The 57671-nt window shown below is 75.6% G+C and carries 46 protein-coding genes (2 of these 46 cut by a window edge); 20 read left to right on the top strand and 26 right to left on the bottom strand.

Annotated elements, in window-relative coordinates:
* A protein-coding gene (locus GNZ18_RS07705; RefSeq protein ID WP_156215474.1) for a TIGR03086 family metal-binding protein crosses the window boundary here: on the bottom strand, positions 1–338 show its 5' portion. The gene continues 274 nt to the left of window position 1, outside the view; only the first 338 of its 612 coding nucleotides appear in the window; it begins with the start codon at positions 336–338; its stop codon lies beyond the left edge, outside the window.
* Positions 339–512: 174 nt separating this feature from the next.
* Between GNZ18_RS07705 and cqsA the strand changes: the two genes are divergently transcribed.
* A complete protein-coding gene (gene cqsA / locus GNZ18_RS07710; RefSeq protein ID WP_156215475.1) occupies positions 513–1685 on the top strand; it encodes an alpha-hydroxyketone-type quorum-sensing autoinducer synthase in 1173 nt (390 codons plus the stop codon).
* 185 nt (positions 1686–1870) lie between these two features.
* Here cqsA and GNZ18_RS07715 read toward each other — a convergent pair whose 3' ends face one another.
* The 3 genes from GNZ18_RS07715 to GNZ18_RS07725 all read right to left on the bottom strand — a co-directional run bounded on the left by GNZ18_RS07715 (position 1871) and on the right by GNZ18_RS07725 (position 4346).
* The gene (locus GNZ18_RS07715) at positions 1871–2935 is read right to left on the bottom strand and encodes a threonine aldolase family protein (RefSeq protein WP_312874364.1); all 1065 of its coding nucleotides are present in this window, start codon (positions 2933–2935) and stop codon (positions 1871–1873) included.
* Entirely contained in the window at positions 2922–3623 is a 702-nt protein-coding gene (locus GNZ18_RS07720; protein WP_156215476.1) for an SDR family NAD(P)-dependent oxidoreductase, read from the bottom strand. Before GNZ18_RS07720 ends, GNZ18_RS07715 begins: the two co-directional genes overlap by 14 nt.
* Positions 3624–3704: 81 nt before the next feature.
* Complete coding sequence (locus GNZ18_RS07725) at positions 3705–4346, bottom strand: hypothetical protein (protein ID WP_156215477.1); 642 nt, start codon at positions 4344–4346, stop codon at positions 3705–3707.
* 500 nt (positions 4347–4846) lie between these two features.
* On the opposite strand from GNZ18_RS07725, the gene GNZ18_RS07730 reads away from it, so the two are divergent.
* Entirely contained in the window at positions 4847–6475 is a 1629-nt protein-coding gene (locus tag GNZ18_RS07730) for a GAF domain-containing protein (RefSeq protein ID WP_156215478.1), read from the top strand.
* A gap of 10 nt (positions 6476–6485) precedes the next feature.
* Here the strand turns inward: GNZ18_RS07730 and GNZ18_RS07735 are convergent, their stop codons facing one another.
* Complete coding sequence (locus GNZ18_RS07735; protein ID WP_156215479.1) at positions 6486–7196, bottom strand: histidine phosphatase family protein; 711 nt, start codon at positions 7194–7196, stop codon at positions 6486–6488.
* 100 nt (positions 7197–7296) lie between these two features.
* Between GNZ18_RS07735 and GNZ18_RS07740 the strand changes: the two genes are divergently transcribed.
* Together GNZ18_RS07740 and GNZ18_RS07745 are read left to right on the top strand one after the other, a co-directional pair.
* Positions 7297–7662 carry a hypothetical protein gene (locus tag GNZ18_RS07740; protein ID WP_312874365.1) on the top strand — a complete coding sequence of 122 codons (366 nt, stop codon included), beginning with the start codon at positions 7297–7299 and terminating at the stop codon, positions 7660–7662.
* Between the two features lie 124 nt (positions 7663–7786).
* Positions 7787–8191 (top strand): hypothetical protein, encoded by a 405-nt coding sequence (locus tag GNZ18_RS07745; RefSeq protein ID WP_156215678.1) that lies wholly within the window; start codon positions 7787–7789, stop codon positions 8189–8191.
* A 131-nt stretch (positions 8192–8322) separates the two neighbouring features.
* Here the strand turns inward: GNZ18_RS07745 and GNZ18_RS07750 are convergent, their stop codons facing one another.
* Positions 8323–8988 carry an NERD domain-containing protein gene (locus GNZ18_RS07750; protein WP_246249465.1) on the bottom strand — a complete coding sequence of 222 codons (666 nt, stop codon included), beginning with the start codon at positions 8986–8988 and terminating at the stop codon, positions 8323–8325.
* 462 nt (positions 8989–9450) lie between these two features.
* Between GNZ18_RS07750 and hrpB the strand changes: the two genes are divergently transcribed.
* The gene (gene hrpB / locus GNZ18_RS07755; RefSeq protein WP_156215480.1) at positions 9451–11982 is read left to right on the top strand and encodes an ATP-dependent helicase HrpB; all 2532 of its coding nucleotides are present in this window, start codon (positions 9451–9453) and stop codon (positions 11980–11982) included.
* Positions 11983–11997: 15 nt separating this feature from the next.
* Here the strand turns inward: hrpB and GNZ18_RS07760 are convergent, their stop codons facing one another.
* A complete protein-coding gene (locus GNZ18_RS07760) occupies positions 11998–12759 on the bottom strand; it encodes a TetR/AcrR family transcriptional regulator C-terminal domain-containing protein (protein ID WP_312874366.1) in 762 nt (253 codons plus the stop codon).
* A gap of 94 nt (positions 12760–12853) precedes the next feature.
* Here GNZ18_RS07760 and GNZ18_RS07765 point away from each other — a divergent pair, with 94 nt between their 5' ends.
* Complete coding sequence (locus GNZ18_RS07765) at positions 12854–13825, top strand: ATP-binding cassette domain-containing protein (protein WP_156215482.1); 972 nt, start codon at positions 12854–12856, stop codon at positions 13823–13825.
* Entirely contained in the window at positions 13825–14640 is an 816-nt protein-coding gene (locus tag GNZ18_RS07770; protein ID WP_156215483.1) for an ABC transporter permease, read from the top strand. Before GNZ18_RS07765 ends, GNZ18_RS07770 begins: the two co-directional genes overlap by 1 nt.
* Positions 14641–14645: 5 nt before the next feature.
* On the opposite strand, the gene GNZ18_RS07775 is transcribed toward GNZ18_RS07770, so the two are convergent.
* The 3 genes from GNZ18_RS07775 to GNZ18_RS07785 form a co-directional block, all read right to left on the bottom strand.
* Positions 14646–15380, bottom strand: coding sequence for a hypothetical protein (locus GNZ18_RS07775; protein ID WP_156215484.1), 735 nt, complete (start codon positions 15378–15380; stop codon positions 14646–14648).
* Between the two features lie 83 nt (positions 15381–15463).
* On the bottom strand, positions 15464–16159 hold the full coding sequence (locus GNZ18_RS41915) for a zf-HC2 domain-containing protein (protein WP_156215485.1): 696 nt from the start codon (positions 16157–16159) through the stop codon (positions 15464–15466).
* A complete protein-coding gene (locus GNZ18_RS07785; protein WP_156215486.1) occupies positions 16156–16755 on the bottom strand; it encodes a sigma-70 family RNA polymerase sigma factor in 600 nt (199 codons plus the stop codon). The genes GNZ18_RS41915 and GNZ18_RS07785 overlap by 4 nt, the downstream gene beginning before the upstream one ends.
* Before the next feature lie 361 nt (positions 16756–17116).
* Here GNZ18_RS07785 and GNZ18_RS07790 point away from each other — a divergent pair, with 361 nt between their 5' ends.
* Both GNZ18_RS07790 and GNZ18_RS07795 read left to right on the top strand, forming a co-directional pair.
* Complete coding sequence (locus tag GNZ18_RS07790; RefSeq protein WP_216651191.1) at positions 17117–17836, top strand: nucleotidyl cyclase domain-containing protein; 720 nt, start codon at positions 17117–17119, stop codon at positions 17834–17836.
* Between the two features lie 144 nt (positions 17837–17980).
* The gene (locus tag GNZ18_RS07795) at positions 17981–18409 is read left to right on the top strand and encodes a PPOX class F420-dependent oxidoreductase (protein ID WP_156215487.1); all 429 of its coding nucleotides are present in this window, start codon (positions 17981–17983) and stop codon (positions 18407–18409) included.
* Between the two features lie 37 nt (positions 18410–18446).
* On the opposite strand, the gene GNZ18_RS07800 is transcribed toward GNZ18_RS07795, so the two are convergent.
* On the bottom strand, positions 18447–19211 hold the full coding sequence (locus GNZ18_RS07800; protein WP_156215488.1) for a class I SAM-dependent methyltransferase: 765 nt from the start codon (positions 19209–19211) through the stop codon (positions 18447–18449).
* 107 nt (positions 19212–19318) lie between these two features.
* Between GNZ18_RS07800 and GNZ18_RS07805 the strand changes: the two genes are divergently transcribed.
* Entirely contained in the window at positions 19319–19858 is a 540-nt protein-coding gene (locus tag GNZ18_RS07805; protein WP_308166171.1) for a CGNR zinc finger domain-containing protein, read from the top strand.
* Positions 19859–19958: 100 nt separating this feature from the next.
* On the opposite strand, the gene GNZ18_RS07810 is transcribed toward GNZ18_RS07805, so the two are convergent.
* The 4 genes from GNZ18_RS07810 to GNZ18_RS07825 all read right to left on the bottom strand — a co-directional run bounded on the left by GNZ18_RS07810 (position 19959) and on the right by GNZ18_RS07825 (position 28560).
* A complete protein-coding gene (locus GNZ18_RS07810; protein ID WP_156215490.1) occupies positions 19959–22565 on the bottom strand; it encodes a GMC oxidoreductase in 2607 nt (868 codons plus the stop codon).
* Between the two features lie 46 nt (positions 22566–22611).
* The gene (locus GNZ18_RS07815) at positions 22612–23706 is read right to left on the bottom strand and encodes an alpha/beta hydrolase (RefSeq protein ID WP_156215491.1); all 1095 of its coding nucleotides are present in this window, start codon (positions 23704–23706) and stop codon (positions 22612–22614) included.
* A 249-nt stretch (positions 23707–23955) separates the two neighbouring features.
* Entirely contained in the window at positions 23956–26898 is a 2943-nt protein-coding gene (locus tag GNZ18_RS07820) for a helix-turn-helix transcriptional regulator (RefSeq protein ID WP_156215492.1), read from the bottom strand.
* A 678-nt stretch (positions 26899–27576) separates the two neighbouring features.
* Positions 27577–28560, bottom strand: coding sequence for a helix-turn-helix transcriptional regulator (locus GNZ18_RS07825; RefSeq protein WP_156215493.1), 984 nt, complete (start codon positions 28558–28560; stop codon positions 27577–27579).
* A gap of 53 nt (positions 28561–28613) precedes the next feature.
* Here GNZ18_RS07825 and GNZ18_RS07830 point away from each other — a divergent pair, with 53 nt between their 5' ends.
* Together GNZ18_RS07830 and GNZ18_RS07835 are read left to right on the top strand one after the other, a co-directional pair.
* Positions 28614–29057: a nuclear transport factor 2 family protein gene (locus GNZ18_RS07830; RefSeq protein WP_156215494.1), complete on the top strand. Its 444-nt coding sequence runs from the start codon at positions 28614–28616 to the stop codon at positions 29055–29057.
* Positions 29058–29143: 86 nt separating this feature from the next.
* The gene (locus GNZ18_RS07835; RefSeq protein ID WP_156215495.1) at positions 29144–29803 is read left to right on the top strand and encodes a GAP family protein; all 660 of its coding nucleotides are present in this window, start codon (positions 29144–29146) and stop codon (positions 29801–29803) included.
* A gap of 7 nt (positions 29804–29810) precedes the next feature.
* Here the strand turns inward: GNZ18_RS07835 and GNZ18_RS07840 are convergent, their stop codons facing one another.
* Together GNZ18_RS07840 and GNZ18_RS07845 are read right to left on the bottom strand one after the other, a co-directional pair.
* Entirely contained in the window at positions 29811–30719 is a 909-nt protein-coding gene (locus GNZ18_RS07840; protein WP_156215496.1) for an acetamidase/formamidase family protein, read from the bottom strand.
* Positions 30719–32137 (bottom strand): APC family permease, encoded by a 1419-nt coding sequence (locus GNZ18_RS07845; protein ID WP_156215497.1) that lies wholly within the window; start codon positions 32135–32137, stop codon positions 30719–30721. Before GNZ18_RS07845 ends, GNZ18_RS07840 begins: the two co-directional genes overlap by 1 nt.
* Before the next feature lie 263 nt (positions 32138–32400).
* Between GNZ18_RS07845 and GNZ18_RS07850 the strand changes: the two genes are divergently transcribed.
* Positions 32401–33798, top strand: coding sequence for an FG-GAP repeat protein (locus GNZ18_RS07850; protein ID WP_156215498.1), 1398 nt, complete (start codon positions 32401–32403; stop codon positions 33796–33798).
* Positions 33799–33837: 39 nt separating this feature from the next.
* On the opposite strand, the gene GNZ18_RS07855 is transcribed toward GNZ18_RS07850, so the two are convergent.
* A complete protein-coding gene (locus GNZ18_RS07855; protein WP_156215499.1) occupies positions 33838–34281 on the bottom strand; it encodes a hypothetical protein in 444 nt (147 codons plus the stop codon).
* Between the two features lie 72 nt (positions 34282–34353).
* Positions 34354–35880, bottom strand: coding sequence for an alkaline phosphatase D family protein (locus GNZ18_RS07860; protein WP_312874367.1), 1527 nt, complete (start codon positions 35878–35880; stop codon positions 34354–34356).
* Between the two features lie 136 nt (positions 35881–36016).
* Here GNZ18_RS07860 and GNZ18_RS07865 point away from each other — a divergent pair, with 136 nt between their 5' ends.
* Positions 36017–36229, top strand: coding sequence for a hypothetical protein (locus GNZ18_RS07865; protein ID WP_156215501.1), 213 nt, complete (start codon positions 36017–36019; stop codon positions 36227–36229).
* A 24-nt stretch (positions 36230–36253) separates the two neighbouring features.
* On the opposite strand, the gene GNZ18_RS07870 is transcribed toward GNZ18_RS07865, so the two are convergent.
* Positions 36254–36676 (bottom strand): PH domain-containing protein, encoded by a 423-nt coding sequence (locus tag GNZ18_RS07870; RefSeq protein ID WP_156215502.1) that lies wholly within the window; start codon positions 36674–36676, stop codon positions 36254–36256.
* Positions 36677–36764: 88 nt separating this feature from the next.
* Here GNZ18_RS07870 and GNZ18_RS07875 point away from each other — a divergent pair, with 88 nt between their 5' ends.
* Positions 36765–37694: a Ppx/GppA family phosphatase gene (locus GNZ18_RS07875; RefSeq protein WP_156215503.1), complete on the top strand. Its 930-nt coding sequence runs from the start codon at positions 36765–36767 to the stop codon at positions 37692–37694.
* Positions 37695–37862: 168 nt separating this feature from the next.
* A complete protein-coding gene (locus GNZ18_RS07880; protein ID WP_173390677.1) occupies positions 37863–40031 on the top strand; it encodes an MMPL family transporter in 2169 nt (722 codons plus the stop codon).
* Between the two features lie 12 nt (positions 40032–40043).
* Here GNZ18_RS07880 and GNZ18_RS07885 read toward each other — a convergent pair whose 3' ends face one another.
* Positions 40044–42005 (bottom strand): protein kinase domain-containing protein, encoded by a 1962-nt coding sequence (locus tag GNZ18_RS07885; protein WP_156215504.1) that lies wholly within the window; start codon positions 42003–42005, stop codon positions 40044–40046.
* Positions 42006–42294: 289 nt separating this feature from the next.
* Here GNZ18_RS07885 and GNZ18_RS07890 point away from each other — a divergent pair, with 289 nt between their 5' ends.
* Positions 42295–43722: a polysaccharide deacetylase family protein gene (locus GNZ18_RS07890; protein ID WP_173390678.1), complete on the top strand. Its 1428-nt coding sequence runs from the start codon at positions 42295–42297 to the stop codon at positions 43720–43722.
* 30 nt (positions 43723–43752) lie between these two features.
* Here GNZ18_RS07890 and GNZ18_RS07895 read toward each other — a convergent pair whose 3' ends face one another.
* Genes GNZ18_RS07895 through imuA' form a run of 3 tightly spaced genes read right to left on the bottom strand, consistent with a single transcriptional unit; the run spans position 43753 to position 49283 of the window.
* Complete coding sequence (locus GNZ18_RS07895) at positions 43753–47034, bottom strand: error-prone DNA polymerase (RefSeq protein ID WP_156215506.1); 3282 nt, start codon at positions 47032–47034, stop codon at positions 43753–43755.
* A 9-nt stretch (positions 47035–47043) separates the two neighbouring features.
* Positions 47044–48603: a DNA polymerase Y family protein gene (locus tag GNZ18_RS07900; protein ID WP_214619049.1), complete on the bottom strand. Its 1560-nt coding sequence runs from the start codon at positions 48601–48603 to the stop codon at positions 47044–47046.
* Entirely contained in the window at positions 48600–49283 is a 684-nt protein-coding gene (gene imuA', locus GNZ18_RS07905) for a DnaE2-dependent mutagenesis accessory factor ImuA' (RefSeq protein WP_216651192.1), read from the bottom strand. The genes GNZ18_RS07900 and imuA' overlap by 4 nt, the downstream gene beginning before the upstream one ends.
* A gap of 201 nt (positions 49284–49484) precedes the next feature.
* Here imuA' and mtnA point away from each other — a divergent pair, with 201 nt between their 5' ends.
* Positions 49485–50522 (top strand): S-methyl-5-thioribose-1-phosphate isomerase, encoded by a 1038-nt coding sequence (mtnA, locus tag GNZ18_RS07910; RefSeq protein WP_156215507.1) that lies wholly within the window; start codon positions 49485–49487, stop codon positions 50520–50522.
* On the opposite strand, the gene GNZ18_RS07915 is transcribed toward mtnA, so the two are convergent.
* Positions 50512–52650 (bottom strand): M28 family peptidase, encoded by a 2139-nt coding sequence (locus tag GNZ18_RS07915; RefSeq protein WP_156215508.1) that lies wholly within the window; start codon positions 52648–52650, stop codon positions 50512–50514. The genes mtnA and GNZ18_RS07915 overlap by 11 nt on opposite strands.
* A 189-nt stretch (positions 52651–52839) precedes the next feature.
* Between GNZ18_RS07915 and recD2 the strand changes: the two genes are divergently transcribed.
* Positions 52840–55029, top strand: coding sequence for an SF1B family DNA helicase RecD2 (gene recD2, locus GNZ18_RS07920; RefSeq protein WP_312874374.1), 2190 nt, complete (start codon positions 52840–52842; stop codon positions 55027–55029).
* A gap of 17 nt (positions 55030–55046) precedes the next feature.
* Here the strand turns inward: recD2 and GNZ18_RS07925 are convergent, their stop codons facing one another.
* A complete protein-coding gene (locus GNZ18_RS07925) occupies positions 55047–56576 on the bottom strand; it encodes a peptide ABC transporter substrate-binding protein (protein ID WP_156215510.1) in 1530 nt (509 codons plus the stop codon).
* 219 nt (positions 56577–56795) lie between these two features.
* On the opposite strand from GNZ18_RS07925, the gene GNZ18_RS07930 reads away from it, so the two are divergent.
* Positions 56796–57671, top strand: the 5' portion of a protein-coding gene (locus GNZ18_RS07930) for an LVIVD repeat-containing protein (RefSeq protein WP_156215511.1). Its footprint extends 582 nt past the window's final position; 876 of the gene's 1458 nt are visible here — the first part of the coding sequence; the start codon lies at positions 56796–56798; its stop codon lies off the right edge, out of view.

Raw genomic sequence — 57671 nt, forward strand, 5'->3', positions numbered from 1 at the left:
ACGCTCTCCGCGTCCGCGCCGACGGTGGCCCACGCGGCGGCGCAGGCGGCGACCATCGGCTCCAGCAGGTCGGCGGGCGCGCCGTCGATCACGCCGTCCGGGGCGAAGGGGTTGAAGTCGGGGCCGGGCCCGCCGGTGATGGCGGCGGCGAAGGCGAGCTGGTCTCCGGCGGCGTGCTGGACGACCTGGGCCACGTTCCACTCGGCGCAGGGGGTGGGGCGCGTCCAGGCGCCGGCGGGGACGCGGCGGACGGTTCCGAGCAGGGCGGCGTGGGCGGCGTCGAGCAGGTCCCAGCCGGTGGTGAGGCCGGTGCCGGGGGTGCTGTTCGGGGTGGTCATCGCGCTCTCCTTGTCGTTGGCGATGCCTCCATTCTAGCAGAACGGAATGATTCGTTCCACTCAAACTTTTCCGGATCCGGGCGCCGTTTTGGGCCACGCCATTGATTCTTTTCACACTATGCTTAACATGCACTACCAACCGTGACCGTCACCCGATGGGGGAGTGTGACGACCATGACCAGCGCCCACCAGCGCCTGGGCGAGCGCATCCGGGACTTCCGCGGCGCCAGGGGCGGGCGCCGCATGCGGCCCGCCAAGGCACCGGGGACCAGGGCGATCGTGCTCACCTGCAGCGACTACCTGGCCATCGCCGAGCATCCGTCGATCACCGGCGCGATGATCGCGAGCCTGCGCGCGGCCGACGGCGCCGCGCCGATGCCCGGCCCCTGCCTGCCCGACGACCATCCGCAGATCGAGCTGGGCGAGCGGTTCGCGCGGCACCTGGGCGCGGGCGCGGGGGTGCTGTGCCCGTCGGGCTGGGCCGCCAACACCGGGCTGCTGCAGGTCGTCGCGGGGCCCGACGTCCCCGTCTACCTGGACGTCCTGGCGCACATGTCGCTGTGGGAGGGCGCGCGGGCGGCGGGCGCCGAGATCGCCTACTTCCGCCACAACGACCTCGACCACCTGCGCCGGCGGATCGAGGTCGGCGGCTCGGGCGTGATCGTCGCCGACGCCGTCTACAGCACCGACGGCTCGGTGTGCCCGCTGCCGGGCCTGGTGGAGGTCGCGCGCGAGCACGGCTGCCTGCTGGTGGTCGACGAGTCGCACTCGCTCGGCACGCACGGCGAGCGCGGCGAGGGGCTGGCCCGCGAGCTGGGCCTGGAGAGCGGCGTGGACTTCCGCACCGCGAGCCTCGCCAAGGCGCTCCCGGGGCGGGCCGGGCTGATCGCGTGCAACCGTCCCGACTTCGTCGAGTACTTCAAGCACACGGCGTTCCCGTCGGTGTTCAGCACGACGCTGCTCCCGCACGACATCGCGGGGCTGTCGGCGGCGCTGGAGGTCGTCCGGGACGAGTCCTGGCGGCGGGAGCGGCTGCGCACGGTCACCCGGCGGCTGCGCCGCGGCCTGGCCGCGCTCGGCTACGACCTGGCGGAGGGCGACACGCAGATCATCGCGCTCCAGACGCGGTCGGAGGGCGAGGCGATGCTGCTGCGGGACGCGCTGGCCGCCCGCGACATCTTCAGCGCCGCGCTGTTCCCGCCGGCGACGTCGCTGCGGCGCACGATCGTCCGGCTGTCGACGCACGCGGGCCTGAGCGACGACGACGTCGAGCGGATCCTGGTCGCCTGCCGCGAGCTGTGCGACAAGGCGCAGACCCCGGCGTCCCCCGCCCCCCACCGCGCCTAGGGCGGGGCGGGTCGCGTCGCCAGCCCGGCCACGACCCGCCAGGCGCGCTTCGTCAGGCGCGCTTCGTCAGGCGCGCTTCGTCAGGCGCGACGCGAGAGAGCGGCCGCGGGCGTGAGCGGTCAGGGGCGGTCCGCCGGGCGCGGCGGCTGCGGGCGTGGGGGCAGGGCGCGGTTGGTGGTGAGGGATCAGGGGGACAGTTCGGCGGCGAGGGCGGCGGCGAAGGCGTCCACGTCGGACTCGGTCGTGTCGAACGAGCACACCCAGCGGACCTCGCCGGTCCGCTCGTCCCAGGTGTAGAAGGCGAACCGCTCGCGGAGCCGTTCCGCGACGTCCTTCGGGATGACCGCGAACACCTCGTTCGCCTCGACCGGCTGGGTGATCTCCACGCCCGGGACGGCGCGCGCCGCGTCCGCGAGCCGCCGGGCCATGGCGTTGGCGTGCCGGGCGTTGCGCAGCCACAGGTCGCCCTCCAGCAGCGCGACGAGCTGCGCCGACACGTACCGCATCTTGGACGCGAGCTGCATGCCCGCCTTGCGCAGGAACGCCGTCCCGCGCACCGCGTCCGGGTTCAGCACGATGATCGCCTCGCCCATCAGCAGCCCGTTCTTGGTGCCGCCGAACGACAGGACGTCGACTCCGGCGTCGGTGGTGAGCGCGCTCAGCGGCAGGTCGAGGGACGCGGCGGCGTTGGCGAGGCGGGCGCCGTCCATGTGGAGCAGCATGCCGCGCTCGTGCGCCGCCGCCGAGACGTCGGCGACCTGCGCCGCGGTGTAGACGGTGCCGAGTTCGGTGCTCTGGCTGATCGACACCGCCGACGGCTGCGCGCGCTGGATGTTGCCGAACCCGGTGGCGTACCGCTCGACCAGCTCCGGGGTGAGCCTGCCGTCCGGGGTCGGCGCGGTGATCAGCTTCAGCCCGGCGATCTTCTCGGCGGCGCCGCACTCGTCGGTGTTGACGTGCGCGGAGTCGGGGCAGATCACCGCGCTCCACCGCTCCGACATCGCCTGGAGTGACACGACGTTCGCGCCCGTCCCGTTGAACACCGGGAACACCTCGGCGCGCGCGCCGAAGTGGCGCCGGACGATCTCGCCGAGCCGCGCGGTGGTCGTGTCGGCGCCGTAGGCGGGCTGGTGGCCGTGGTTCACCTCGGCCAGCGCCGCGAGGACGTCGGGGTGGACGGTGGCCTGGTTGTCGCTGGCGAAGCCGCGCGCCGCGCGGCCAGGGGAGGGGGAGGGGTCAGGAGAGGTCACGGCGGGTTCCGTTCAGGTCGGCGGCGGGCTCGTCCCACAGCGCGGCGACGGCGGCGGCCAGGTCGTCGACGTGCGTGAGCCGGGAGAGGTCGGCGTCCGGCCGCTGCTCGCGCATCGCGTCGGTCAGCAGCGCCTCGACCACGAGGATCACGGCGGCGGCGCCGGTGCCCGTGAACGAGTCGGCCATGGCCAGCGTCCACGCCTCCGCCGCGGCCTTGGCGGTGGCGTAGGCGGCGGCGTTCTCCCGGGGCTGCCGCGCCGCGTGCTGCGACACGATCGCGAACCGTCCGGCGGGGGAGGCGCTCAGGTGCGGGTGGAAGGCCAGCGTCGCGTGCTGGACGGTGCGGACGAGCTGGTCGTGCAGGAACGCCCAGTCGCCCAGGTCGGTGTCGGGGAAGGGCGTGCCGCCGCGCCAGCCGCCCACCAGGTGGACGAGCCCGTCGACCCGTCCGAACCTGGCGGCGACGTCGTTCGCCCACGCGCGGGTGGCGGCCTCGTCGGCCAGGTCCACGACCGAGGGGGTGACGCGTTCGTCGTCCCAGGTGAAGGGGTGCCGTGCGGCGGCGACGACGTGCGCGCCGCCGGCCGCCAGCCGCCGTGTCACGGCCTGCCCGGCGGCGCCGTTCGCGCCGGTCACCACCACGATCTTCTCCGTGCCGCCCGCTGGGTCGTCCGCCGACTTCGTCATGCCGCCCATCATCGCGGATCATGTGCGGCGCACGCGCGGCAGGGCCGGGTGCGGGCGGGTCGGCCGGGCCGCGCGGACGGGTCAGGCGGGGCGGTCGGTGACGTGCTCGGCGGCGTGCTCGGCGGCCACGGGCGGCGCGTGGTCGGGCACCGGGTCGGGGACGGGGGCGGGCGGACCCGCCGGGCGCAGGGCCGCGCGTTCGCCGACGGCGCTGTCGCGGGCGGCGCCGACCAGCAGGGCGTCGACGTCGTCGCCGAGCCGGGCCACGCTGGCCTGCACGTCGCGCCACAGCCCGGCGCGCTGCTCCATCTGGCCGAGCTTGGTGCGCAGGTCGCCGAGGCGGCGTTCGGCGCTGTCGAGGCGGGCGTGTCCGGCGGCGGTGTCGCGGCCGGTGCGGATCAGGCCCGCGGCCACGGCGGTCAGGTCGCGCTCGGTGTCGTCCATCCGCTCGTCGATGCGCGGCAGGACGCGGTCGTTCAGCTGCCCGACCAGGGAGTCGACCTCGGCGCGCAGGCCCGCGAGCTCCGCCTCGCGCGCCCGGACGCTCTCCTCTAGGGCGCGGATACGCTCGGCGAGGGCGGGCAGCAGCCGGCCGATCTCCTCGACGCGTTCCAGGTCCCGTCCGAGTCTGCCGAGCAGGCGCACACCCTCGCGGGCACCCTCGCGCAGGTGGCGCTCCGCCTCGATGGCGGTGCGGCGGACAAGACCCGGGATCATGGTCATGGTGCTCCCTCCAGGAGCCGGCGAACGGGGTGCTCCTTAACTGTAGGCGAACCGCCGTGAAAGGGTTCATGTACTTTGCGTGGCGGTCCGCTGGACGGGTGCGACGCGGCACGTGCACAGCCCCCGGCTGACGATGAGCCGGGCGCGGTCGGCGGTGTAGTCGGTCCGGCTCAGGGCCGGGCGGACCCGCTGACAGGTCAGACACAGCATGCTCGTTCCTCCCCCTCTTCCCTCCCCCTCGCGCCGGACGCGGCCGATGTCGGCCGCCCGCCCGCGCGTGTCCCCCGGACGCGCGCGGGGCGGTGGGGGCGGACGGCCCCCCGCTCCCCGGCGTGGAGGTACGGTAAGCGCCGCGACGTTGCATGCACGTTGCGACCGACTGACTACTCTGCGTATCGGTTTGAGGGCGGCCGGTTCCGGGGAATCGGTTGCGCCGCCTCCGGAATGGGCCGATCCTTCGAACGGGGCCGGGGTGTCTTGTCTCCACGGGGGAAGGGCTGATGGTGGTGCACGACCAGGCCGCGCCGGCGCCGCACGCGTGCCGCGAGCCGGGTGATCTGACGCGCGGGATCGCCCTCGCGCACGAGGCGGCGCACCAGCCCGTCCGGGGGCGCGGCGACCCCGACGCCCTGCTGCCGCCTCCCGCCGGGCCGATGGCCGCCGTGCGGCGGACGATCGCCGAGTCGTGGCGGCGGTCCCGGGAGGCGGGCGTCGACGGCGGCGTCCGCGCGGCGCCGCTGGTGTTCGACCGCGACGCCCTCGCCGACGCGCGCGGCGCGCACCCGCTCGACCGGCACCTGCCGCTGCTGCGCGACCTGCTGCGCCGGGTCGCCGACGAGTCCGACCACCTGATGGTGGTCGCCGACGAGGCGGGTCACGCGCTGTGGACGCACGGGCCGCCCGCGACCCGGCGCGCCGCCGAGGCCGTCGGGCTGACGGCGGGGTTCTGCTGGTCGGAGGGGTCGGTCGGCACCAACGGCATCGGCACCGCCCTCGCCACCGGCCGCCCCGAGTACGTCTACGCCGCCGAGCACGTCGCGCGCGTCCTGCACCGCTGGTCGTGCGCGGGCGCGCCGATCACCGACCCCGACTCCGGGTGGGTGATCGGCTGCGTCGATGTCAGCGCGGTCGCCGAGACCCTGCATCCCGCGACGGTCGCGCTGGTCGCGGCGGTGGCCCGGCTCGCCGAGGCGCGGCTGGAGCTGGACATGCGGCGGCGCGACGAGGGGCTCCGCGAGCGTTTCCTGCCCCGGCTGCGGGGCCTGCGCGGCGGCGGGCTGCTGCTGACCGCGACCGGCCGGGTCCTCGCCGCCGGGCCGGGCTCCTCGGCGACGGCCCCGGACGGCGGTGCGGACGGCTGGTCCGGGCGCCGGCTCGCCGTCCCCGTCCCCGGCGGCGCGGTCGCGCTCCCGGACGGGCGGGCGGCGGTCGCCGAACCGCTCGGTGAGGTCTTCCTTCTCCGGCTGCCCTCCAAGCGTGGCCTCCGGGAAAGGCCGGCGGGCGGGCCGGCCGCCGCCGCGGTGGCGCGGCCGGGCGCCGGGCCGGGCGCGGGGCCGCTGCTGACGCTGACGCTGCTCGGCACCGACCAGCCCTCCGCGCGGCTGGACGGCGCGCACCTGCCGCTCACGCCCCGGCACGCCGAGATCCTCGCGCTGCTCGCCCTGCACCCCGCCGGGCTCACCGGCGACCGCCTGTCGTGGTACCTGTACGGCGACGCCGGCAGCCCCGGCACCGTCCGCGCCGAGATCCACCGGCTGCGGGCGCAGCTCGGCGGTCTCGTGCACGCCAAGCCCTACCGGCTCGGCTGCGCGGTCGAGGCCGACTTCCGTACCGTCCGGCGGCTGCTGGACGAGGGCGACGTCACCGCCGCCGTCCGGCTGTACGGGGGCGAGCTGCTGCCCGGCTCGGACGCGCCCGCCGTCCGCGCCGAACGCGACGAGCTCGCCGTCCTGGTCCGGCGGCAGGCCCTCGACCGGGGCGGTGCGGACGCGCTGTGGACCTACGCCCAGACCGAGCCCGGCCGCGCCGACCTGGAGGTGCTGGAGCGGCTGCGCGCCGTCCTGCCGCCGGGCGACCCGCGGCTGCCCGCCGTCGCCTCGCGCCGCGACCGGCTGCTGGAGGGCGAGTGACCCGGGGGCGTCAGTGGGCCGGGAAGCCCGCCGAGGTCAGGTGCGTGCTGTCGTTGTAGGAGACCGCGCGCAGCCCGCCGCCGTCCTGCCGCCAGCGGCTCAGCGAGGCGTTGCCGACCGGCTCCTTCTCGATCTCCAGGACCTCCCGCTCGGACAGGCCCTCCACCAGGTACCGGGACACCACCACGATCGCATCGTGCGTGGCGACCAGCACCCGCCCGCCCGGCGCCTCCGCCTCCAGGTCGCGGTAGAAGCCGCGCAGCCGCAGCGCCAGGTCCGTCCACGACTCGCCGCCCGGCGGCCGGTAGTAGAACTTGCCGAGGCGCCGCGCCCGCTCGGCCTCGGCGGGGAAGCGGCGGCGGACGCCGGTCGGCGTGAGGCCCTCAAGGACGCCCTGCTCCCGGTCGCGGAGCCGCTCGTCCACCCGCAGCGGGACGGTGTAGGGGGCCTCGGCGAGGGCGATCCGCGCGGTGTCGAGCGCGCGCAGGTACGGCGAGGCGACCACGAGCGTGGGGCGCTCGTCCTCGGGGAGCGCGGCGAGCCACCGGCCGAGCGCCGCGGCCTGCGCGCGGCCGGTGCCGGAGAGGGGGATGTCGGCGTCGCGTTCGGTGATGCCGGTCTCCTCCGCGTCGGTGCCGAGCACCGACCGGTAGGCCACGTTGCCGGTGCTCTCACCGTGCCGGGTCAGGTTGAGCCACTGGAGCGCGTTCACCCCCGCCATGCTGCCATCCCCGCCGGGCCGCCGCGCCGGGGCTGCGGCGGCCCGGCGGCGGACCGGCCGGTTCGGTGTCGCTCTACAGCCGGTAGTACTGTGTCGTTCCGTGACGAACGTGCTGGCCGCCGCGATCATCGCGGTGGCGCTGGTGGCCGCCGCCCACGCCCTGGTGACGACGGTGCGCGACCGGGCGATGGGCCTGCCGCACCTGATCGTCCTCGGCGTCCTGGAGGTGCTGCTGGTCGCGCAGGTCGTGGTCGGGTTCGTCAAGATCGCCGGGGACGAGGGGCCGGAGAGCCCCGCCACGTTCATCGGCTACATGCTGGGCGCGCTGCTGGTGCCCCTCGCGGGCGCCGGGTGGGGCGTGCTCGAACGCTCCCGCTACGGCCCCGGCGTGATCGTCGTCGCCTGCCTGGCCGTCGCGGTCATGGTCGTCAGGATGCGGCAGATCTGGGACGGCACCGGTGTCTGAGCGCGAGCGGCCCGGAGCCGTCGGGCCCGGAGCCCGTGCGGACGACGGTGCCCGCGCCGGCACCGAGGACCGCACGGGCACCGCGGGGGCCCGCCCCACCGCCACGGGCACCGGGCCCGGGCGGCTGCTGGTCGCCGTCTACGCGATCTTCGCGCTCGCCGCCGGAGCGCGCGCCGGGGTGCAGATCGGCACCCGGTTCTCCGACGCCCCGCTGGCCTACACGCTGTCGGCGGTCGCGGCGGTCGTCTACGTCCTGGCGACGGTCGCGCTGGCCCGCGGCGGCGCCGCCTCGTTCCGCGTCGCCGTCGCAGCGTGCTCGGTGGAACTGGCCGGCGTGCTGGTCGTGGGGACGCTGAGCCTCATCGACTCGGCGGCCTTCCCGGACGCGACGGTCTGGTCCGGGTTCGGGCGCGGCTACGGGTTCGTGCCGCTCGTCCTGCCGGTCGTGGGGCTGCTGTGGCTGCGCCGCACCGCCCGCACGGGTGGCGGGCCCCACACGGGCGGTGGGCGCCCTGTGGGCGGCGGGTGAGCCCTCCGGCCACAGGTGTCGTGGGGGGCGCCCGGCCGCGCGGCCCGCGCCGCGCGTCCCGCCGCCCCGCGCGGCGGCGGTGCCCACGCCGCCGTTGAAGCCGCTGTGCACACCGGTGTCCGCACCGCTGCTCATACCGAGGCCGGCATCACGCGGCCGCCGATCGGCAGCGCGTGGACGGCGGCGCGCGCGATCTCCTCCACCTCGTCGGCGGAGTAGTCGGCGGAGGGGTTGCGCCGCATCCACCAGATCAGCTTCAGGGGCCGGGCGAAGGTGATGCCGTCGGCCTCGAACGGCGTCCGGCGCGGCATCCGCCCGCCGTGCACGGCGAGCACCGGCCTGACCTTCACCGGGATCCCCGAGCGGTCGGAGATCAGCCGGGCGGCGGCGTCGGCCCGCGCGGTCACCTCGCGGACGAGCTTGGACTGGGTGCGGCCCTCGATGAACAGCCTGCCGCCGTGGTGGGACAGCTCGAAGTCGGGCTGCCACGCCTCGTTGTGCACGAGCCACAGCCCGCCGGGGCCGACGACCAGCTCGTCGGCGCTGCCGTGCCCGGGGACGGTCCGCGCGAACAGGATCCGGTGGCCGCGCCGCTCCAGGGTGAGGCGCAGGATCCGGTTCATCCGCTCCTCGCCGCGCAACCCGCGGCGCCACACGTGGGACGCGTGGTAAATCCGCCAATGCACCAGTGTGTCGGCGCCCGCCACCAGCAGCGCGACCGCGATTCCGAAAACGCCGTTGACCAGCGCCCCGCACAGTGCGAACGCCAGGCCCGCCAGAATTGCGCGGGTCCGCAACCGCCCCTTTCGGTCCCGCTGCCAGAGCTCCTCGTAAACGGCCTGTGGCGAACCACCCGTGAACGCCGCCCTATCCCTGGTGTAGATCGAGCCGCCGAACATCCGAACCTCCCGGCACCCTGCTGCGACGCTCCCATTATGGGGATACCTAGGCCATTGTCGCCACACTTCCACCGGTGAGATAACTCAGGCTCCACGGCCACTTCGGGGGCGAAAACGGGTGCTAACCTGGTCTTACGCGCCAACCGGCCCGGATGATTCTTGAGAATTTCTTTAGAACGTTCTAGAGAAATGGACGAAATGCTCGGTGCAACTATCACCGTAACCCGCACGGCCCCTTTCGCGGCAGTGGCATTTCTCACCTGGACGATCACCTCCCGGACACGGTAAGGGGCCGCGCCCGCACCACCGCCGTGCCTTGCCGCCGTGCGCCCCGCCCCGCGCTCCCGCCACACTGGAGCGATGCAGCACACCCGCTCCTCGCGCCTGCCGGACGCGGAGGGCCTGCCCGTCCACCGCGCCGTCCCGGCGCTGCGCGCGGCCCTCGCCGGGCACGGCGCCGCCGTCCTGGCCGCGCCGCCGGGCACCGGCAAGACCACCCTCGTCCCGCTCGCGCTGGCCGGGCTCGCCCTCGCCGGCCCGGACGGCCCGGACGGCCCGCCCCGGGGCGGCAAGGTGGTCGTGGTGGAGCCGCGCCGGCTCGCCGCCCGCGCCGCCGCGCGCCGGATGGCGTGGCTGCTGGGGGAGCGCGTCGGCGGGCGGGTCGGCGTGGTCGTGCGGGGGGAGTCGCGTCCGGGCGCGCTGGTCGACGTGGTGACCACCGGTGTCCTGCTGCGCCGCCTCCAGGACGACCCCGAGCTGGCCGGGACCGGCACGGTGATCCTGGACGAGTGCCACGAGCGCCACCTGGACGCCGACACCGCACTGGCGTTCCTGCTGGACGTGCGCGCCGCGCTGCGTCCCGACCTGGCGCTGGTCGCCGCGTCCGCGACCGCCGACACCGCGCCCTGGTCGCGGCTGCTGGGCGGCGCGCCGGTCGTGGAGACCGAGGCCGCGCTGCACCCGGTCGCGACCGTCTGGGCGCCGCCGGAGCGCCCGCTCCCGCCGCCGCACGGGACGCGCGTCGACCCCGCGCTCCTCGCGCACGTCGCCGCCACCGTCCGCCGCGCGGTCGCCGGGCACGACGGCGACGTGCTGTGCTTCCTGCCGGGCGTGGGGGAGATCGCCCGGGTCGCCGGGCAGCTGTCCGACCTGCCCGCCGAGGTGCTCCAGATCCACGGGCAGGCGCCGGCCGCCGTCCAGGACGCGGTGCTCGCCCCCGCCGCCGGGCGCCGGGTCGTCCTCGCCACCTCCGTCGCCGAGTCGAGCCTGACCGTGCCGGGCGTGCGGGTCGTCGTCGACTCCGGGCTGGCGCGCGAGCCCCGCACCGACCACGCGCGCGGGCTCGGGTCGCTGACCACCGTCCGCGCGTCCCGCGCCACCGCCGACCAGCGCGCCGGACGCGCCGGACGCGAGGCCCCCGGCACCGTCTACCGCTGCTGGCCCGAGGCCGAGCACGACCGGCTGCCCGCCCGGCCGCGCCCCGAGATCGAGCTGGCCGACCTCACCGCGTTCGCGCTGCAGGCCGCCTGCTGGGGCGACCCGGACGCGAGCGGCCTGGCCCTCACCGACCCGCCGCCCGCCGCCGCGCTGGAGGCCGCCCGCGCCGTGCTGCGCGCGCTCGGCGCCGTCCGCGGCGGACGCGTCACCGGCCGGGGGCGCGCGCTCGCCCGCGTCGGCGTCCACCCCCGGCTGGCCCGCGCGCTGGTCGACGGCGCCCGCGAGGTCGGCGCCCGGCCCGCCGCCGAGATCGTCGCGCTGCTGTCGGAGCCGCCGCCCCGCGCGGACGGCGACGACCTCGCCGCGACCTGGCGGGTGCTGCGCCGCGCGTCCCGTCCGGCGGGGCCGCACGCCGCGCGCTGGCGGGACGAGGCGCGCCGCCTCCAGGCCGCCCTTCCCGGCGAGGAGAAGGCCCCGGCGGGGGAGTGGCGCGGCGACGACGCCGTGGCGGGCGTCGTGGTGGCGCTGGCGTTCCCCGAACGCGTGGCGCGCGCCCGCGACCGCGACGGCTACCTGATGGCGTCGGGGACCGGCGCGGTGCTCGCCGCCGGGTCGGCGCTCGCCGGGGCGCGGGCGGGATGGCTCGCCGTCGCCTCCGCCGACCGGCCCGCCGGGAGCGCGTCGGCGCGGGTGCGGCAGGCGGTGGTGATCGACGAGGAGGTGGCCCGGTTCGCCGCCGCGCCGCTGCTGGCGGCGGCCGACGAGGTCGCCTGGCGGGACGGGGACGTCGCCGCCCGCCGCGTCGAGCGGCTCGGCGCGATCGAGCTGGACGCCCGGCCGCTGCGCGACCCCGACCCCGAGCGGGTGCGGGCCGCGCTGCTGGCCGGGCTGGGCGAGGCCGGGCTCGGGCTGCTGACCTGGACGCCCGCCGCCGTCGCGCTCCGCGAACGGCTGGCGTTCCTGCGGGGCGCGCTGGGCGAGCCGTGGCCCGACGTCGGCGACGCGGCGCTGCTGGAGCACCTGCGCGAGCGGCTCGGCGGCGCCCGGCGGCGCGCCGACCTGGCGCGGCTCGACGTGGCGGCGCTGCTGCGCGGCCTGCTGCCCTGGGACCTCGCCGCCCGCCTGGACGAGCTGGCCCCCGAGCGGGTGGAGGTGCCGTCCGGGTCCCGGATCCGGGTGGACTACACGGGGGAGCGGCCGGTTCTGGCGGTGAAGCTCCAGGAGCTGTTCGGGTGGGACGCGGCGCCGCGCCTGGCGGGCGGCCGGGTGCCGCTCGTGGTGCACCTGCTGTCCCCGGCGGGCCGGCCCGCCGCCGTCACCGCCGACCTCGCCTCGTTCTGGCGCGAGGGGTACCGGGCGGTGCGGGCGGAGCTGCGCGGCCGCTACCCCCGCCACCCCTGGCCCGAGGACCCGGCGCGCGCCGTCCCGACCCGCCGCGCCAAGCGGCGCCGCTGACGCGCGGGGCGGGCGTCAGCGGGAGGAGCGGGAGGAGATGAGGACCTCGATGCCGTCCAGGATGCGGGTGAGGCCGAACTCGAACGCGCGGCGCGGCGCGAGGACCGCGCCGTACTCCTGCCCGGCGGCGGTGCCGACGCGGTCGCCGAGCGGGTAGTCGGCCGGGTCCAGCAGCTCCTCCAGCACCGGCGCGGCCGCCTTCCACCACTCCAGGTCGCTGATCCCGCTGCGCCGCTCGGCCTCGGCGGCGTTGACCGAGACGCGCGCGGCGCTCTCGGCGAACCCGGTGACCAGCGCGACGACCGAGTCCATCTCCAGGTCGGTCAGGCCCACGCCGTCCACGGCCGCCAGCTCGTACTCGTACTTGGCGACCATGCCCGGGCCGAGCGGCGGGCGCGCCACGGCGATCTGGAGCATCCACGGGTGCCGGTGGAACAGCGCCCAGTTGTCGCGGGCGATGTGCTCCAGCCGGTCGCGCCAGCCGCCGCCCTCCGGCGGCGTCAGCTCCCCGACGACGCGGTCGAGCATCACATCGACCAGCTCGGCCTTGCCCGGCACGTAGGTGTAGATCGACATGGTGGCCACGCCCAGGTCCTCGGCGATCCGGCGCATCGACAGCGCCTCCAGCCCGTCGGCGTCGGCCGCCGCGATCGCCGCCCGCACGATCGCCTCGACGGTGAGCCGGGGCTTCGGGCCGCGCCGGGGCCTGCCCTGGACGCCCCACAGCAGCTCCAGGCTGCGCTTGGGGTCGCCGGCCCCGCTGTACTCGGTCGTCACGTTCGCCATCCTCCCAGGGATGAAACTCTGTACTGCGTACGTTATAGTCGTCGGAATGGTAAATCCGTATAGCGTACGGAGTTATGGGAGACTGATGACTGCACCACAGTTCGCGGTCGTCGCCGAGGGGCTGCGCAAGCGCTACGGCGGCACCGAGGCCCTCGCCGGGCTCGACCTCGCGGTCCCCGCCGGGACCGTGCACGGGCTGCTCGGCCCGAACGGCGCGGGCAAGACCACCGCCGTCCGCGTCCTGACCACGCTCACCCGGCCCGACGGCGGCACCGCCACCGTCGCCGGGCACGACGTCGTGCGCGGCGCCGCGCGCGTCCGCACCCGCGTCGGGCTCGTCGGCCAGCACGCCGCCGTCGACGAGGTGCTCAGCGGGCGCCAGAACCTCGTCATGTTCGGCCGCCTCTACCATCTCGGCTCCCGCACCGCCCGGCGCCGGGCCGACGAGCTGCTGGAGCGGTTCCGGCTGACCGAGGCCGCCGGGCGCCCCGCCGGGCAGTACTCCGGCGGGATGCGGCGGCGGCTCGACCTGGCCGCCTCGATGATCCTGGCGCCGCCCGTCCTGTTCCTGGACGAGCCCACCACCGGCCTGGACCCGCGCTCGCGCACCGAGGTGTGGGACGAGGTCCGCGCCCTGGTGGAGGGCGGCACGACCGTCCTGCTCACCACCCAGTACCTGGAGGAGGCCGACCGGCTCGCCGACGGGATCTCGGTGATCGACCACGGCCGCGTCATCGCCGAGGGCGCCCCCGACCGGCTCAAGGCCCGGCTCGGCGGCGACCGCGTCGAGGTCGTCCTGGACGACCCGTCCGCGCTGGCCGACGCCGCCGCGATCCTCGCCCGCGCCGTCGGCGCCGAGGCCGAGGTCGACGCCGCCGCGCTGCGGGTCGGCGCGCCCGCCGCGGGCCGCGCCGCCGCGCTGACCGAGGCCGTCCGCGCCCTGGACGCCGCGGGCGTGCGCGTCGCCGACATCGGGCTGCGCCGCCCCACGCTGGACGAGGTGTTCCTGCACCTCACCGGCGACACCGCCCAGGACAGGAAGGAGGTCCCCGCGTGATGACGCTTCCGGAGACCCCCGTGGGACGGCTGCGTTGGGCCGTCGCCGACACCCGCACGCTGACCGGCCGGGCGCTGGCGCACTGGGCGCGCCGCCCCGGCGAGGTCGCCGTCGGGCTGCTGTTCCCGGTGATGGTCGTGCTCATGATGGGCTACCTGTTCGGCGGCCAGATGGACGTCCCGGGCGGGGGCGGCGGCTACCGCGAGTTCATCATGCCCGGCATGTTCGCGATGACGATGCTGTTCGGCATCGAGACCACGTTCGCCGCCGTCGCCGGGGACGCCGCCAAGGGCGTGACCGACCGGTTCCGCGCGATGCCGACCTCCCCGCCCGCCATCATCGCCGGACGCGGCGCCGCCGACCTGCTGCACTCGGTCGCCGCGCTCGCGGTCATGGCGGTCTGCGGGCTGCTGGTCGGGTGGCGCGCGCACGAGGGCGCCGCGAGGGCGCTGGCCGGGCTCGGGCTGCTGCTCCTGCTGCGGTTCGCGCTGATCTGGATGGGCGTCTACCTCGGCCTGGTCGCCAAGGGGCCCGAGTCGGTCGCCGCCGTCCAGACCCTGGTGTGGCCGATCGGGTTCCTGTCCAGCGCGCTCGTCGTGCCCGACACGATGCCCGGCTGGCTCGGCGCCATCGCCGAGTGGAACCCGATGTCGGCGACCGTCACGGCGTGCCGCGAGCTGTTCGGCGACCCGGGCCCGACCGGCGGGTCGTGGGCGGCGCAGCACAGCGTGCTGCTCGCGGTGCTGTGGCCGCTGGTGATCACGGCGGTGTTCTTCCCGCTCGCCGCTCGCCGCTACCGGGTGATGGGCCGCTAGAGGGGTCAGGCCCGTTCCGGGGGGTGTGGGGGGTCGTCCCCGCACAAGAGGCCGGCGCGGTGGCGGGCCAGGGCCAGGGCCGGGTAGCACGTCTCGGGCGGGGGCTCCGCGCCGTGGAGGGCGGCGCGGAGCCTGGCCCCGGCCGCCGCCGCGCCACAGGGCTGGACGACGCACAGCTCGGCCTGCATCGCGGTGCGCGCCGCCGCCATCAGCGCCGCCACGTCCCCGACGGCCACGGCCTCGGTGAGCGCGCCGCCGTAGGCCAGCCGGACGGCGATCGCGTGCATCCCGGCGGTGCCCGCGCCCTCGTAGCGGAACTCGCAGACCAGGCGGTCGCCGTCCAGCGGGCCCTCCTGGATCAGCCACGCCTGGCCGGGGACGACCCGTCCGAGCGCGCCCTCCCAGGGCGCGGCCGGAGCGGGGGAGGCGTCCGCCGCGCCGCCCGCCGCCGCGCGCCCCTCCGGGGGGCCGATCGCGGCGAGCACGCGCAGGAACGCCCGCGCGCCCGGCGTCCCCGCCGCGCGCAGGCAGACGATCAGGTCGGCGAGCGCGGCGCGGGCGGCCCGCGCGTCCGGGGCCGCCCCCTCCAGGCTCCCGAGCCGCTGCGACGCCCACACCTCCGCGTGCAGGGCGGACGGCAGCGACGGCAGCGCGTCCGCCTCCCGGACGTAGGCGTCGTAGACCTCGCGGAGGCCGGGCAGCATCAGCCGGGGGCCGGGCGAGGATCGGGTCGCGCTCATCCGTCCAGGCTAGGGGGTGGGACGCGGCGCGCCGCCGGTCCGGTGCGGCCGGGGGCGGCGGCGCGCCGCGAGCACCGCGCCCCTCACGCCGGGACGGTCAGGATCGTGCGCCCGCCCGTCGCGCGGACCTCGTACCGCGCGATGTCGGCGGGCCGCAGCGCGGTACCGCCCTGCACGGTCAGCATCGGCGCCGCCGACCCGGGCAGGCCGTACCCTCCCGCCGGGACCGACCAGCCCGCCACCGTCCGGGCCCGGCCCGCGCGGTCCACGGCGACCAGCTCGCACTCCAGCGGCCCCCGGACGCGGGTCAGCCGCAGCCCGACCCGGCTGCCCCAGGGCACCGGCAGCGCCGTCACCGTCCCCGACGCGCCGGTCCGGGCGTCGGCGGCGGTCAGGCGCGGCCCGTCCGGGAACGGGGCCTCGGGGCGCGCGGACGTCCCGCGGTCGGCGCCGGCCGTGAACCCGGCCCCGGCCGCGCCGCCCAGCAGCACGATCCCGGCGGCCAGCCCGGTCGCCGCCCGCGCCGCGCGGCGCCGCCGCCCCCGCCGGGCCCGCCGGCGCAGCGCGTCGGCGAGCTTCACCGGCTCGGGCGGCGCCGCCGGAGGCCGCGCGTCCGGGGTGATGCCCTCCAGCGTCACGGCGATCCCGCGCAGCGCGCCGAGCTCCCGTCCGCATCCCTGACAGGACCGCAGATGCCCCTCGAACGCCCGCCGGTCCGGCTCCTCCAGCAGGCCGAGGGCGTAGGCGCCGACGTCGATGTGCGGCGGTTCCGCGATCACGGCGTCACCCCCCTCTCCTCCAGCGCGACGCGCAGCGCCCGGAGCGCGTAGTAGACGCGCGACTTCACCGTGCCCACGGGGATGCCGAGCCGCCGCGCGGCCTCGTTGACCGAGCGGTCCCGGAAGAAGGTCTCCTCAAGGATCTCCCGGTGCGCGGGCGACAGCGCCAGCAGGGCCTCGGAGACGACGACCGAGCGCAGCAGGTCCTCCAACCCGTCGGGGACGCGCAGGTTCTCCAGCGGGCCCTCGCCCGCCTCCTGCGGCCGGGCGTTGCGGCGCCGCTGGTCGTCGATGACGATCCGGCGCGCCACCGTCGCGAGCCAGGGCAGCAGCGACGCCGCCCGCTCGTCGAGCTGGTGGGCGCTGCGCCAGGCGCGGATCATCGTCTCCTGCACCACGTCCTCGGCCCAGTGCCGGTCGCCGCCGGTGAGCCGCAGCACGAACGACAGCAGCGGCCGCCCGTACACGCGGTACAGCTCGGTGACGAGGACCTGGTCGTCCACGTCCGCCGGCGGCCGCCCGCGGAACCAGCTCCACCGGTCGGGCGGCTGGTCGCGGGGCGGCGCCGTCGTCGCGGCCGGTGATCGGTGGGCCATCGGGGTCTCCGGCGGGGGTGCGGGGACGGGGACCGTGAGTCTGATGTCACGTCGGGGGGCAGTACGGCGGGCCCCCGGCAGAGGGTTCAATGGGCGCCCGAGAGCCGGTCGGCGAGCCCTGGACCGGGACAATCCAGAAGGGGCCTTATTAGTTCGCCACTAGTTCCTTACCTGTGGCACCGTGAGCGCGGCGGACGCGTCCAAGAGACCTCACCACCTGGCACAGGGAACGGAGGCGGCACCCTCCCCGGGCACCGACCGACGGCGGTCCTCCAACCGGCACACTCACTCCATGCACTGGAGCGAATGCGGGGCAACCGGCCCCGACTTGCTCGGAGGACTACCGAGGGGCGGATCGGGAGTGACAGGAAACGGGGAACAGGACAGGAACCAGCACGACAGGCGGCACCAGCTCTTCTACCGGCTGCTCCTGGCGGTGGACATCCAGGGGTACAGCAAGCGGGACGTGCGGGAGCAGCTGCTCGCGCAGCGGCAGCTCTCGGACGCGCTGGACCGGGCCGCGCTCGGCGTCGGCCTCGACCGCTCCCGCTGGGAGAAGCAGGTCGGCGGTGACGGGGAGCTCGCCACCCTGCCGGAGGGCGTCGACCCGGCGCCGGTGGCCGGCGACTTCGTCCTCGGGCTCGCGGCGGCGCTGGCGGAGGTCAACGACGCCGCCGGCGACGGCGCCAGGCACCGGCTGCGGGTGCGGCTCGCCCTGCACCACGGCACGCTGGCGGCCGGGCCGTTCGGGCCCGCCGGCGACGCGCCGATCGTCGTCCAGCGACTGCTGGACGCCGGGCCGCTGCGCCGCCTGCTGGTCACCGACGCGGACCGCGACCTCGCCTACGTGGTGTCGGACTCGCTGTTCGAGGACGTCGTGCAGACCGGGTTCTGCGCGCTGCCGCCGGAGGCGTTCCAGCCGATCAAGGTCACCGCGAAGGGCGACGCCTTCCGCGGGTACATCCTCACCGGCCGCGCCGCCGGAGAGCGCGAGGCGGGCGGGGAGGGACGCGGCGGGCCGGCGGGCCGGCCCGCCGCGCAGGCCCGGGTGTACGACTTCCCGGCGCTCGCCGTCCGGTAGCCGGTGATCGCGCCCGGTGATCACGGCCGGTGATCACGGCCCGGTGTTCGGCGGCGGCCCGCACCGGGAAGTGATCGCCTGTGGCCGGGGTTGACCCCGGTGACAGGCGAACGGGTGACAGGCGAACGGCGATGGAGGCGGACGATGGCGGACGACGCGGGGCTGGCGAAGCTGCTGACCGAGCACGACCTCGGGGTGCTGGCCACCCTCAAGCGGGACGGGCGGCCCCAGCTGTCCAACGTCAACTACCACTACGACGCCGGGCGCCGCCTCGTGCGGGTGTCGGTCACCGCCGACCGCGCCAAGGCCCGCAACCTGGCCCGCGACCCGCGCGCCAGCCTGCACGTCAGCTCGGCCGACGGCTGGTCCTACGCGGTCGCCGAGGGCACCGCCGAGCTGACGGCCGTCGCCGCCGACCCCGCCGACGCGGCCGTCGAGGAGCTGGTGTCGGTGTACCGCGACATCCGCGGCGAGCACCCCGACTGGGACGACTACCGCCGCGCGATGGTCGCCGACGGCCGCCTGGTCATCCGCCTGCACGTCGAACGCCTCTACGGCCGCCCGGCCGGCTGAGCCCCGGGCCCGGGGCTGAGGGCTGAGGGCTCAGGGCTCAGGGCAGGAGGGCGGCCAGGACGCGGTTGTCGCCGCGCTGCCACAGCGTGCCGACCTCGGTGAACCCGGCGCCGCGCAGCGCGGCCTCGTGCGCCGAGAAGAACGTCGACTCCGAGCCGTGGTGGCCCACGGTCTCCTCGCGCGCCGCCCGCAGTTCGGCGAGCGCGGGCTCGGCGGCGACCGCGTCCCACCACTGGCCCCACTCCTCGGGGCTCTCGTCCGCCCACCGGCGCGCGGTCTCGCGCTCGCGCAGCGCCGCGTCCAGGGCCGCGAGGCCGGGCGCCCGGTCGCCGACCGTCAGGTTGTCGCCGTTGAGGAACAGCCCGCCGGGGCGCAGCACCCGCGCCAGCTCGCCGTAGGTGACGCGCAGCTCCGCGCTGGTGATCCAGTGCAGCGCGGTCGTGCTGATCGCGGCGTCGGCCTGCCGGTCCAGGCGCAGCCGCGCGGCCCAGCCCGGCTCGCGCAGGTCCAGCTCGGTGAAGACCAGCCCGGAGCGCCCGGCGTGGACGGCGCGGCCGAGCCCCATCAGCAGCGGGTCGGTGTCGATCGCCACGACCGTGGCGCCGGGGATGCGGTCCAGGACGCGGCCCGCGAGCGAGCCGGGGCCGCAGCCGAGGTCCAGGATGAGCGGGTCGGGACGCCCGGTCCCCGCCTCCAGCGCGTCGATCATGACGGTGAAGCGCTCCTCGCGGTCGGGGATGTACCCCTCCTGCTGCGCGTCCCAGCGGGTGATCCACGTGTCGGCGACCTCGCGGGTGAGCATGGGTCGTACCCCCTCGTATGACTGTCGTATAGCCTTTGGACGGTGACACGCTAACCGGAGAGGGCGTAACTGGTCAAGTGAACTTCAACAGTCATACAGACGCGGTGGTGCGGGCCGCCGTGGAGCTGGTGAACGCGTTCACCGAGGGGGAGCGGCGCGGCCGGCCCTACACGCCTCCCGCTCCGGACGAGCTGGCCGAGGCCGCCCGCGCGATCCTGTCGCTCAGCGGCGGCGTGCCCGTCAGCCGCCCGGAGCTGGACGAGCTGGCCGCCGTCGCCCGCGACCTGCGCGCCGTCTTCGAGGCGGTCGCCGCGGGCGACGTCGACGCGGCGGCCGGGCGGGTCAACGCGCTGCTGGACGCCACGCAGGCCAGGCCGCGCCTGGAACGCCACGACGGCGAGCCCTGGCACGTCCACTTCCACGGACGCGGGCGGGGCGTCGCCGACATGTGGGGCGCGCCCTGCGCTACCGGCCTCGCCGTCGTCATCGGCAGCGAACTCCAGGACCGGCTCGGCGTCTGCACCGCGCCGCACTGCGACCGCGTCTACGTCGACACCTCGCGCAACGGCACCCGCCGGTTCTGCTCCACCGCCTGCCAGAACCGCGTCAAGGCCGCCGCGTTCCGCGCCCGCGCGCAGACGCCCTGACCGCGCCCCGAGCGCGGACCCGAAGACGGCTCCGGACAGAAGGAGGTGCAGGCCGAGAGCACCCCGCAGTTCCCTCGGCCTGCACGAACATGGACGGCCCCTACCGTTCGTCGGGGCCGTAGACCTCCCACAGCTCGCCGGCGAAGAACCGGCCGAAGGCGACCAGCTTCCCGGCGCCGCCCGGACCGGCCGTGCGGAACGTCGCCAGCTGCCGCGCGAAGTCGGTCAGCTGGATGTGCAGCACGCCCGCGCCCAGCACCCGCGCGCCGTCCTCGGCGTCCGCGCCGACATGGCCGTCGAGGATCCGCACGTACAGCGTGGAGGTGTCGGGCCAGATCCGCGTCGGCGGGCCGTGCAGCACGTTCTTGGTGCCGGACAGGGTGCGGGGCCGGTCCTCGCCGTCGGTGAAGTACAGCCGGTACCTCATCAGCCGTCGATCCTCCGCGCCGCCGGGCGCGAACAGGTTGAACCAGCCCCGCTGGACAGGACGCCGGCCCCCGTGGCCAGCGGCGTCGATCCATCCCTCGGCCAGCGCGGTGTGCTCGGGCTCGGCCAGGAAGCGGTCGGTGTCCGCGGCCGTGATCGTCAGCCGGAACGCCATCGCCTCGCGGCCGTCCGCGAGTTCCCCCGCCCGCGGCTCGGACACCCCGTAGGTGACGAAGCCCTTCATCTCCTCGGTGAACGACAGCGACGTACGGTCCGATGCCGGCGACCGGTCCGATGCCACGGCGAGCGATCCCCCGACGCCGCCGTGGCTCCCCGGGACCGATCCGTTCCGGGCGGTGTGCGAGGCGGACGCCCCGCCCACGACCGGACCGTACGTCGAGTCGTTCCCCTGACCGCCGTCCCCCGGGCGGTCCCCGGAGCGGCTCCCCAAGCCGCCCCGGCCTCTCCCCTCCGCCGAGCCGTTCCCCCGGGACGGCCCGACCCCCGCGCCGGACGGAACGCCCCCCGAAGGCGCGCTCCCGTGCGCCGCGTCCGAAGACGGCGCGGGGCCGGATGGGACCGTGGAGGACGTGCCCGTACCCCGTCGTCCGGGCACGTCCTCCAGCAGCCGCGTGGCCATGCGGTCGGCCTGCGCGGCGATCGTGAGCGAGGGGTTCGGGCCCACCGGTCCCGGCATCGCCGCCCCGTCGGCGACGTACAGGCCCGGATACCCGAACACCTCGCCGAAGGCGTCGCAGACGCCCTCGTCCTTGTGGGCGCCCATGGGGGCGCCGCCGAGCGGATGCACCGTGATGATCCGCTTGCGGAACCACATCGGGTTGTCGGCGTACTCGGCGCCGAGCACGTCCGCGATGCGCTGCATCGTCTCGCGGATCCGCGCGAAGTGCGCCTCGCTGGTCCGCGTCGTCCAGTCGGCGGTGAGCCGGCCGTCGTCCAGCCGCAGCCGCCCGTCGGCGACGTCGCGGCCCATCCCGAGCAGCGGCAGCGAGCTGACCGTCAGCGCGCCCTCCCCGATCAGGTCCGACAGCTCCTTGGACAGGTTCGTGTCGGGACGGTCCTTGAAGAACTCGGTGAACCGGTCCCACAGGAACTTCACGACGCGCTCGAAGTCGTTGCGGATGTCGAGCCCCTGGATCAGCCAGTCGGCGAACCCCGGGTAGCCGCCGTCCTGGATGTAGGCGCCGCGGCCCGCGCCCGGCACCCCGTCCAGCTCGTCGGCCAGCCGGATCGCGCTGGTGATCACCGGGCCGCGCGCCGCGTCCAGCGCCCGGACGCGGTTGCGGTCCTTCGCCTTCAGCAGGAACGTCAGCAGGTCGCCGTTGCCGCTGAAGCGGGTGCCGAGCGCGCGGCTCAGCCCCGGGAACGCCTTGCGCGACTTCAGCAGCAGGTACGTCGTCCCGTACGTCCCGGCGCCGAGGATCAGCTGGTCGCACGAGATCGTCGCCATCCGCGAGCGGCCCCCGCGCACGGTCAGGTCGGCGTGGTGGACGTAGTCGACCTCGTACCCGCCGCCCCGCCGCGGCCGGATCGCCTTCACCTCGTGCGAGGTGCGCAGGTCGGCGCCGTGGTGCGCGGCCGCCGACAGGTAGGTGTGGTCGAGGCTGTTCTTGGACCCCTCGTTGCAGCCGATGTTGCACTCGCCGCACAGCTTGCACGTCCGCCGCCCCACCCCGTGGACGTTGCGGAACCCCGCGTCGACGATCGGCAGGCTCAGCCCCGGCGCGCCGCCCGGCTCGGCCGCGAAGCTCACCGCGAGCGGCGGCAGCGTGCACTGGAGCCCCAGCTCGGCCGCCGCGTCCTGCATGGCGTGCGCCTTCGGGGTGTCGTCGAAGGGCTGCTGGCCGAGCGGGTAGGGGGTCGCGCCCATCATCCGCTCGACCTCGTCGTAGTGCGGATCGAGGTCGGCGCGGGAGACGGGCCACGACTCATACCCGCCGTCCGGCAGCGACCGCTCGGTGACGAACCAGTGCTCGTCCTTGCGCAGCAGCACGTTGGCGTAGATCAGCGACCCCCCGCCGAGCCCCGCCGACACCACCGAGTCGCAGCCCTTGAACGACCACACGTCGAACATGCCGTACAGGCCCTCGGCCGGATCCCAGAACGCCCGTCCCATCTCGTGCGGCGAGCGCGGGAAGCTGCCGGGCGGGTAGGGCTGGCCGCGCTCCAGCAGCACGACCGACCGTCCGGCCTCGGCCAGCCGGTACGCGGCGACCGAGCCCCCGAATCCGGACCCGACGACCACGGCGTCAACGTGTTCCATACCAGTCACCAGTCAGAGTTCTTTCCGCTCGTGAGCGTCACGGTGCTCATGCGCTGTGCCGCTTGAGGAAGTCGACGATGCGCGGAAAGACGTCGATGTAGGAGTTCTTGCCGATCAGGGGGTCCAGGTGCCCGTAGCCGGGCAGCACCGCCAGCTCGTGGCGTCCGGGCGCGGCCTTCTCCAGGATCTTGTGCAGGTGGATGTTGGAGTCGGTGAAGACCCGGTTGCGGTCGGGCGCGAGCAGCAGCAGGGGCGTCCGCACGTCCGCCGCGTTCGACAGGTAGTTCAGCGGCAGGCGCGCGTACCGCGCGTCGGTCGGCGCGTACTTCACCGACTGGCCGGCCTCGACCATCTTGCGGACGTGCCGGTAGTAGTTCAGCCCGGACGCCGAGCAGATGTCGGCGACCCGCGCGTGCGTCTCGGGCAGCAGGTTGGAGTGCTCGTACATCGCGGGCCTGCCCGCCCCCCACTGGAAGCTCTGCATGTGGCACGCGCTCGTCCGGCACTCGTCGTGGAACAGCGACACCGCCTGCGACAGCATCCACGGACGCGTGAACGCCGGCGCCTGGCCGAACCTCGGGTCGATGAACGGCAGCCCGACCACGTACTCCAGCAGCCAGGTGCCGAGCGACAGCTTCAGCTTGGAGAACGCCGGGACGCGGGGGGTGAGCGAGACGCTGTTGCAGGTCAGGCTCGCGACGTCGTCGATCAGCCCGGCGAACAGGCTCATCGAGAACGACACCGCTCCCAGGCAGTGCGCGATGACGTGCACGCGGCGGTCGCCGACGTGGCGGCGCAGCTCGCGCATCGTCGCGGGGAAGTCGTACAGAGCCACGTCGTCGAGGTTGTAGCGGTGCGTCTCCCCGTCGTAGGGGAAGCGCCCGCTCATTCTGAAGTCGACCGCCCAGACGTCGCCGAAGCCGTTGTCGAGCAGGTGGCTCGCCAGGTTCCGGTGCTCGGGCATGATGAAGACGTCGCTGGCGGAGGTGAGCCCGTGGACGAGCAGGACCACGTCGTCGCTCTCGCTCCGCAGGAAGCGGGTCAGGTTCAGGCCGAGGCCGTCCTCCGTCCCGAACGGATGCACCGATACATCGGCCTCCCGCACTCCTTCGAGTGTGAAACGCGAGATCGTGCGTGTCATGTTCCTCACCTCCGTCGTCCCCGCAATGATGATGCGGTGACCGGCCCATACGCGGCATCGTGGTAAACCCTTACTTCTTCCCCGACCTGGTCAGCGGGGACGGGACGCGTCGGCACCGGGCATACGTAACCTCTGTGACGATCCTCGCGACGCAGATGTTCTGGAACCTGCCCGACTGTCCGGGAATGGACAGGTTGGTGCGTTCCAATCCGGCCGCCCGGCCCACCGCCCGACCCGGGTAAGGCCCGGTCAGCCGCTCTGCGCACCGGGGTCGGCCTCGGTGCGGGTCAGGGCGCTCACGACGCCGACCCGGGAAGTCACCCCGAACTTCGTGAAGATGTGCGACAGGTGCGTTTCGACGGTGCGGATGCTGACGAACAGCCGCTCGGCGATCTGGGAGTTCGAGCACCCCTCGACGACGAGCGTGGCGACCTCGTACTCCCGCTTGGACAGCCCGCCGGGCAGCCCCGAGCGGCGCCCGCCCTTGGAGGGCACCCGCACGCCGATGCGGCGCTGCTCCCGGACGGCCTGCGCGTGCAGCGTGCGCGCCCCGCAGGAGGAGAAGATCCCGGCGGCCAGCCGCAGCTGCTCGCGCGCGGCGGGGCGGTCGCCCGCGTCGGCGTGCGCGGTGCCCGCCCGCAGCCGGGCCCGGCCCGCCTCGATCTGGTGCCCGGCCTCCTCGAACATGGACGCGGCCCGCAGCGCCTCCCGCGCCGCCCGGTCGGCGTCGGTGAGCTGGAGCGCGTGCGCGCGGGCCAGGTGCGCGAGCGCGTTGTGCGCCTCCAGGCCGGGGATGACGAACCCCTCGGTGCGCTCCACCCAGCCCCGCGCGGCGTCGGCGCGGCCCCGGCTCGCCTCCAGGCACGCCATCGCCTCGCACAGCGACAGGTGGGTCCGCTGGTCCAGCGGGCCCGCGAGCGCGACCTCCACGGCGTCGGCGGCCTCGTCGAGGCGGCCGAGGCCGAACAGCGCCATCGCGCGCGCGTAGCGGGCCATGGAGCCCCACCACTCGCCGACGCCCGCGCCGCTCTCGATCGCCTCCTCGGCGTGCGCCAGCGCGGACTCCTCGTCCCCCGACCAGCCCGCGACCAGGCTCTGCTGGGTGAGCGCGAACACCAGCTGCTGCCCCGAGTGGTGCAGCCGCGCCTCCTCGACGGCCTCCTCGGCGGTGGCCGCCGCCTCCTCCAGCCGGCCGAGCATCCCGTAGGCGCGGGCCAGGCCGGCGGTCAGGTTCGTCACGACGTAGAGCTGGCCCGTCCTGCGGGCGACGGCGCTGGCGCGCTGGAACTTGCCCACCGCGCTGAGGAACTGGCCCGTGAACGTCTCGGCCCAGCACAGCCAGGCGATCGCGTCCATCCACTCGGCGAGGTGCTCGTCGGGGGCGCCGTCGACCAGGACGTTCGCGGCGTCCAGGTAGCGCAGCGCGTCCTCCACGCGGCCCGCCGCGAGCGCGGGCATCGGACGCAGCGCCGCGACGGCCAGCTTCAGGTGGGGCTCCCAGTCCTCGGAGTCGTCGGGCATCAGGTCGAGCACCGCCTGCGCGCCGCGGAAGTCGATGCGCATCATCCGCTCGGCGACCAGCCGCATCCGCAGCGGCACGGCGGCGGGGGAGCGGGGGTCGGGCATGCGGCGCAGCTCGTCCAGCAGCAGGGCGCGCGCCTCGTGCGGGCGGCCGAGCTGGCGCTCCATCAGCGCGGCGAGCCGGGCCGCCCGCGCCCGGCGCTCGTAGTCGTCCTCGGGCAGCATCTTCAGCACGCTGCGCGCGGTCTCGCGGCCCTCGGCCAGGTGCCCGCCGACGGTCTGGACCTGCGCCAGCTCCATCATCAGCTCCAGCCGGGACGGCAGGCCCGAGCCGTTCTCGGCGCCGGGCGCCGCCTCGGGCCGCGTCTCGGGCATGAGCCGCAGCGCCGCCTGGAGCCAGTGCGCGGACGTCGCCGGGGCCTGCGTGGCGAACGCGCGCGCGGCCTCCACCAGCGTCGCGATCGCGTGCCGGTCGCCCGCGCGCCCGGAGCGCTCGATGTGCCGGGCGCGGACGGCGGCGGGCGCGCCGATCTCGGTGAGGTAGCCGGCGATCCGGCCGTGCGCGGCGAGCCGCCACCCGGCCGCCGCCGACCGGTAGGCGGCGTGCCGCACGAGCGGGTGCCGGAACCGGAACCGCTCGGCGTGCGGGCGGACGATGTCGCGGGCGACCAGCTCGTCCAGCGCCGCGAGCGCGGCCTCCTCGCTGACCTCGGCCGCGGCGGCGGCCAGCAGCGGGGGGAACTCGTCGGCCGCGACCGCCGCGCTCTGCGCGATCAGCAGCGCGTCCGGCGACAGGCCGCTCAGCTCCAGTTGCAGCGCGGCGCGGACGGCGGGCGGCAGGTCGCCGTCGGGCTGCCCGACCGTCACCGGCTCGCGGGTGCGGACGAGCGCCTCCAGGTAGAAGGGGTTGCCGCCGCTCGCCCGGTACAGCTCGCGGGAGCGCGTCCCGCTGAAGCGGGGGCCGAGCAGCTCGACGACCTCGGCCTCGGTGAGCGGCTCGACCGACAGCCGCCGGCCGCCCACCGCCCGCACCGACGCCTGCACCAGCGCCGCCAGCCGCGCCGACGCCTGCGCCGGACGGTAGGCCAGCGCGATCAGCACCCGGGCGCGCGGCGGGTGCCGGACGAGGTGGTCCAGCAGCTCGATCGTGGCGTCGTCGGCCCAGTGCACGTCGTCCAGGATCAGCACGAGGCCCGAGGGGGCGGCCAGCTCCTCCAGCAGGTGCCGCACCGCCCGGTAGAGCTGGTAGCGCGCCACGGGCGTGGTGTCGGCGCCGCCGGGCGGGCCCGCGGCCACGCCGTCGCTGAGCGCGGTGAACAGCGCGGGGAAGACGGGGGCCAGCAGCCGGATCGTGGCCTGGCTGAGGTCGGGGAAGTGCTCCTCCAGGTGGTCGTCGAGCGCGTCGACGACCGCGCCGAACGGCATCTCCTGCTCGAACTCGGCCGCGCGGCCGGACAGGATGCTGAGCTTGCGCGCGTCCGCCGCCGAGACCAGCTCGGTCAGCAGCCGGGTCTTGCCCGCGCCGGGCTCCCCGACCAGGGCCAGGAACCGGAAGGCCGCCGCCGCCGTGTCGTCGAGGGCCTCCTCGAAGTCGTGGAGGACGGCCCGCCTGCCGACCAGGGGAGCGCCGTTCGCGGTCGCTTCGTTGCGCTGGCCCGTACGACCCTCCATGTCCACACCCCAACAGCGACAGGCGGTCGATACGCCGTTTACCTGAGAATCCGCGGAAAATACCTTATCGAGTCATACGTCAATAAGACGGGACAACACGCCCATGATCACGGCACGGCCCCCGCGGGCCGGGTCCCTGGCGGGACCGAGTTGTCCATAGCTATCAACCGCCGAGGAGGGCCCCGTGTCAACCTCGGGGAGGTAAACCGTTCCGGACTCGTCACCATGCGTGCCCCACCCTCCAGGCCCCCGTCCGGCCCTCCGGGCGCGGGCGTGGCGCGCCGCCGGAAGGCCGCCGCCGACGCCCCCGTCGCGACCGCACGCGCCGAGCATAAACCGCGAACCCCGCCCGGTGCGGGGAGTTAGGTTTTTGGACGGTGTCTACACAGGCCGGCGCGGGATCAGGAGCTCCGGGGCGCGGCTGAGGAGAAGCGCGACCTCCACCCCGCCTGCCGTACCCGGCCGGGTGCCGCGCCGGTCGAGGCGGCAAGGCAGGGAGCACGGCAGGGAGCGCGGCGGGGAGCACGGCGGGAAAAGGAGGGACGGTCGGTGCCCGGACCGCGCGCTTTCGCGCACCGTCCCCACCCGGGCGACCGACCGTCCCTGTGGGCCCGCTCGACCAAGGGAACCCGAAGTGACAACGAGGGACCCCGCCCAAAGGTTCTCATTCTCGGAGGTTCATTTTCGGCGGGTTTCGTCGTAGCGGGCGGACATCGCGGCGAGCGTCCGGGCCATCGCCCGGCGCAGCCCCGCCGGGGCCACGACCTCGGCGTCGGCGCCGAGGCGCAGCAGGTCGGACACGGCCTGCTCGTCGGACTCGACGGGCAGGCGGACGCGCGTCCACCCGTCCGGGCGGGGCTCGGCCGTCTCCAGCGCGGCCCGCGCGGTCGCCGCCTCGGCCAGGTGCGGGAGCCGTTCCAGCCCGGCGGGGGACAGCAGCACGACCGCCTCGCCGCGGTGCCGGCGCGCGTCGAACCCGGCGAGGTAGCCGCGCCAGTGCGCGGCGAGGTCGAAGCCCTCGGCGCGCTCGAACGTCCCGGGCAGCACCTCCAGGTCGAGGATCCGCGACACCCGGTAGGTGCGGAACTCCCCGTCGCGGCGCGCCACCACGTACCACTGCCCGCCCTTCAGGACGAGGCCGTAGGGCTCGGCGAGGCGGGTGACCTCGTGCGGCGCCTCCCAGCGGCGGTAGCGCAGCCGGACGCGGCGCTGGTGCCACACCGCGTCCGCGACCGCCGGCAGGTGCGGGGCGGCCTCGCCGGCCTGGTACCAGGACGGCGCGTCCAGGTGGAACCGGGCCCGCAGCCGCGTGCCGCGGTCGCGCGCCTCCGCCGGCAGCGCCGCCATCAGCTTCAACTCCGCCGCCGCGACCACCGCGCCGAGCCCGAGGTCGTCGGCCGCGGCGGGCAGCCCGGTGAGGAACAGCGCCTCGGCCTCGTCGCCGGTGAGGCCGGTCAGCCGCGTCCGGTAGCCGCCGAGGAGCCGGTAGCCGCCCTCGTGCCCCGCCTCCCCGTAGACCGGCACGCCCGCCGCGCCCAGCGACTCGACGTCCCGGTAGATCGTCCGCTCGGACACCTCCAGCCGCTCGGCCAGCTCCCGCGCCGTCATCCGCTCGCGCGTCTGGAGCAGCAGCAGGATCGACACCAGACGGCTCGCGCGCATGCCCCGAACTCTACTGACACTCCCTGTCAGTGGACCCGCCGTAGCGTCCCGCCATGGACTACGACAACTTCGTCACGCGCTACGTCGCCGTGTGGAACGAGCCCGACCCCGCCGCGCGCCGCGCGATGATCCGCGAGCTGTGGGCCGGGGACTGCGTGCAGTACACCGAGTCGGCCGAGTACCACGGCCTTGAGGAGATGGAGGAGCGGGTCACCTCCGCCTACGACCGGCTCGTCAGGGACGGCGGCCACGTCTTCGTCTCCGCGGGCGACGCCACCGGCCATCACGACGCCCTGCGCTTCACCTGCCACATGCTGCCCGCCGGCGGCGGGGACATCGCCTGGAGGGGCGCCATCTTCCTCACCCTCGGCGCCGACGGGCTGATCATGACCGACCACCAGTTCGGCGACCCGCCGCCGCCCGCCGCCAAGGCCGCCGTCGAGGCGCTCCAGGGTGGCGGGGAGGGCGCCGGGCCGCGCCAAGCGGGCGTTCGGTAGCGGCACGGCGTTCCCGAGCCAGGTATCACCGCTGGTCAGGGGGGTATGGCCGTCGGGGCGATCGGCGGGGGCGAATCGGGGGCGAGATGGGCGAGGTCATCCGGCAAGTGCTGCCGCTCACCTTGGGGGTGCTGGTCAGCCCGATCCCGATCATCGCGATCGTGGCCCTGCTGCTGACGCCGCGCGCGAGGGACGCGGCGCTCGGGTTCCTGGCGGGGTGGACGGCGGGCATCGTCGCGACGACGACGGTGCTGCTGGTGATCGCGAATGTGATCGGCATGAATTCCGACACCGGCGAACCGAAGACATCGGTGTCGGTGATCATATTGTTGCTGGGCGTCCTCGTGCTCACCCTCGCCGTCCGGCAGTGGACGGGGCGGCACGAGGACACCCGTCGCGACCGCCTGGCGGGCGTCACGCCGGTGCGGGCCGTCCAGCAGGGGCTGCTGCTGTCGATCATCAATCCCACGAACCTGCTGATGTTCGTCGCGGCGGCGATCGCGGTGTCGCAGGGGATGCTGAGCGTCGGCGGGCAGGTCGTGGCGGTGGCGGTGTTCTCCCTGGTCGCGGCGTGCGGGGTGGCCGTCCCGGTGGTCGTCTACGTGGTCGACGCCGAGCGGTGGCGGCCCCGGCTGGACGCCCTGGGGGCGTGGCTGGAGCCGAACCGCGCGACGGTCGTGTCGGTGCTGCTGCTGGTCATCGGCGTCGTCCTGATGGCCAAGGGGATCGGCGGCCTGATCGACTGAGCCGCGGCTACCCCAGCAGGGACAGCTCCAGGTGGGCGGAGACGATCCAGTTGGGGACGTCGACGACCTCGGAGATCTTCAGGTCGGCGGCGACGCTCGCCAGCAGGTAGGCGTCGGCGGGGGCCAGGCCGGTGCGGGCGGAGACCTCGGCCACGAGGTGGCGGGTGGCCTCCCTCGCCGCCTCCATCAGGTCGGGGCCGACGCCGGTGGTGACGAGGGCGCGTCCCGCGCGGTGGGTGCGCGGGTCGGCCTCGACGACCGGGGTGGGCGGGGCGGCGCCCGGGCGCACGCCCACCCGCAGCCGGACCGACGCCTCGGTCTCGATCCCGGTGCCGCAGACCTCGCCGTCGCCCATCGCGGCGTGCGCGTCGCCGAGCGAGAGCAGCGCGCCGTCCACCCCGACCGGCAGGATCAGCCGCGCGCCGGGCCCGACGTGCCGGATGTCCATGTTGCCGCCCCAGCGGCGCGGCGGGACGATCGAGTGCGCCCCCGGCTCGGGCGGCGCCACCCCGATCGTGCCGACCATCGGGACGACCGGGACGCGCACCCCCGGCAGCGGCTCGGCGAACCCGTTCGCGATCTTGGAGACGCGCAGGTGCGGGTCGGGGAAGTCGTCGGCCAGCAGCCCGAAGCCGGGGATGCTCGCCGTCCAGCCCCAGTCGCCGACCGCCATCTCCAGCACGTCGATCACCAGGGCGTCCCCGGCGCGGGCGCCCTCGACCAGGAACGGCCCGGTCACCGGGTTGACGCGGGCGAAGTCGAGCGCGGCGACCTCGGCGGTGCCGGCGGACGGGCCGAGCTGCCCGCCGCTCGCGTCGGCGGTCTCGACCGTGAACTCCGCGTCCGGGACCAGGGACGCGACGGGCGGGATCGCGTTGTCCCAGGCGTTGTGCACGCTCGTGCGGCGGATGTGCATCAGTCCTCCAGGTTGAGGTCGGTCCCGCGGCCCGAGAGCCGGTAGAACACCAGCACCAGGACGCCCGCGGCGAGCCAGGCCAGCCCGCCGGTCTTCGCCCGCGTGTCGGCGTTCCACAGCACCGAGCCTATGATCACCAGGCCGAGCGCCGGCGCCGCGACGTGCAGGTGCCAGCGGGTGCTCCGGTGCCGCAGCGTGAAGTGCACGAACACCGCGAGGTGCAGCAGCAGGAACGCGAACAGCGCGCCGAAGTTCACCAGCGAGGACAGCAGGCTGACCTGGCCCGTGAACGACAGCCCGAGCACGAGCGAGATCGCGGCGACGAACAGCAGGGCGCGCTCGGGCGTGCGGCGGGTCGGGTGGACGTGCGCGAGGAAGGCGGGCAGCTTGCGGTCGCGCGCCATGCTGAACAGCAGCCGGGACGTGGCGGCCTGGGCCACCAGCGAGTTCGCCACGCCGGTGGCGAGCGCCGCCGACACCGCCGTCATGTTCTTGAGCCACCCGCCGCCCGCGATCCAGGCGATGTCGTAGAAGGCGGAGTTCGTGGCCTCGTCCCCGGTGAACTCGGTGCGGCCCGGCACCAGCAGCGCCGCGATCCAGGTCTGGACGACGAACAGCCCCGCGACCAGGCACAGCGCCAACAGGGTGGCGCGCCCGACGAGCCGGCGGTCGCCGCCCGCCACCTCCTCCGACAGCGTGGAGATCCCGTCGAAGCCGAGGAAGCTGAGCACCGCGACCGACAGCGCGCCGAAGATCAGCCCGGGGGTCAGCAGGTCGGCGTTGACCAGCGGGTCGAAGGAGAAGCGCGCGCCGTTCTCGCCGCGCGCGACGGCGGCCGCGCCGAACCCGACGAACACCGCGAGCGCCACCAGCTCGGCGAGCAGGAACAGCCGGTTCAGCCGCGCCGTCGTCTCGATGCCCAGGTAGTTGATCACGGTGTTGACCACGACGAACATGACGATCCAGCACCACTGCGGCACCTCGGGCCGCAGCGCGTGCAGCGCGGCCGCGCTCATCACGTACAGCAGGGTCGGGACGAGCAGGTAGTCCAGCAGGATCGCCCAGCCCGCCAGGAACCCGGCCTTGTCGTTGATGCCGCGTCCCGCGTAGGAGTAGACGGACCCGGCGATCGGGAAGGCGCGCGACATCTCCCGGTAGCTGAGCGCGGTGAACGCCATCGCGACCAGCCCGATCAGGTAGGTCAGCGCCACCATGCCCCTGGACTCGTTGAACACGGCCCCGAAGATCGTGAACGGCGCGATCGGGAGCATCATCACCAGGCCGTAGACGACCAGGTCGGGCAGCCGGAGCGAGCGGCGCAGCTCCTGGGCGTAGCCGAAGGACTCCAGCGTCCGCGCGCCGGGGTCGCCCGGCGCGGGTCCCGTGGGGTCCGTGGGTTCGGAAGGGGCGGTCGTCATGGGAGCACACGCCTTTCGGTCGGCCTCGTGGGCCGTTCGGGTCCTGCCGGGCCTCGGGGGTGTCGAGGCCCGCTGGGAGCGGACGGACGCGCCTGGGAGCGGGCGCGGTGGGAGAAAGCGCGGCTGTGAGAATAGGCGCGGGCCGCACGGCCGCACCACCGCGAGCCCGGCCCGGCGGCGCCCGGCCCGGCCGACGTCGCGGGTTCACCGGCCGGTCATCCGCCCGGTGACCGCAGGTTCCGCGTAGCGGGGACGTTGCCGGGGTGAGCACCGTCCCCCGCCTCCGCTCCCGGCCCGGACGCGTGGCCGCCGCCCTCGTGGCGACGGCGTCGGCCGCCGCGTCCGCTCCCATGGCCGGTGCGCCGCCCGCGCCCGTGCCCGTCCGCGTCGCGGCGCTGGCCGTGCCCGCCGGCCCGTGCCGGGGCTCCGCGCCCGCCGACTTCGACGGCGACGGAGCCGCCGACCTGGCCGTGGGCGCGCCGTACGCGGACGTCGGCGGGCAGGTGCGCGCGGGCGCGGTGGCCGTGCGCGCCGCGTCCGGCGTGAGCCTGCTGAGCGAGGGCGGGGCGTCCCGCCTCGGCGAGGGCTTCGGCGCCGCGCTGGCCTCGGGCGACTTCGACCGGGACGGCTGCGCCGACCTGGCCGTCGGCATCCCCGACCGGGTGTTCGGGGCCCGCCGTCCCGGCGCCGAGGGCGCGGGCGCGGTGCGGATCTACCTGGGCTCCCGGTCCGGGCCGCGGCCGGGGCCGCTGCTGACGGCCCGCTCCCTGCGCCGCGCCCACGGCACCGACCGCTTCGGCGCGTCGCTCGCCGCCGCCGACCTGGACGGCGACGGCGACGACGAGTTGGCCGTCGGCGCCCCGGGGCTGCGGGGCGGCGGCGGGGTCGCGGTCTTCGGGCTGCGCGGGCGGGCGCTGCGGCCCGGCCCGCTGATCACGCAGCGGACGCCGTGGGTGGCCCAGTCGGCGGCCGAGACCGACGGGTTCGGCAGCGTGCTCGCGGCGGGCGACTTCGACGGCGACGGCCGCGCGGAGATCGCCGCCGGGGCCCCGGACGACGGCGCGCGCGGCGCGGGGACGGTGACCGTCCTCGACCCGCTGGAACGGTCCGCCGACTACGTGTCCCAGGACGAGCCCGCCGTGGACGGCACGTCCGAGCGCGCCGACGGCTTCGGCTCCGCGCTCGCCGCCGCCGACCTCGACGGCGACGGGCGCGACGACCTGGCCGTCGGCGCGCCCGGCGAGGACCGCGACGGCTCCGCCGACCTCGCCTCGGGCGCCGTCCAGATCCTCGCGGGCCCCGGCCTGGCGCAGGCCGGGGCCACCCGCTACGGGCGCGGCGACCACGACCGCCTCGGCTCGGCGCTCGCCGCCGGGGACCTGGACGGCGACGGGCACGCCGACCTCGCGGCGGGGGCGCCCGGCGCCGGGACGGTCCTCGTCCTGCGCGGGAGGCGGCTCAGGGCGACGACGCTCACCGCGCCGCTCGCGCCCTACAGCCGGTTCGGCGGCGCGCTGACCGTCCGCGGCGGGACGCTGGTGGTCGGCGCGCCGGGCGCCGACGGCTTCGGCGGCGCGGTGTTCGAGGTGACCGGGACCCCCGCGCGACCGGCGCGGATCCCGCTGGCCGCCCGGGGGCTGACCGGATACAGCCTCGGCTGATCCTCAGGCCCGTTCGTCGCGTCGGGCCCGTTCGCCGCGTCAGTCCCGGTCGACCCGGAGCTTGGCGCGGTAGGCGTCCTTCGGCAGCGGTTTCGTCGACTGCCGCTCCGGTGCCAGCCCGATCAGCGACACCTTGTACCCGGAGACGGCCACCGTCTTCGCGGACGTCCCGTTGACGTACAGGTCGCGGGCGGCGGGGGCGGCCTCCCCGAAGGTGATCGTCAGGTGCACGGTCGCGCTGCCCGCCCACACGCAGTCGACCGTGGCGGGGCAGCGGCTGTCGTCGCTGACCCCGTCGAACCGCACGGTCAGGGCGCCGCCGTCCAGCCGCCCGGTCTGGCCCGGCGCGAGCGTGAACGGCGCGCCCGGCTTGATCGTCGGATCGTCGGTGCCCGCGGACGCGCCCGACGCGCACGCGATCAGCGCCGCCGCGCACGGGAGGAGCAGTAGGAGCGGTAGCCGCCGGAGTTTCATGTCGGCCATGATTCCTCCTCAGGCAGGGAGCCGGCACGACTTCGACGCGTGTCGCCCGTTCCCGGTTCCCTCCCGGTCCGCTCAGCGGGACGAACCCGACAGCGACCGCGCGCCGTCCGGGACGGTGAACGCCGCCGCCACCGACGACGCCGCGCCCCGGCGGGTGACGTGGGGGAGCGTGTGGAACTCGGCGCGCAGCCCGCCCGCGCCCGCGCGGCCGAGCAGGAAGCCCCGGCGCTGGTCGATGAGCGCGATGTGCGGGTTCTCCGCGCGGACGGCCGCGTTCTCGGCCGGGTCGTGGTAACCGTCGCCGTCGCTGGAGACCGACGTGGCGACCAGCTCCACGCCGACGCGCGCCGAGGAGGGGTCGTCGAAGTCGGCCAGCAGGTCGCAGGCGTGCGCCACGTGCACGTCGCCGGTGAGCACCACGGGGTTGGCCGCCCGCGAGCGGGTGAGGGCCCGGGTGAGCCGGTCGCGCTCGGCGGCGTAGCCGTCCCAGCCGTCCAGCGCCATCTCGCGGCCGGGGCCGAGGCGCAGGTCGCGCTGGGCGAGGAACACCTGCTGCGCCAGGATGTTCCAGCGGGCGCGCGACCCGCGCAGGCCCGCCTCCAGCCAGCGGAGCTGCGCCGGGCCGAGCAGGGCGCGGCGCGTGTCGAGGCGGTCGTCGCAGCCGGCGCGCAGCCCGTCCCCGCAGGGCTGGTCGGAGCGGAACTGCCGGGTGTCGAGCAGGTGCAGCGCCGCCGTCCCGCCCCACTCCAGGCGGCGCGTCAGCGTGATCCGGCCGTCGCGGCGGAACGCCGAGGGGCGCAGCGGCATGTGCTCGTAGTACGCGCGGATCGCGGCCCGCTTGCGCGCCGGGAACCCGGGGACCTTCGTGCCCGGAACGCTCCCCGCCCAGTTGTTCTCGACCTCGTGGTCGTCCCAGATCACCGCCCAGGGCGCGGCGGCGTGCGCGGCCCGCAGGTCGGCGTCGGTGCGGTACTGGGCGTGCCGCCGCCGGTAGTCCGCGAGCGTCAGGCACTTGCCGGGGGTGTGCCGCCGGACGACCGGCACGGCCTCGTCGTCGCCCGCCGCGTCCTCGTAGAGGTAGTCGCCCAGGTGGACGACCAGGTCGGGGTGCCGCTCGGCCAGCCGCCGGTAGGCGGTGAAGTAGCCGCGCTCGTAGTCGGCGCACGAGACGGCGCCGAACGTCAGCGGGGCCATCGCGCCCGGCGCCGGGGCCGTCCGCGTCCGCCCGGCGGGGGAGAGGTGCCCGTCCGCGCGGAACCGGTAGAAGTACTCCGCGCCGGGCCGCAGGCCGTCCACCTCGACGTGCACGCTGTGGGCGGCCGACGGCCGCGCCGTCGCCCGGCCCGCGCGGGCGACCCGCCGGAACCGCTCGTCCTCGGCGACCTGCCATTCCACGGTGACGTCGCGGTCCGGCACGCCGCCGCGGCCGTCCTCGGCCAGCGGGTGCGGGGCGAGGCGCGTCCACAGGACGACGCCGCCGGGCGCGGGGTCGCCGGACGCGACGCCCAGCGCGAACGGCTCCGGCGTCCGCCCGGTCGCCCGCCCGGTGAAAGGGGTGAGGGTCGTGCCTGCCAGGAACGTCCTGCGTGTCACGTCCACGCCGTCCAGTGCAGATCACCGGATCGAGGTCCGGCCGACGATCAGGGCAACGCGGAGTGAAGCTCCCGTAGCGGCCCGGAGCCGACATGGTGACCTGCCGGAATGACGGAAAGTAGCCAAGCGTAACGTTCTGTGCATGGGGGAGTGCCGCAAAGGCTGGACGGGGCCGGACGGGCTGCGGGTGGTCGCGGTGCGGCTGAAGGGCGCGCACCGCGTGTGGGCCGACCTGGCCGGGGTGCCGGGCGAGACGGCCTTCCTGGTCACCCGGCACGGCGCGCTCGTCGGCTACTACCCGACCGTGGAGGACCTGGCCGAGGCCGTCGACCTGGCCGAGCTGCGCATGGACTGAGCGCCCGGGACCGGGCGCCCGGACTCAGGGGCGGATCCGGTAGAGCGCCTCGGCCACGTCGTGCACGTCGGCGCCCAGGTCGAACGCGCTGAACAGGTGGAGGTCGTCGGTCGTCTCGATCTCCAGCAGCCGGGTGTGCAGCAGCAGGCGGCGCCGCTCGTCCACCCGGATGGCGGTCACCCGGCTCCACGGGACGTGGCGGCGGGACGCGTAGCCGGTGAGGACCGTGAGGCCGCCCGGATCGGCCGCCACCCGGACGGGCGCGATCAGGTCGCGCAGCGCGAGCGCGGCCAGCCCCGCCGCCGCGACGCCCGCCAGCAGCAGGCGCTCGGCGTCCCCGGCGTTCGCGACGGCCAGCGCCGCCGCCACGGCCGCCGCCGCGCATTTGGCCACGATCTGCTTGGTCGGCACCCGCCAGCGCGCCGCGACCCCCGTGTCACCCTCCATGACGTCACCGTAGCGGCAAGTGCCTTCTATCCCTATCGAGGCTGGTCTGCCCGCACTTGTCGCAGACGGTTCCGATAACGTCGGCTCCATGCGACTGGGTGTGCTGGACGTGGGCTCGAACACCGTGCATCTGCTGGTGGTGGACGCCCACCAGGGTGCGCGGCCTCTCCCCGCGTACTCCCACAAGGCGGATCTGCGGCTCGCCGCGCACCTGGAGGACGGCGACCGGCTCTCGGAGGAGGGCGAGACCCGGCTGCGGGCGTTCGTCGACGAGGCGCTCCAGATCGCCGAGGACAAGGGCGTGGAGGACCTGGTGGCGTTCGCGACGTCCGCCGTCCGGGACGCCTCCAACGGCGAGGAGGTCCTCGCGCGGCTCCGCACGCAGACGCGGGTGGACATCAGCGCGCTGTCGGGCGAGGAGGAGGCGCGGCTGACGTTCCTCGCCGTCCGGCGCTGGTCGGGCTGGTCCTCGGGGCGGCTGCTGGTCGTCGACATCGGCGGCGGCTCGCTGGAGATCGCGGTCGGCATCGACGAGGAGCCCGACGCGGCGTTCTCGCTGCCGCTCGGCGCGGGGCGGCTCACCCGCGACTGGTTCACCGCCGACCCCCCGTCCCCGGACGAGGTGCGCGGGCTGCGGCGGCACGTCCGGGCCGAGATCGCCCGCCATGTCGGCGAGGTCGCCCGCTACGGGCCGCCCGACCACGCGGTCGCCACGTCCAAGACCTTCAAGCAGCTCGCCCGGATCGGCGGGGCGGCGCCGTCCGGCGATGGACCGTACCAGCGGCGGGTGCTGCGCGACGCCGAGCTGACCGAGTGGGCCGACCGGCTCGCGCGGATGCCCGCCGCCGAGCGGGCCGGGCTGCCGGGGGTGTCCGAGCGGCGCGCCCCGCAGCTCCCGGCGGGCGCGATCGTCGCGGACGCGGCGATGGACCTGCTGGGGCTCGCCGAGCTGGAGGTCTGCCCGTGGGCGCTGCGCGAGGGCGTGATCCTGCGCCGGCTCGACATGATCACCGGGTAAGGCGCTGCCGGCCGCGCTGGCCGGATCCGGACGCGGGCCGATGACCTGGAGCGCGTGCCGGAATGTCCGTTTCGGTGATCCAAGAATGAACGCGATATGTCTTGACGCTCGGAGTGCGGCGACGTAGGAAGTAGCGCGGCGGCACACACCCCGAGGAGTTGGTCATCCATGGCGGACACCCACCGGCTGTCGTCCCTGCCCTGCGGCCGGGTCGGCAAGTTCGTCGTGGTGGCGATCTGGGTCCTGCTGATCCTCCCGGTCGGCGGCATGCTGGCCGGGAAGCTGACCGACGCGCAGACGAACGAGGCGTCCTCCTGGCTGCCCAAGAACGCCGAGTCGACGCGCGTCGTCGACGCCTCCGAGAAGTTCGTCCCCGCCGACACCTTCCCCGCCGTGGTCGTCTACCACCGCGACGGCGCCCCCGTGACGGCGGCCGACCGGGCCAAGGCGGCGGCGGACGTGGCGCGCCTCACCACCGTCACCGGCGACCCGAAGGGCTCCAAACCGCCCCACCGGATCACCGAGAGCGTGCAGGGCCCGACGGTCGCCAGGGACGGCAAGGCCATCCAGACGATCATCAACGTCAAGGTCGGCAACGACGGCTGGAACCTGCTCGGCCCCGCCGTGGACGACTACCGCGACATCGTCCAGAACGGCGGCTCCGGGCTGAAGGCGCACGTCACCGGGCCCGCCGGGTACGGCGGCGACTTCAGCAACGTCTTCTCCGGCTTCGACAAGACGCTGCTGTTCATCACCGCCGCCATCGTCATCGCGATCCTGCTGGTCACCTACCGCAGCCCGGTCCTGTGGCTGGCGCCGCTGCTGTGCGTCGGCGTCGCGCTGATGGCCGCCGACGCCGTGGTGTACCTGCTGGCCGAGCACGCCGGGCTGACCGTGAACGGGCAGGCCGCGTTCATCCTCACCGTCCTGGTGTTCGGCGCCGGGACCGACTACGCGCTGCTGCTGATCGCCCGCTACCGGGAGGAGCTGCGGCGGCACCGCGACCGGCACGAGGCGATGGCGATCGCGCTGCACCGCGCCGGGCCCGCGATCGTCGCGAGCGGCTCCACCGTCGCGATCAGCATGCTGTGCCTGCTGATGGCCACGCTCAGCTCGACCAAGAGCATGGGCCCGGTCATGGCCGTCGGCGTCGTCGTCGCGCTCGCCGCGATGGTCACGCTGCTGCCCGCGCTGCTGCTCGTCTGCGGCCGGTGGGTGTTCTGGCCGAGGCGGCCGAAGTACGGCACCCCCGAGCCGACCGAGCGCGGCGCGTGGGCGCGGGTCGGGGCGTTCGTCGCCGTCCGCCCGCGCGTCACCTGGCTGACCACGGCGGTGGTGCTCGGCGCGTTCGCGTTCGGGCTGTTCGGGCTGAAGACCGGCTCGCTGCCCAGCAAGGACTCCTTCAGCTCCGGCAGGCCCGACTCGGTCGTCGGCGAGGAGGCCCTGGTCCAGCACTTCCCGGCGGGCAGCGGGTCGCCGGTCCAGGTCATCGCCAAGGCCGGGACGCAGGACGCCGTCAGGAGCGCGCTCGCCCGGGTGCCGAACATCACCGACGTGCGGCTCGCCGGGAACAACCCGGGCCGACCCGTCGACGGACTCGTCTACCTGGAGGGGACGCTCACCGCCGCGCCCGACGGGCAGAGCGGGTTCACCGCGATCAAGCACGCCCGCGCCGCCGTCCACGCCGTCCCCGGCGCGGACGCCGAGGTCGGCGGCGGCTCGGCGGTCACCCTCGACATCAGCGACGCCTCCCACCACGACCAGAACGTCGTGATCCCGGTCGTGCTCGTCGTCGTGTTCCTGATCCTCACCGTGCTGCTGCGCTCGGTGGTCGCGCCGCTGCTGCTGGTCGCGACCGTCGTGCTGTCGTTCGCCGCGGCGCTCGGGGTGAGCGCGCTGGTCTTCAACCATGTGTTCGGGTTCGCCTCGGCCGACCCGTCCTTCGCGCTCTGGACGTTCGTGTTCCTCGTGGCGCTCGGCACGGACTACAACATCTTCCTGATGACGCGCGTCCACGAGGAGGCCAAACAGCACGGGACGCGGCGCGGCGCCCTCATCGGCCTCGCCGCGACCGGCGGGGTCATCACCTCGGCGGGCGCCGTCCTCGCCGGGACGTTCGCCGCGCTCGGCTCGCTGCCGCTGGTGTTCGTCACCGAACTCGGCTTCACGGTCGCGTTCGGGGTGCTGCTGGACACCTTCGTGGTCCGGTCGGTGCTGGTCACCGCGCTGAACCTGGACGTCGGACGGCACATGTGGTGGCCCAGCGCCCTCGCCCGGCCGCACGCCGAGCCGCCCGTGCCGAGGGAGGCCGCGACGGCCGGGCACAGCGAACCCTGACCGCCCGGCGGCTCAGGACCAGCTCGGGTGGCCGAGCGTGCTGCCCGCCGGGGTGATCGTCCGGTCGCCCGTGCCGTCCACGCGGGCGGCGCGGACCTCCGGGCGCTCCACCGCCCCCCGGACGTAGCAGATCCAGCGCCCGTCGCGGGACCATCCCGGGTCCATCTCGCGCGCGTCCGTCCGCGCCAGCGGGTGCCCGCCGCTCCCGTCGGCCTTCATCACCCAGATGTCGGCCTGCCCGGACGCGCCGCGCGTGTAGGCGATCATGGAGCCGTCCGGCGACCACGCCGGGTCGACCGCGCGGACGCCGTCCCGGGTGAGCCGCGTCCACGGCCTCTCGGGACGGTCCGGATCGAGGGTGTAGAGCTGCTCGGCGCCGTCGCGCTTGCTCCAGAACACGAGCCGCCCGGTCCTGGACCACATCGGATCGTCCTTGACGGACGCGTCGCCGGTGAGCCGGGTGACCGCGTGGCCCTCGACCGTGACCGTGTAGAGCTGGCCGGTGCCCGGGCCCGCGACGTAGGCGAGCCTCGTGCCGTCGGGTGACCAGGTCACGCGCCCGCCCGCCATGTCGGTGACCTTCCGGGGGTCGCTTCCGTCCGCGTTCATCACCCACGCCGCCGACTCGCCCCCGGCCGTCCGCGTGAACGCGATGCGCCCGCCGTCGGGCGACCGGACCGGCAGCCTGTCGCACGCCGGTCCGCCGACCAGCGTCTTCGGCGCCGCGTCCCCGGCCTTGTAGGTGCCGATGTCGGCGTGGCAGGTCTTCGGCCACCCGGGCGCGGTGTCGATCCGGACGAGCATCGGCCCGGTCGGGAAGCCGGTGGCGGCGGCGCGGGGGGCCTGGGGGCCGGGCTTCTCCTTCTCATCCCCTCCCAGGAGCAGGTAGGCGCCGGCCGCGATGCCCACCACGCCCACGAGCGCGAGCGCTCCGCCGAGGACGAACCGCCCGCGCCGCGCCTTCGGCGCCGCGGACACCGGCACCGGGGGAAGCGGCACCGGGCGGGGCTCGGCGAGCGTCGGCTCAGGGGACGGCGGCACCGTGACCGGCTCCGGCGGGCGCGGCGGCGGAAGCGGGACGGGCGGCGGCGCCCAGGACGCGCCGAGCGTGGTGGACACGGCGGCCTCGTCACCGCCGCCGACCAGCGCGAGCAGCAGGTCGCGGGCGGACGGGCGCCGCTCCGGCTCCTTGGCCAGGCACGCGCGGACCAGCCCGGCGAGCGGCGCGGGCAGGGCGCCGAGCTCCGGTTCGGCGTGCACGGCGCGGGCCGCCATGATCTGGAACGAGCCCTGCCCGAACGGGTTGCGGCCGCTGGCGGCGTAGGCGACGAGGCAGCCCCAGGCGAAGACGTCCACGGCCGGGCTGACCTGCTGGGTGAGGATCTGCTCGGGCGCGATGAAGCCGGGCGTCCCGATGACCTGGCCGGTGCGGGTGTGCGCGCTCGGCTCCTCCAGCGCGCGGGCGATGCCGAAGTCGATCACCCGGGGGCCGGTGATGGACAGCAGCACGTTGCCGGGCTTGAGGTCGCGGTGCACCAGCCCCGCGCTGTGGATCGCGACGAGCGCGGCGGCCACCCCGACCGCGACGCCGTGCAGCATGCCGGGCGACAGCGCGCCGTTCTCCCGCACATGCTGGAGCAGCGTGGGCCCGTCGATGTACTCGGTGGCCATGTAGGCGAGGCCGCCGTCCTCGCCGTGGTCGAGGACCTGCGCGGTGCAGAAGGAGGCGACCCGCTGGGCGTTGGCGGCCTCGTCGTGGAAGCGCGCGAGGAACATCGGGTCGCTCGCCAGCTCGGGCTGGACGACCTTCACCGCCACCGGCCGCCCGTCCGGGCCGCGGCCGAGGTACACCGCGCCCATCCCGCCCGCGCCGATCCTGGCCTCGATCCGGTACGGCCCGACCCGGGCCGGGTCGTCCGCGCGCAGTTCTCCCGGGGCGGTCCCGCCCGCCGGATGAGATCTCGGGCTCTCCATCGGCGATCCTTTCGCCCCCCGCAGAGCCGCGTCCTGGCGGCCGCCACGCGACGGCACGCGGCCCCCTCCGGCCCCAACGATGGCAGAGGACGAGGCGTCCCGGCCAGACCCCGGGCCCGTGCCGGTGGGTTCCGGTAAAGGTCAACGGTTGCTCAAGTCCGGCCCGGCGCACGGCAAAACTCCGTCACCCGCCCCGAAGACGGAGATCCGTGCCGCACAGCGGGGCATACTCTGCGAACCAGGCGGATCAACTCAAGATCGAACCCATGCGGCTCGGTGGGGAGAACCCGTGATCGACCCATGGACCCGGGCGAGGGCCGCGGCGGTGGCCGTGCTGCTCTGCGTGCCGCTGGTCGAGGGCTGCTCGGGCGACGCCGACCGGCCCAGCCGCGCCGCCACCGACGACACCACCGTCCGCGCCGTCGACCCCGGCGCCGTCCCCGGCGTCACCGCCGTGACGCGCGTCGAGCAGGGCGCGGCGCGCCGCGTCTACGCCGCCTACCCCCGCGTCCCGGACGCCGAGCCGCTGACCGACCGGCTCGCCGCCGTGGTGGAGGAGCAGATCCGCCCCTTCACCGCCCACACCGCCGACGCCGAGCCGCTGCCGGGCGGCGGGCTGCCGGAGCTGAACGTGCAGTGGTCGCTGACCGCCGCGTCCCGGCAGATCGTGGGCGTGCGGCTGGTGACCTGGCAGTTCCTCGGCACCTCCGGCGGCGAGTCGCGGCGCACGCTCTGGTACGACGGCGTGACCCGCACCGCGCACCCCTCCGCCGACCTGATCGCCGGACGCGTCGGGCTGACCGCGCTCGCCCGGCACGTCCGCGACCGGCTGGGCTCGCGGGCCAACCCGGCGCAGGTGCGGCCGGAGCCGCAGACGTTCCCCTCGCTCGGCTTCAACGACGAGGGCGACCTCGTGGTGGAGTTCAGCGACTACACGGTCGCGCCCGGGTCGGCGGGGCGGGTCGCCGTCGCGCTCGGCCGCGAGGTGACCGAGCCGCTGCTGTCGGCGTTCGGGCGGCGGGCGCGGGACGCGGCGCTCGCGCCCCCGGTCGGCCGCCCGCCGCCCACCCGCGAGCTGGCGGCGGCGCGCCCGCCGCCCGCCCGGGTCGACTGCGCGAGCGCCAAGTGCGTCGCGCTCACCTTCGACGACGGCCCCGGCCCCCGCACGCGGGACGTGCTGGCCGCCCTGGAGGCGCGCCGCGCCCGCGCGACCTTCTTCGTGGTCGGCGACAACGCCGCCGCCGACCCCGGGCTGGTCCGCGCCGCCGCCGAGGCGGGCCACGAGTTCGGCAACCAGACCCAGAGCCACCGCGACCTGACCCGGCTGCCGACCATGCAGATCAACTCCGACGTGCAGCGGACGCAGGACGTCCTGCGCCGCGCGATCGGCCGCTGCGTCACGCTGATGCGGCCCCCCTACGGCGCCACCAGCAGCACGGTCGCGGGCGTCGCGAAGTCGCTCGGCCTGGTGCAGGTGCTGTGGAGCCTCGATCCGGGCGACCTGCGCGAGCGCGGCGCCGGGAGGATCGCCGACCGGGTCGTCGAGCGGGCCCGGCCGGGCGCGGTCGTGGTGCTGCACGAGAACCACCGGCCGACGGCGGAGGCCGTCCCCGCCATCCTGAAGCGGCTCGCCGCGAAGGGCTACACGTTCGTGACCGTCTCGGAGCTGATGGCGGGCCACACGGTGCAGCCCGGCGGCCAGTTCTCCGGCATGTGACCCGGCCTACCCATGTTCCGCCGGCACGGGTCAGCGGAAGTCGCGGGAGCGGGAGCGGCCCGGCACCGGCAGCCGCCGCAGCCGTGTCGCGCGGACGTTGGCGACGCCGTCCGCCCGCTCCAGCCGCCCGCCGACCAGCAGCGCCTGCGCGTCCACGGCGAGGCCGCGGTGCCGCTGGAACACCGGCGGCGGGCACACGACGTTGACGATGCCCGTCTCGTCCTCCAGCGTCATGAACACGATGCCGCCCGCCGTCGGCGGGCGCTGCCGGTGGGTGACGAGCCCGGCGACGAGGACGTTGGTCTCGCCCGGGACGTCCGCGAGCCGCTCCGACGACAGCGCGCCGAGCTCGTCCAGCGCCGCGCGGACGTGCGCGACGGGATGGGTGTGCGAGACGCCCGTCGCCCACAGGTCCGCGAGCGTCTCCTCGATCGGCGTCATCGCGGGCAGGCCGGGCGCGGCGGCGCCGGGTGTGACGCCCTCGATCCGGCCGGGCCCCGACCCCGCCAGCGCCCCGGCGGCCCACAGCGCCTCCCGGCGCGTCACGCCGAGGCGGCCGAACGCCCCGGCGGTCGCCAGCGCCTCAAGCGCCGCCGCCGACACCGGGACGCGCCGGGCCAGGTCCTCCATGCTCGCGTAGGGACGTCCCGCCGCGATGGCCTCGGCCGTCTCGGTGCCCAGGTTGCGGACCCCCTCCAGGCCGGCCCTGATCGCGGGCTGCGGTGCGGCGGGCGCGTGCGGGTGGGGGCTGTCGACCTCGACGGGCTCCTCCAGCGTCGGATGGACGCCGCTGGCGTTGACGTCCACGCCCCGGACCACCACCCCGTGCCGCCGCGCGTCCGCCAGCAGGCTCTGCGGGCTGTAGAACCCCATCGGCTGGTTGCGGACGAGCGCCGCCGTGAACGCCGCCGGGAAGTGCCGCTTCAGCCAGGCGCTCGCGTACACCAGGTGCGCGAAGCTCTGCGCGTGCGACTCGGGGAACCCGAACCCGGTGAACCCCAGGATCTTCTGGTAGACGTCCTCGGCGACGTCGGCGGGGATGCCGCGCGCGGCCATGCCGTCCAGCAGGCGGCGCCGGAGCCGCTCCACGCGCTCGGGCGCGCGTTTGGCGCCCATCGCCTGCCGGAGCTGGTCGGCCTCGGCGGGGGTGAACCCGGCGCAGTCCACGGCGAGCTGCATCATCTGCTCCTGGAACAGCGGGACGCCGAGGGTGCGCGACAGCGCGGGCTCCATCAGCGGGTGCGGGCACGTCGCGGGCTCCAGGCCCTTGCGGCGGCGCAGGTACGGGTGGACCGACCCGCCCTGGATCGGCCCGGGGCGGATCAGCGCGACCTCCACGACCAGGTCGTAGAACTCGCGGGGCCGCAGCCTCGGCAGCGTCGCCATCTGCGCCCGCGACTCGACCTGGAACACCCCGACCGTGTCGGCGTCACTCAGCATCTCGTAGACCTGGGGGTCGTCCGGCGGGATCGACTGGAGGTCGTGGCGGGGCCCGTGGTGCTCGGCGACGAGGTCGAAGCAGTCGTGCAGCGCGGCGAGCATGCCGAGGCCGAGCAGGTCGAACTTGACGAGCCCGGCGGCGGCGCAGTCGTCCTTGTCCCACTGGAGGACGCTGCGCCCCGGCATCGTCGCCCACTCGATCGGGCAGATCTCCCCGACCGGGCGGTCGGCGATGACCATACCGCCGGAGTGGATGCCGAGGTGCCGGGGGAGCCGCAGCATCCGGCCCGCGAGGTCCATGACGGGCGCGGGCACGTCGGTCTCGGTGCCGACCGGGTCGCGCGGGTCGATGCCCTTGGACCACGCGTCCTGCTGGCCGGGGGAGAAGCCGAGCGCGCGCGCCGCGTCCCGGACGGCCATCCGCGGCCGGTAGCTGATGACGTTCGCGACCTGCGCCGTGCACTCGCGCCCGTACTTGCGGTAGACGTACTGGATCGCCTCCTCGCGGCGGCGGTGCTCGATGTCGAGGTCGATGTCGGGCGGGCCGTCGCGGCCGGGGGACAGGAACCGCTCGAACAGCAGCCCGTGGTGCACCGCGTCCACGCCGGTGATGCCGAGCGCGTAGCAGACCGCCGAGTTCGCCGCCGACCCGCGCCCCTGGCACAGGATGCGCTCCCGCCGGCAGAACTCGACGATGTCGTGGACGATCAGGAAGTAGCCGGGGAACCCGAGCTGCTCGATGACGTCCAGCTCCCGGGCGATCTGCGCGTACGCGCCCGGGACGCGCTCGGCCCCCGGCGTGCCGTAGCGGGCGAGCGCGCCCTCGGCGACCAGGTGCCGCAGCCAGCTCGCCTCGGTGTGCCCGTCCGGCACGGGCCAGTCGGGGAGCCGGGGCGCCATCACCTCGAACCGGAACGCGCACTCGGCGCCCAGCGCGACCGTCCGCTCGCGGACGCCGGGGAAGCGCGCCAGCCGCGCCGCCATCTCCGCGCCGTCGCGCAGGTGCGCGGTGCCGCCCGCCGGGAGCCAGCCGACCATGTCGTCCAGGCCGCGCCGGGAGCGGACGGCGGCCATCGCCTGCGCCAGCCGCGCGTCCGGGCCCGGCGCGGCGAAGTGCACGTTGTTGGACGCGACGACGTCCACGCCCGCCCGTGCGGCGAGCGCGGCCAGGACGTCGTTGCGGTGGTCGTCGTCCGGCTGGTCGTGGTCGACCAGCTCGACGAACACGTTCTCCCGTCCGAACATCCCGGTCAGGCGGCGCAGCTCCCGTTCGGCTGCGTCCGGGCCCTCCGCCTCCAGCGCGGCCGGGACGTGGCCCTTGCGGCAGCCGGTCAGCACCGCCCACGTCCCGTCGTGGGCGGCGGCGAGCGCGTCCAGGTCGTAGACCGGGCGGCCCTTGCGCCCGCCCGCGAGCTGCGCCGCCGTGATCGCCGAGCAGAGCCGCGCGTAGCCGGACGCGCCGCGCGCCAGCACCAGCAGGTGCCGCCCCGCCGGGTCGGGCTCCCCGGCGCGCGGCCCCGGCAGGCCGAGGCCGAGCTCCGCGCCGAACACGGTGCCGATGCCCGCCTCGTCAGCGGCGCGCGCGAACTGCACCGCCCCGTACATGCCGTCGTGGTCGGTGATCGCCATGGTCTCGACGCCGAGCCGCGCCGCCTCGGCGACGAGCGTCTCGGGGTGGCTCGCGCCGTCGAGGAAGCTGAACGAGGAGTGGCAGTGCAGCTCGGCCCACGGCACGCTCCCCGGCGCCACCGGCGCCCCCGCCGCACGGCGCGGGCCGGGCTCCGGCGCGGGCTCCGGCGGCGCCGCGGACGGGCGCCACGACAGCCGCTCCTCGAACTCCCGCCACGGCACCGGCGGGTTGTTCCACCCCATCAGAGCCCCTCAGTCATAGGACGCCTCCACATGCCAGCGGCCGCCCTCGACCGCGAGCAGGTAGGCGGCGCCGTCCTCGGTGACGACCTGGAACCTGGCCAGCCGCCGCGACCGCGCCGGGTCCCACCAGCGCTCGTCGGCGGGCCACGGCCCGGTCCAGCCGGTCACCGCCGCCGTGCCGCCGCCGAACGCCAGCGCGGCGGGCGGCGCGGACACCGCGCAGCGCGCCGAGACCACGACCGGGCCCCCGGCGGCGTCCACGACCTCGGCGGACGCGGCGCGCGGCGGGACGGCGGCGGGCGCGGGCGCGCCCACCCGGCCCGGCCAGGGGCCGTCCGGGGCGCCCGCCGGGGGCAGGTCGCCGACCGGCACCCGCACGACCCGCTCGCCGGGGCCGCGCCCGCCCGCCAGCACCGGGCGGGTGATCCCGTGGTGGCCCAGCAGCGCCTGGACGCGGTCGGCGGCCCGCGCGACCCGGTCGGTGACCGCCGTCCCGCCCCACAGGCCCTCCTGCCGCCCCACGTCCGGGACGAGCTGGTCGGGCGCCAGCTCCAGCCACGTGACGCCGCCCCACACCGCCTCGTCCTCCGGCGGCGCCTCGACGCCGTCGGGGTCGGTGCCGGGCACCGGGCGCTCGCTCCGCCACGCCGAGAGCTGCCAGCGGACCCGCTCGGCCACCGCCAGCGCCGACAGCCGGCCGTCGTGCCGCCACAGCCGCCGCAGCACGTGCCCGTCGGCGAACCCGACCGAGGTCTCCAGCCGCACGCAGGTCAGCCCGCCCGCCGCGAGCCCCTCGTGCAGCTCGCCCGCCAGCCGCTTGGCCGCGAACACGACCTGTTCCGCGCGCGCGGCGGGCGGGTCGAGGTCCGCGCGGACCGACAGGTCGGGGACGCCGGGGACGGGCGCGGGAGGGCGCGGCTCCTCGCCCCGGGCCAGCCGGTGCGCGAGCGCGCCGTCCGCGCCGAACCGCCCCGCGACGTGCCCGGACGGCAGCGCCGCGAAGGCCCCGAGCGTCGCCACCCCGAGCCGCCGCAGCAGGTCCGCCAGCTCCGGGCGGTCGAGCACCGACAGCGGGTACGGGGCGAGGAACGCGGCCGCGCCGCCCTCGGGCACCACCACGCCGCCCTGCCCGGCGCGCGCCGCGAGTTCGGCGGCGAACAGCCCGTCGGCGACACCGGACCCGCAGTCGTACCCGGCCTCCACCACCATGTCCTGGACGAGGACGCGCAGCGCCTCCTCGCCGCCGTAGAAGCGGGCGGGCCCCCGCGCCGGGATCGCGCACAGCCCCGGACGCACCACCTCCACCCTCGGCGTCAGCTCCGCCACCGCCGCGACGACGGCCTCGAACAGCCGCCCCTCGGCGCCGGTGTCGCGCTCGCGGACGACCAGCTCCGGGCAGCGCCGCTGCGCGTCCCGCAGCCGCTGCCCGCGCCGCACGCCCTGCGCCCGCGCCGCCGCCGTGCACGCCTCCACCCGGCCCCGCGCGACGGCCGCGCCGGGCGTCGCCGCGTCCACCCCGGCCGCCGTCGCGGGCCAGTCCGGGCACCACACCACCAGCACGCGCGTCACGCGATCTCCTCCCCGGCCACCGTGTGCACCGGCCCGCCCGCCGACACGGGCCCGCCCGCCGACACCGGGCCGCCCACCGGCTTCAGCGCGGGGACGGTCTCCGCCGGCGCGACCGCGCCGTCCGCGTCCGGGAACCACAGCCGGACGCGGCGCGCCGGCCCCGGCCCCTCCGCGACGACGTCGGCCAGGCGCCCGCGCAGCCGCCCGTGGCCGTCGCCGAGGCCGTGCCAGGCGACGTCCTCCAGCCGGAGCCGCAGCCGGGTCCCCGGCCAGGCGTCCGCGAAGGCGCCGGTCAGCGTCAGCACGCAGCCGTGCCTGCGGGCGAGCGCCGACAGCCGCCGGACGGCCGCCGCGCCGGGCCGCTCCGGGGGCCGCAGCAGGATCAGGCCGACCGCCTCGGCGAGCGCGGCCACCACGTCCGGCCAGCGGTCGCCGGGCTCGTCGACCAGCAGCAGCCGCTCGGGCGCCGCGCCCATCCCGGCGGCGGCGAGGACGCCGAACTCGGGCAGCCCGACGACGCCGCACCAGCCGCCCGGCCCGTCCTCGCCCTCCGGCGCGGTGGCGCCCGCCGCGAGCGCCGCCCCGAGCGAGGCCGCGCCCAGGCCGGTCAGCCCCACCACCGACCCCGGCCGCAGGACGCCGCCCGGGACCAGCGCCCGCAGCGCGGGCAGCACCGGCACGCCGGACCCCTCCGGCGCGCCGGCCGCGATCCCCCGTAGCGCCGCCTCCGGCACGGACGTCCCCCCCTCCGCTGCTCCGCACCAATTTCGAACACAGATTCGATCTGTGTCAAGTTCTCGCAGGTCAACCGGGGGAACGTGACGACCCCCAAAGCCCGACGCCATCGGGCTTCGGGCGGATTTGCGGCAGAATGACCCGGCATGGAGACCGAGCCGCCGGCGGTGGAGTGGACGGGCGACGGGCTGCGGCTGCTGGACCAGACCGTCCTGCCCGGCCGGGTGGAGTACGTCGTGGTCCGCGACGTCGGGACGCTCGTGGACGCGATCCGGCGGCTCGTGGTGCGCGGCGCGCCCGCGCTCGGCGTCGCGGGCGCGTTCGGGGTGGCGATCGCCCTGCGCGAGGCCGCCCGCGAGGGCTGGGACGCGGCCGCGCTGGAGGAGGCGGTCGCCCGGGTGCGGGAGGCCCGCCCCACGGCGGTGAACCTCGCGGCGGGCGTCGACCGCGTCCGCCCGCTCATGGGCGCGGGCGCCGAGACCGTCGCGGCCGAGGCCCAGGCGCTCCTGGACGAGGACGTGCGCGGCAACCGGGCGATCGGCGCGCTCGGCGCCGACTGGATCCTGCGCCGCCTCGGCGACCGGCCGCTGCGCGTGCTCACCCACTGCAACGCGGGCGCGCTCGCGACGGCGGGCTGGGGGACGGCGCTCGGCGTCGTCCGCGAACTGCACGCCCGGGGCCGCGTCGAGATGGTCTACGTGGACGAGACGCGCCCGCTCCTCCAGGGCTCCCGGCTGACCGCGTGGGAGCTGGCGCGGGCGGGCATCCCGTGCGCGGTCCAGCCCGACGGCGCCGCGCCGAGCACGCTGCTGCGGGGCCTCGCCGACCTCGCGGTCATCGGCGCCGACCGGATCGCCGCCAACGGCGACACCGCCAACAAGATCGGCTCACTCGGGGTGGCGCTGGCCTGCGCGGCGGCGGGCGCGCCGCTGGTCGTCGCGGCGCCGTGGAGCACGGTCGACGCCGCGCTGCCCGACGGGCGGGGCGTCCCGATCGAGGAGCGCCCCGCCGCCGAGGTGCTGACCTGGAACGGCGAGCCCACCGCCCCGGCCGGCGTGGCCGCCCACAACCCCGCCTTCGACGTCACCCCCGCCCGCCTGGTGACCGCGCTGGTCACCGAGACGGGCGTCCTGGAGGTGTCGTCGGGGCGGACGCCGGGGGCGGCCCGCCCCGCTAGGGGGTGAGGGTGCGGGTCGCGGCGCGCAGGCTCGCGTTCAGGTGCCGCTCGTAGGCCCGCGCCGTGGCCGGGTCCTTGTCGACGAACAGCGCGTCGTACAGGGCGGGCAGCCGCTGCGTGGCGTAGCCGGTGTCGATGCCGGGCGCGTAGATCTGGTGCCGGTACCAGGGCCGTCCGGGCAGCCCCGCCGAGGTCAGCAGGTCGCGCTCGGCCTGCATGATCTTGGCGTTGAGGCGGCGGAACTCGGCCGTGTCACCCGCCCGCAGCGCCGCGTCCGCGCGGGCCTGCAACGCCTCGGCCGCCCGCTCCCACGCCTTGGCCTGGTCGACGTCGCGGGAGACGTCCACGACGACCGTGCCGAGCCGCTTGCGCTGCTCGGCGGTGAAGTCGGCGAGGTACTGCGCGGTCTCCGTCGCGTACGGGCGGTACCCGAGCGGGACGACGTCGGCGTTGGCCAGCCGCAGCGTCGAGATCCCCACCAGCCGCGTCATCGCCGCGTGGTACTCCCACGTCGGGTCGCCGAAGTGCGACATCCAGTAGAAGTCGTCGCAGGAGCAGTGGTAGTTGCCCCCCGACCCCGTGGACGACGCGCCGAGGTCCAGCGCGGGCACGCCGTAGCGCTGGAAGAACGCCTGGAAGTCCGAGCCGCCACCGATCCGGGAGATCGGCGTCCTGCCCTTGTTCTGCGCCTTCCACGCCTCGTAGAGCGTCCCGTCGGTGCCGGGCCAGCGCACCTCCTTGGACGCGTCCACCACGAACCCGTCCAGCGCGGGCGTCGCGGCCGGGCCGAAGTTCGAGCCGCCCGCGCCGTCCATGTTGACGTAGGCGACGGCGTTCCGCAGCCGCCCGGCGCGCTCCTCGGCGTACTCGGTGGAGCCGAACAGCCCGTACTCCTCGCCGTCCCACGTGGCGAGGACGATCGTCCGCTTCGGCCGCCAGCCCTGCTTCAGCAGCGTGCCGAGCGCCCGCCCGACCTGGACCACGTTCTCCGCGCCGGACAGGTTGTCGGAGCTGCCGTAGGTCCACGCGTCATGGTGCGCGCCGAGGATGACCTCCTGGTCGGGGCGCTCGCTGCCGGGGATGCGCACGGTCACGTCCCACAGCGGCCGGACGCTGAACGTGTTCTTCAGATCCAGGTGGACCTGGGTTCCTCCAGGCCCGAACCGGTAGGGGAACTTCAGCCCGCCCTGCCACTCCTTCGGGACCTCCGGGCCCGTCAGCGCCTTCAACAGCGGCTCGGCGGCGCCGTAGGAGATCGGCATCGTCGGGACGAGGCCCTTCAGCATCGGCGCGTCGGCCGGGTCGATCCGGTGCGCGCCCTTCACCGCGGGCCAGCCCGGGGTCTGCGGGTCGCCCGCGGCGAGCTGGATCTGCGCGACGCTGCCGCGCTGGATGCCGTCCGCGGGGCGCCACGGCCCCTCCGGGTACACCTTGCCCCGGGTGAACCCGTCGTCGGCCGGGTCGGAGTAGATCAGCACGCCCTTGGCGCCGTGCCGGGCGGCCTCGCGCGGCTTGATGCCGCGGAAGACCGACCCGTACCGGACGAGGACGATCTTGCCCTTGACCGAGACGCCCTTCTCGGCGAGCAGCGCGAAGTCCTCGGGCCGCCCGTAGTTGGCGTACACGACCTCGCCCCGCACGTCACCGGACGGCGACATGCCGTTGTGCCCGGGGATGACGTCCTCGAAGTGCTTCTGCCAGGGGCGCGCCTTCTCCTTCACCGGTAGCGAGACGCGCTGCGGCGCGGTCATCTCGACCTTGACCCGTTTGGGCATCGACAGGTACGCGTAGTAGGTCTTGACCTCGGGTTGCAGCCCGTAGGACTTGAGCCGCTTGACGATGCGCTGGACGCGCCGCCAGTCGCCGGTCGTGGTCGCGAGCCCGGGCTCGCTCGCCAGCTCGGCGTCCAGGTCCCGGGCCAGCGTCCCGGACGGGATGCCGCTCAGCAGCTTCTCGTACTGCCGCTCCCATCTGGCGTTCTTCTGGGTGAAGCCGGCGATCGGCTCGTCCCCGCCGGGCGGGGCCCCGCCCGGCGAGGCGGACGCGGGCGCGACGACCGCGCCGGCGAGGGTGACGGCGAATGTGACGAGCGGCGCGCAGAGCGCCGCGAGGGCCGGGGTTCGAGAGCGGAACACCAGCGTTACCTCCGGATGTTCGCGGGGACGGTGCGCCCGGAACGTACGTCGCGGATCGGCGAAGATCTAGATCAACTGCCGGATCCGGCCACCGCCCGCGCGGGATCGGCCATCATGATTGTCGTGCCGAGCCCCTCGTCCTCCCCGTCCGCCACGCCGACCCCCCCGCCTTCGGGGGCGCCCGGAGCGGTGACGCTGGAGGCGGTCCTGGAGCGGGTCACCTACGCCAACGAGGACACCGGCTACACGGTCGCGCGCGTCGCGACCGACCGGACCGGCGCCGACCTGCTCACCGTCGTCGGCGCGCTGCTCGGCGCGCAGGTCGGCGAGAGCCTGCGGCTCACCGGGCGGTGGCGCTCGCACCCGAGGTTCGGGCGGCAGTTCGAGGTCGACTCCTACACGACCGTGCTGCCGGCGACCGTGCAGGGCATCCGCCGCTACCTCGGCTCCGGCATGATCAAGGGGATCGGGCCGGTGATGGCCGACCGGATGGTCGCGCACTTCGGCACCGACATCCTCCGGATCATCGAGGAGGAGCCCGGCCGGCTCGTCGAGGTCCCCGGGCTCGGCCCGAAGCGGACCAGGCGCATCGCCGAGGCGTGGGAGGAGCAGAAGGCCATCAAGGAGGTCATGGTCTTCCTCCAGGGCGTCGGCGTCTCGACCTCGCTCGCCGTGCGGATCTACAAGAAGTACGGGGACGGCTCCATCGACACCGTGCGGCGCGAGCCGTACCGGCTGGCGGCGGACGTGTGGGGCATCGGGTTCAAGACGGCCGACACGATCGCGCAGGCCGTCGGCATCCCGCACGACAGCCCCGAGCGGATCAAGGCCGGGCTCCAGTACACGCTGTCGGAGGCCGCCGACGACGGGCACTGCTTCCTGCCCGAGCCCAACCTGGTGACCTCCGCCGAGAAGATCCTCGGCGTGCCGCGCGAGCTGATCGTCCCGGCGCTGGACGAGCTGGCCCGCGAGGAGGGCGTCGTCCGCGAGCCGATCCCCGGCGCGGGGGAGGACGCGGCGACGATCCCCGCCGTCTACCTCGTCCCCTTCCACCGCGCGGAGCGCTCGCTCGCCCGGGGCCTGCGCGAGCTGCTCGACGCGCCGGAGGACCGGCTGAAGGCGTTCGCGGACGTCGACTGGGACCGCGCGCTCCCGTGGCTGAAGAAGCGCACCGGCCAGGCGCTCGCCCCCGAGCAGGAGGAGGCCGTCAGGCTCGCGCTCACCTCCAAGGTCGCGGTGCTCACCGGCGGGCCCGGCTGCGGCAAGAGCTTCACCGTCCGCTCGGTGGTGGAGCTCGCGGCGGCCAAGCGCGCGAGGATCGTGCTGGCGGCGCCGACCGGGCGGGCGGCCAAGCGGCTCGCCGAGCTGACCGGGCACGAGGCCGCGACCGTCCACCGGCTGCTCCAGCTCCAGCCCGGCGGCGACGCCAAGTTCGACCAGGACAACCCGCTCGACGCCGACCTCGTGGTCGTCGACGAGAGCTCGATGGTCGACCTGATCCTCGCGAACAAGCTGGTGAAGGCGATCCCGCGCGGCGCGCACCTGCTGCTGGTCGGCGACGTCGACCAGCTGCCCTCGGTCGGCGCGGGCGAGGTGCTGGCCGACCTGCTCGCGGCCGGGCCGATCCCGCGCGTCCGGCTGACCCGGATCTTCCGGCAGGCGCAGCGGTCGGGCATCGTCGTCAACGCGCACCGCGTCAACTCCGGCGAGCACCCGCACACGCGCGGCTACGACGACTTCTTCCTGTTCCCCTGCGACGAGCAGGAGGAGGCCGCCGAGCTGACCGTGGACGTCGTCGCCCGCCGCATCCCCCGGAAGTTCGGCCTCGACCCGCGCCGCGACGTCCAGGTGCTCGCGCCGATGCACCGGGGCGCCGCCGGCGCGGGCGCGCTGAACACGCTGCTCCAGGAGGCGCTCACCCCGCACGACGACGCGCGCCCCGAGCGCCGCTACGGCGGCCGCGTCTTCCGGGTCGGCGACAAGGTCACCCAGCTCCGCAACAACTACGACAAGGGCGAGGCGGGCGTGTTCAACGGGACGGTCGGCGTCGTCACCGCCGTCTCCCCCGAGGAGCAGACGCTGACCGTCCGCACCGACGAGGACGAGAGCGTCGACTACGCCTTCGACGAGCTGGACGAGCTGACCCACGCCTACGCCATCACCATCCACCGCTCGCAGGGCAGCGAGTACCCGGCGGTCGTCATCCCGCTCACGACCGGCGCGTGGACGATGCTGCGCCGCAACCTCCTCTACACCGGCGTGACCCGCGCGAAGAGGCTGGTCGTGCTGGTGGGGTCGCCGCGCGCGCTCGCGGCGGCGGTCCGCACGGCGGGCGCGGGACGCCGCCACACCGCCCTCGCCCACCGCCTCAGCCCTTGACGATCGGCCCTTGACGGTCAGTCCTTGACGGTCAGCCGGTCCAGGCGCAGGCCGGTGAAGGCGTTCGAGGCGACCCCGCGCACCCGCTCGGACCACACGAGGTGGTCGTGCGCGGACCACAGCGGCATCGCGGGCATGTCGCGCAGCAGCGCGCTCTCGGCGAGCCGCGCCGGGATCACGCCGTCCTCGGCGGACGCGGCCGCCGCCGACTCGCCGAGCAGGCCGGTCGCGTAGCCGTCGGCGTAGCCGGTCCCGGCGTCCAGCAGCGGCGTGAGGGACGCGAGCGGCGCGGGGTAGGCGGCCGTGGCGTGGACGGCGTACGGGCCGTCGACCTGGCGGTCGTCCACCGCCTTGCGCAGGTCGGCGACGGGTTGCGGGCGCGCGTCCAGCCCGAGCTCCTTGCGGAGCTGCTCGGCGACGGCCTTCACCCAGCCCTCGTCGCCCGAGCCCGTCTGGTACCAGATCCGCAGCGGCCCGGTCAGGCCGCCGGCGTCCTTCAGCGCGGCGGTCGCGGCCTGCGAGTCGTGCAGGCACAGCCGGCACTGGCCGTCGCGGTGCCCCGGCAGGATGCCGGGCGCGACCAGCGAGTCGGAGGGGGAGTACTGGTGGCCGAGCACGCCCTCGGTCACCGCCGGGCGGTCGATCGCCATCGACAGCGCCGTCCGCACGGTGGGCGAGGCCAGCCGCTCCACCGGCGCGGGGAACCCCAGGTAGGTCATGCTCCGGCCGGGGACGGCGAGGTGCCGGCGGCGGAAGTCGGTGTCCATCGACTCGTGCCGCGCGGGCGGGACCCCGGTCGCGACGTCCAGGTCACCGCCCTGGACGGCGTTGTACTGGCGCGCCGCGTCCGGCATCGCCTTGACCACGACCTCGCGGCCGCCGGACGGGCGCCGCAGCACGATCTCCGCGCCGGTCCGCGCCGTGATCCGCAGCGGGCCGTTGCCGACCGGCAGGCGCGCGTAGGACGCCCAGTCCCGCGACCTGAGCACGCCGTCCGGCAGCGGCAGGAACGCCGGGTCGCCGAGCAGCGCCGGGAACCCGCTCAGCGGGCCGTCGAGCGTGACCTCGAAGGTCCGGTCGTCCTTGACCTTCAGGCCCGCGACGCCGTCCGCGCCCGGCTCGCGGGCGCCCTTCACCCGCGCGACGTCGGTGAACAGCCGCGCGCCCGCCCACCTCTCGCGCAGGACGGCCGTCCAGGCGTCGGTGAACGAGCGCGAGGTGACCGGTGTGCCGTCGGAGAACCGGCCGCCGGGGCGCAGCCGCACCGTCCAGACCTTCCGGTCGCCGCTCGTCACCGACTCGGCGGCGCCCGGGACGGGCGCGCCCGAGGCCGGGTCGTAGGTCATCAGGCCCGTCCACACGGCGTTCGCGATCATGCGGCCGGTCGCGTCGCGGACGTCGCCGGGCAGCAGCGTCGCGGGCGCCGCCGCGCCGACCGAGATCCGCGGGTCGGCGGGATCGCTCCACGCCTTGAGCGCCACGACCGGCGCCACCAGCATCACGACGGCGCCGGTGACCAGGGCGGCGGTGCGCGGGGCGCTCTTCAACGGCCTCTCCCGGGAGGTCGGGGGCGGGACGCCGGGAAGCGTACGGCACCGCCGGGCGGCGGCGGAAGAGCGACCATGGGCCTACCGGCCCCCCGATCATGACAGGCATCATCTGCCCTTACGCTCCTGTTGCCAATTCGTGACATACCGCCCTGTTGATCACGGTTCGCCTACTCGTCACACTGACGCTGCGCAGATCGTTTCGAAAGTGAGGCGCCCATGCCACCCCGCGACAACCCCCGCAGCTCGCGCCGGGCACGACGGCTGGCCCAGGGCGGTGGCGCCGTCGCGGCGTCGCTGGCACTGATGGCCGGCACCGCCTGGGCATGCCCGCCCGAGCCCGGCGCCCCGCCGAGCGGGGCCAAGGCCGAGGCGCAGAGCGAAGGCTCCGGCGGCCATTCCGGCCACTACCACCGCGCCGGCGCCACGACCACCGAGCGCTCGGAGTCGATCAAGAACGTGCGGCGCGTCGGCGGCGTCCCGGACGCCAAGGGCGCCATCTCGCTGATGTTCATCGACTACGGGCACGGCCGCCACAAGCGCACGGTGATGTACGCGACCGGCCAGTTCGGGCTCAAGGCCTACGACATCACCGCCGACCCCCGCGTCCCCAAGCTGGTCGGGCAGCTCAACATGCCCGGCATGTGGGAGACCGAGGACACCGACTTCGACCCCAAGCGCAAGATCATTTACCTGTCCCGTGACCCGCGCGCGTTCGGCGGCACCACCGCCACCGGCGAGTCCGGCGTGTACGTCATCGACGCCTCGCGGCCCGAGAGCCTGCGGCAGATCACCTACGTGCAGGTCCCGGCCGGGCACACCACCACGTGCGTCAACGACTGCCAGTACCTGTGGACGGGCGGCCCGTCCAAGGCGAGCTGGATGCCCGCCGACTGGGGCGGCCGGCCCGTGTGGGTCACCGACGTCCGCAACCCGGCCAAGCCGGTCGTCCACAAGGACCCGATCGATACCGGGCGCAACGACGGCAAGACCGACTACACCCACGACATCCAGGTCGACTCCGACGGCGTCGCGTGGGCGTCCGGGCGCGGCGGCGTCCGCGGCTACCACACCACCGGCCGCCACTACGACCCG

The organism is Actinomadura litoris, assembly GCF_009733595.1.
In the GTDB taxonomy this organism is placed as follows: domain Bacteria; phylum Actinomycetota; class Actinomycetes; order Streptosporangiales; family Streptosporangiaceae; genus Spirillospora; species Spirillospora litoris.

Coding starts and splice junctions, on each gene's coding strand:
- cqsA (WP_156215475.1), top strand. CDS start 513: ATGACCAGCGCCCACCAGCGCCTGGGCGAGCGCATCCGGGACTTCCGC.
- GNZ18_RS07720 (WP_156215476.1), bottom strand. CDS start 3,623: ATGACGAAGTCGGCGGACGACCCAGCGGGCGGCACGGAGAAGATCGTG.
- GNZ18_RS07725 (WP_156215477.1), bottom strand. CDS start 4,346: ATGACCATGATCCCGGGTCTTGTCCGCCGCACCGCCATCGAGGCGGAG.
- GNZ18_RS07730 (WP_156215478.1), top strand. CDS start 4,847: ATGGTGGTGCACGACCAGGCCGCGCCGGCGCCGCACGCGTGCCGCGAG.
- GNZ18_RS07735 (WP_156215479.1), bottom strand. CDS start 7,196: ATGGCGGGGGTGAACGCGCTCCAGTGGCTCAACCTGACCCGGCACGGT.
- hrpB (WP_156215480.1), top strand. CDS start 9,451: ATGCAGCACACCCGCTCCTCGCGCCTGCCGGACGCGGAGGGCCTGCCC.
- GNZ18_RS07765 (WP_156215482.1), top strand. CDS start 12,854: ATGACTGCACCACAGTTCGCGGTCGTCGCCGAGGGGCTGCGCAAGCGC.
- GNZ18_RS07770 (WP_156215483.1), top strand. CDS start 13,825: ATGACGCTTCCGGAGACCCCCGTGGGACGGCTGCGTTGGGCCGTCGCC.
- GNZ18_RS07775 (WP_156215484.1), bottom strand. CDS start 15,380: ATGAGCGCGACCCGATCCTCGCCCGGCCCCCGGCTGATGCTGCCCGGC.
- GNZ18_RS07785 (WP_156215486.1), bottom strand. CDS start 16,755: ATGGCCCACCGATCACCGGCCGCGACGACGGCGCCGCCCCGCGACCAG.
- GNZ18_RS07795 (WP_156215487.1), top strand. CDS start 17,981: ATGGCGGACGACGCGGGGCTGGCGAAGCTGCTGACCGAGCACGACCTC.
- GNZ18_RS07800 (WP_156215488.1), bottom strand. CDS start 19,211: ATGCTCACCCGCGAGGTCGCCGACACGTGGATCACCCGCTGGGACGCG.
- GNZ18_RS07810 (WP_156215490.1), bottom strand. CDS start 22,565: ATGGAACACGTTGACGCCGTGGTCGTCGGGTCCGGATTCGGGGGCTCG.
- GNZ18_RS07815 (WP_156215491.1), bottom strand. CDS start 23,706: ATGACACGCACGATCTCGCGTTTCACACTCGAAGGAGTGCGGGAGGCC.
- GNZ18_RS07820 (WP_156215492.1), bottom strand. CDS start 26,898: ATGGAGGGTCGTACGGGCCAGCGCAACGAAGCGACCGCGAACGGCGCT.
- GNZ18_RS07825 (WP_156215493.1), bottom strand. CDS start 28,560: ATGCGCGCGAGCCGTCTGGTGTCGATCCTGCTGCTGCTCCAGACGCGC.
- GNZ18_RS07830 (WP_156215494.1), top strand. CDS start 28,614: ATGGACTACGACAACTTCGTCACGCGCTACGTCGCCGTGTGGAACGAG.
- GNZ18_RS07835 (WP_156215495.1), top strand. CDS start 29,144: ATGGGCGAGGTCATCCGGCAAGTGCTGCCGCTCACCTTGGGGGTGCTG.
- GNZ18_RS07840 (WP_156215496.1), bottom strand. CDS start 30,719: ATGCACATCCGCCGCACGAGCGTGCACAACGCCTGGGACAACGCGATC.
- GNZ18_RS07845 (WP_156215497.1), bottom strand. CDS start 32,137: ATGACGACCGCCCCTTCCGAACCCACGGACCCCACGGGACCCGCGCCG.
- GNZ18_RS07855 (WP_156215499.1), bottom strand. CDS start 34,281: ATGGCCGACATGAAACTCCGGCGGCTACCGCTCCTACTGCTCCTCCCG.
- GNZ18_RS07865 (WP_156215501.1), top strand. CDS start 36,017: ATGGGGGAGTGCCGCAAAGGCTGGACGGGGCCGGACGGGCTGCGGGTG.
- GNZ18_RS07870 (WP_156215502.1), bottom strand. CDS start 36,676: ATGGAGGGTGACACGGGGGTCGCGGCGCGCTGGCGGGTGCCGACCAAG.
- GNZ18_RS07875 (WP_156215503.1), top strand. CDS start 36,765: ATGCGACTGGGTGTGCTGGACGTGGGCTCGAACACCGTGCATCTGCTG.
- GNZ18_RS07880 (WP_173390677.1), top strand. CDS start 37,863: ATGGCGGACACCCACCGGCTGTCGTCCCTGCCCTGCGGCCGGGTCGGC.
- GNZ18_RS07885 (WP_156215504.1), bottom strand. CDS start 42,005: ATGGAGAGCCCGAGATCTCATCCGGCGGGCGGGACCGCCCCGGGAGAA.
- GNZ18_RS07895 (WP_156215506.1), bottom strand. CDS start 47,034: ATGGGGTGGAACAACCCGCCGGTGCCGTGGCGGGAGTTCGAGGAGCGG.
- mtnA (WP_156215507.1), top strand. CDS start 49,485: ATGGAGACCGAGCCGCCGGCGGTGGAGTGGACGGGCGACGGGCTGCGG.